This window comes from Klebsiella planticola ATCC 33531 (assembly GCF_000735435.1).
GTDB lineage: Bacteria > Pseudomonadota > Gammaproteobacteria > Enterobacterales > Enterobacteriaceae > Klebsiella > Klebsiella planticola.
Genome location: NZ_JMPP01000014.1, coordinates 57,672 through 113,993, shown reverse-complemented (window position 1 = coordinate 113,993; position 56,322 = coordinate 57,672). Strand labels below are relative to the sequence as shown.

Annotated in this window: 55 protein-coding genes, 1 pseudogene and 1 other annotated feature (2 of these 57 running past the window's edge); of the genes and pseudogenes, 22 read left to right on the top strand and 34 right to left on the bottom strand. The window is 56.2% G+C overall.

The genetic code is table 11. The annotated features are described in order from the left end of the window. Positions 1 to 43 carry the end of a YicS family protein gene (locus GRPL_RS20740; RefSeq protein ID WP_032698516.1) on the top strand. It extends 248 nt beyond the left edge of the window, so the window shows 43 of its 291 coding nt (coding positions 249-291); its start codon lies beyond the left edge, outside the window; it ends in the stop codon at positions 41 to 43. Here the strand turns inward: GRPL_RS20740 and GRPL_RS20745 are convergent, their stop codons facing one another. From GRPL_RS20745 to GRPL_RS20760, 4 genes are read right to left on the bottom strand one after another with little or no spacing between them, the layout of a single operon-like run. Then, positions 44 to 910: an NAD(P)-dependent oxidoreductase gene (locus tag GRPL_RS20745; RefSeq protein ID WP_032698514.1), complete on the bottom strand. Its 867-nt coding sequence runs from the start codon at positions 908 to 910 to the stop codon at positions 44 to 46. It lies immediately after the preceding gene. Then, the gene (locus GRPL_RS20750; RefSeq protein ID WP_032698512.1) at positions 910 to 1,992 is read right to left on the bottom strand and encodes a 4-oxalomesaconate tautomerase; all 1,083 of its coding nucleotides are present in this window, start codon (positions 1,990 to 1,992) and stop codon (positions 910 to 912) included. Before GRPL_RS20750 ends, GRPL_RS20745 begins: the two co-directional genes overlap by 1 nt. A 1-nt stretch (position 1,993) precedes the next feature. After that, positions 1,994 to 2,707 (bottom strand): 4-carboxy-4-hydroxy-2-oxoadipate aldolase/oxaloacetate decarboxylase, encoded by a 714-nt coding sequence (locus GRPL_RS20755; protein WP_032690213.1) that lies wholly within the window; start codon positions 2,705 to 2,707, stop codon positions 1,994 to 1,996. After that, positions 2,704 to 3,444 (bottom strand): PIG-L deacetylase family protein, encoded by a 741-nt coding sequence (locus GRPL_RS20760; RefSeq protein WP_032697040.1) that lies wholly within the window; start codon positions 3,442 to 3,444, stop codon positions 2,704 to 2,706. The genes GRPL_RS20755 and GRPL_RS20760 overlap by 4 nt, the downstream gene beginning before the upstream one ends. Positions 3,445 to 3,571: 127 nt before the next feature. Here GRPL_RS20760 and GRPL_RS20765 point away from each other — a divergent pair, with 127 nt between their 5' ends. Further along, the gene (locus GRPL_RS20765; RefSeq protein ID WP_032698511.1) at positions 3,572 to 4,792 is read left to right on the top strand and encodes a LysR family transcriptional regulator; all 1,221 of its coding nucleotides are present in this window, start codon (positions 3,572 to 3,574) and stop codon (positions 4,790 to 4,792) included. Here the strand turns inward: GRPL_RS20765 and GRPL_RS20770 are convergent. From GRPL_RS20770 to GRPL_RS20780, 3 genes are all read right to left on the bottom strand, one after another. Beyond that, a complete protein-coding gene (locus GRPL_RS20770) occupies positions 4,789 to 6,051 on the bottom strand; it encodes a gallate dioxygenase (protein ID WP_032698510.1) in 1,263 nt (420 codons plus the stop codon). The two genes, GRPL_RS20765 and GRPL_RS20770, sit on opposite strands and share 4 nt — an antisense overlap. Positions 6,052 to 6,064: 13 nt before the next feature. After that, positions 6,065 to 7,435: an MFS transporter gene (locus GRPL_RS20775; RefSeq protein WP_032697042.1), complete on the bottom strand. Its 1,371-nt coding sequence runs from the start codon at positions 7,433 to 7,435 to the stop codon at positions 6,065 to 6,067. Between the two features lie 216 nt (positions 7,436 to 7,651). Continuing rightward, positions 7,652 to 8,593, bottom strand: coding sequence for a LacI family DNA-binding transcriptional regulator (locus GRPL_RS20780; protein ID WP_032698508.1), 942 nt, complete (start codon positions 8,591 to 8,593; stop codon positions 7,652 to 7,654). Positions 8,594 to 8,887: 294 nt separating this feature from the next. Here GRPL_RS20780 and GRPL_RS20785 point away from each other — a divergent pair, with 294 nt between their 5' ends. The 4 genes from GRPL_RS20785 to GRPL_RS20800 all read left to right on the top strand — a co-directional run bounded on the left by GRPL_RS20785 (position 8,888) and on the right by GRPL_RS20800 (position 12,457). Next, entirely contained in the window at positions 8,888 to 9,202 is a 315-nt protein-coding gene (locus GRPL_RS20785) for a PTS sugar transporter subunit IIB (protein WP_032690208.1), read from the top strand. 11 nt (positions 9,203 to 9,213) lie between these two features. Further along, complete coding sequence (locus tag GRPL_RS20790; protein WP_032698507.1) at positions 9,214 to 10,539, top strand: PTS sugar transporter subunit IIC; 1,326 nt, start codon at positions 9,214 to 9,216, stop codon at positions 10,537 to 10,539. Positions 10,540 to 10,672: 133 nt separating this feature from the next. After that, positions 10,673 to 10,975: a PTS lactose/cellobiose transporter subunit IIA gene (locus tag GRPL_RS20795; protein WP_015585486.1), complete on the top strand. Its 303-nt coding sequence runs from the start codon at positions 10,673 to 10,675 to the stop codon at positions 10,973 to 10,975. Positions 10,976 to 11,077: 102 nt separating this feature from the next. Continuing rightward, positions 11,078 to 12,457, top strand: coding sequence for a carbohydrate porin (locus GRPL_RS20800; protein ID WP_032698506.1), 1,380 nt, complete (start codon positions 11,078 to 11,080; stop codon positions 12,455 to 12,457). Positions 12,458 to 12,548: 91 nt separating this feature from the next. On the opposite strand, the gene phnV is transcribed toward GRPL_RS20800, so the two are convergent. From phnV to phnR, 5 genes are all read right to left on the bottom strand, one after another. Then, positions 12,549 to 13,346 (bottom strand): 2-aminoethylphosphonate ABC transport system, membrane component PhnV, encoded by a 798-nt coding sequence (gene phnV / locus GRPL_RS20805; RefSeq protein ID WP_032698504.1) that lies wholly within the window; start codon positions 13,344 to 13,346, stop codon positions 12,549 to 12,551. 2 nt (positions 13,347 to 13,348) lie between these two features. Next, entirely contained in the window at positions 13,349 to 14,209 is an 861-nt protein-coding gene (gene phnU / locus GRPL_RS20810; RefSeq protein ID WP_032698503.1) for a 2-aminoethylphosphonate ABC transporter permease subunit, read from the bottom strand. Further along, entirely contained in the window at positions 14,209 to 15,321 is a 1,113-nt protein-coding gene (gene phnT, locus GRPL_RS20815; RefSeq protein ID WP_032690202.1) for a 2-aminoethylphosphonate ABC transport system ATP-binding subunit PhnT, read from the bottom strand. Before phnT ends, phnU begins: the two co-directional genes overlap by 1 nt. Positions 15,322 to 15,326: 5 nt before the next feature. Next, positions 15,327 to 16,340 (bottom strand): 2-aminoethylphosphonate ABC transporter substrate-binding protein, encoded by a 1,014-nt coding sequence (gene phnS / locus GRPL_RS20820; RefSeq protein ID WP_032697047.1) that lies wholly within the window; start codon positions 16,338 to 16,340, stop codon positions 15,327 to 15,329. A 248-nt stretch (positions 16,341 to 16,588) separates the two neighbouring features. Then, positions 16,589 to 17,308: a phosphonate utilization transcriptional regulator PhnR gene (gene phnR / locus GRPL_RS20825; RefSeq protein WP_032690200.1), complete on the bottom strand. Its 720-nt coding sequence runs from the start codon at positions 17,306 to 17,308 to the stop codon at positions 16,589 to 16,591. 139 nt (positions 17,309 to 17,447) lie between these two features. Here phnR and phnW point away from each other — a divergent pair, with 139 nt between their 5' ends. Continuing rightward, positions 17,448 to 18,551 (top strand): 2-aminoethylphosphonate--pyruvate transaminase, encoded by a 1,104-nt coding sequence (phnW, locus tag GRPL_RS20830; protein ID WP_032698501.1) that lies wholly within the window; start codon positions 17,448 to 17,450, stop codon positions 18,549 to 18,551. Positions 18,552 to 18,560: 9 nt separating this feature from the next. Continuing rightward, the gene (gene phnX, locus GRPL_RS20835; RefSeq protein ID WP_032698499.1) at positions 18,561 to 19,370 is read left to right on the top strand and encodes a phosphonoacetaldehyde hydrolase; all 810 of its coding nucleotides are present in this window, start codon (positions 18,561 to 18,563) and stop codon (positions 19,368 to 19,370) included. A 74-nt stretch (positions 19,371 to 19,444) separates the two neighbouring features. Here phnX and nepI read toward each other — a convergent pair whose 3' ends face one another. The 3 genes from nepI to GRPL_RS20850 form a co-directional block, all read right to left on the bottom strand. Continuing rightward, the gene (gene nepI, locus GRPL_RS20840) at positions 19,445 to 20,626 is read right to left on the bottom strand and encodes a purine ribonucleoside efflux pump NepI (protein WP_032690197.1); all 1,182 of its coding nucleotides are present in this window, start codon (positions 20,624 to 20,626) and stop codon (positions 19,445 to 19,447) included. Between the two features lie 167 nt (positions 20,627 to 20,793). Further along, entirely contained in the window at positions 20,794 to 21,246 is a 453-nt protein-coding gene (locus tag GRPL_RS20845; protein ID WP_032690196.1) for a DUF1198 family protein, read from the bottom strand. 193 nt (positions 21,247 to 21,439) lie between these two features. Continuing rightward, positions 21,440 to 22,195, bottom strand: a complete 756-nt coding sequence (locus GRPL_RS20850) for an IclR family transcriptional regulator (protein WP_032690495.1) — start codon at positions 22,193 to 22,195, stop codon at positions 21,440 to 21,442. A 244-nt stretch (positions 22,196 to 22,439) separates the two neighbouring features. On the opposite strand from GRPL_RS20850, the gene GRPL_RS20855 reads away from it, so the two are divergent. From GRPL_RS20855 to GRPL_RS20875, 5 genes are all read left to right on the top strand, one after another. After that, the gene (locus GRPL_RS20855; RefSeq protein WP_032698498.1) at positions 22,440 to 23,339 is read left to right on the top strand and encodes a dihydrodipicolinate synthase family protein; all 900 of its coding nucleotides are present in this window, start codon (positions 22,440 to 22,442) and stop codon (positions 23,337 to 23,339) included. A 20-nt stretch (positions 23,340 to 23,359) separates the two neighbouring features. Then, positions 23,360 to 24,877, top strand: a complete 1,518-nt coding sequence (locus tag GRPL_RS20860; protein WP_032690194.1) for a UxaA family hydrolase — start codon at positions 23,360 to 23,362, stop codon at positions 24,875 to 24,877. 65 nt (positions 24,878 to 24,942) lie between these two features. After that, positions 24,943 to 26,253 carry an MFS transporter gene (locus GRPL_RS20865; protein ID WP_032690193.1) on the top strand — a complete coding sequence of 437 codons (1,311 nt, stop codon included), beginning with the start codon at positions 24,943 to 24,945 and terminating at the stop codon, positions 26,251 to 26,253. A gap of 52 nt (positions 26,254 to 26,305) precedes the next feature. Beyond that, positions 26,306 to 27,208, top strand: coding sequence for a 2-dehydro-3-deoxygalactonokinase (locus GRPL_RS20870; RefSeq protein ID WP_032697050.1), 903 nt, complete (start codon positions 26,306 to 26,308; stop codon positions 27,206 to 27,208). Then, positions 27,195 to 27,812 carry a 2-dehydro-3-deoxy-6-phosphogalactonate aldolase gene (locus tag GRPL_RS20875; protein WP_032698496.1) on the top strand — a complete coding sequence of 206 codons (618 nt, stop codon included), beginning with the start codon at positions 27,195 to 27,197 and terminating at the stop codon, positions 27,810 to 27,812. The genes GRPL_RS20870 and GRPL_RS20875 overlap by 14 nt, the downstream gene beginning before the upstream one ends. A 50-nt stretch (positions 27,813 to 27,862) precedes the next feature. Here the strand turns inward: GRPL_RS20875 and uhpT are convergent, their stop codons facing one another. From uhpT to rbsK, 7 genes are all read right to left on the bottom strand, one after another. Continuing rightward, positions 27,863 to 29,254: a hexose-6-phosphate:phosphate antiporter UhpT gene (uhpT, locus tag GRPL_RS20880; RefSeq protein WP_032690190.1), complete on the bottom strand. Its 1,392-nt coding sequence runs from the start codon at positions 29,252 to 29,254 to the stop codon at positions 27,863 to 27,865. Positions 29,255 to 29,395: 141 nt separating this feature from the next. Then, positions 29,396 to 30,724: an MFS transporter gene (locus GRPL_RS20885; RefSeq protein WP_032697052.1), complete on the bottom strand. Its 1,329-nt coding sequence runs from the start codon at positions 30,722 to 30,724 to the stop codon at positions 29,396 to 29,398. 9 nt (positions 30,725 to 30,733) lie between these two features. Continuing rightward, positions 30,734 to 32,215: a signal transduction histidine-protein kinase/phosphatase UhpB gene (uhpB, locus tag GRPL_RS20890; protein WP_162180058.1), complete on the bottom strand. Its 1,482-nt coding sequence runs from the start codon at positions 32,213 to 32,215 to the stop codon at positions 30,734 to 30,736. Between the two features lie 17 nt (positions 32,216 to 32,232). Continuing rightward, a complete protein-coding gene (gene uhpA, locus GRPL_RS20895; RefSeq protein ID WP_032690187.1) occupies positions 32,233 to 32,826 on the bottom strand; it encodes a response regulator transcription factor UhpA in 594 nt (197 codons plus the stop codon). Positions 32,827 to 33,032: 206 nt separating this feature from the next. Further along, positions 33,033 to 34,046: an aldose 1-epimerase family protein gene (locus GRPL_RS20900; RefSeq protein ID WP_032698493.1), complete on the bottom strand. Its 1,014-nt coding sequence runs from the start codon at positions 34,044 to 34,046 to the stop codon at positions 33,033 to 33,035. 11 nt (positions 34,047 to 34,057) lie between these two features. Next, positions 34,058 to 35,374: an L-fucose:H+ symporter permease gene (gene fucP / locus GRPL_RS20905; protein ID WP_032698491.1), complete on the bottom strand. Its 1,317-nt coding sequence runs from the start codon at positions 35,372 to 35,374 to the stop codon at positions 34,058 to 34,060. Positions 35,375 to 35,401: 27 nt separating this feature from the next. Further along, positions 35,402 to 36,322 (bottom strand): ribokinase, encoded by a 921-nt coding sequence (gene rbsK, locus GRPL_RS20910; protein WP_004869105.1) that lies wholly within the window; start codon positions 36,320 to 36,322, stop codon positions 35,402 to 35,404. 336 nt (positions 36,323 to 36,658) lie between these two features. Between rbsK and GRPL_RS20915 the strand changes: the two genes are divergently transcribed. Then, positions 36,659 to 37,450, top strand: coding sequence for a DeoR family transcriptional regulator (locus tag GRPL_RS20915; RefSeq protein WP_032690184.1), 792 nt, complete (start codon positions 36,659 to 36,661; stop codon positions 37,448 to 37,450). A gap of 137 nt (positions 37,451 to 37,587) precedes the next feature. Here the strand turns inward: GRPL_RS20915 and ilvN are convergent, their stop codons facing one another. The 3 genes from ilvN to ivbL all read right to left on the bottom strand — a co-directional run bounded on the left by ilvN (position 37,588) and on the right by ivbL (position 39,767). Next, complete coding sequence (gene ilvN / locus GRPL_RS20920) at positions 37,588 to 37,878, bottom strand: acetolactate synthase small subunit (RefSeq protein WP_004869110.1); 291 nt, start codon at positions 37,876 to 37,878, stop codon at positions 37,588 to 37,590. Positions 37,879 to 37,881: 3 nt separating this feature from the next. Beyond that, on the bottom strand, positions 37,882 to 39,570 hold the full coding sequence (gene ilvB / locus GRPL_RS20925) for an acetolactate synthase large subunit (RefSeq protein ID WP_032690183.1): 1,689 nt from the start codon (positions 39,568 to 39,570) through the stop codon (positions 37,882 to 37,884). A gap of 101 nt (positions 39,571 to 39,671) precedes the next feature. After that, positions 39,672 to 39,767: an ilvB operon leader peptide IvbL gene (gene ivbL / locus GRPL_RS26565; protein WP_004869113.1), complete on the bottom strand. Its 96-nt coding sequence runs from the start codon at positions 39,765 to 39,767 to the stop codon at positions 39,672 to 39,674. A gap of 549 nt (positions 39,768 to 40,316) precedes the next feature. Between ivbL and tisB the strand changes: the two are divergent. The 4 genes and pseudogenes from tisB to emrD form a co-directional block, all read left to right on the top strand. After that, positions 40,317 to 40,431, top strand: a pseudogene (gene tisB / locus GRPL_RS26560) (type I toxin-antitoxin system toxin TisB); the annotation flags it as partial. A 90-nt stretch (positions 40,432 to 40,521) separates the two neighbouring features. After that, positions 40,522 to 40,968: a GNAT family N-acetyltransferase gene (locus GRPL_RS20930; RefSeq protein WP_032690182.1), complete on the top strand. Its 447-nt coding sequence runs from the start codon at positions 40,522 to 40,524 to the stop codon at positions 40,966 to 40,968. A gap of 69 nt (positions 40,969 to 41,037) precedes the next feature. Continuing rightward, a complete protein-coding gene (locus tag GRPL_RS20935; RefSeq protein WP_032698490.1) occupies positions 41,038 to 41,871 on the top strand; it encodes an EamA family transporter in 834 nt (277 codons plus the stop codon). A gap of 175 nt (positions 41,872 to 42,046) precedes the next feature. Then, positions 42,047 to 43,231: a multidrug efflux MFS transporter EmrD gene (gene emrD, locus GRPL_RS20940; RefSeq protein WP_004869124.1), complete on the top strand. Its 1,185-nt coding sequence runs from the start codon at positions 42,047 to 42,049 to the stop codon at positions 43,229 to 43,231. 54 nt (positions 43,232 to 43,285) lie between these two features. Here the strand turns inward: emrD and dsdC are convergent, their stop codons facing one another. After that, complete coding sequence (gene dsdC, locus GRPL_RS20945; RefSeq protein WP_015585471.1) at positions 43,286 to 44,212, bottom strand: DNA-binding transcriptional regulator DsdC; 927 nt, start codon at positions 44,210 to 44,212, stop codon at positions 43,286 to 43,288. A 225-nt stretch (positions 44,213 to 44,437) separates the two neighbouring features. Between dsdC and dsdX the strand changes: the two genes are divergently transcribed. Next, positions 44,438 to 45,775: a D-serine transporter DsdX gene (dsdX, locus tag GRPL_RS20950; protein ID WP_032690180.1), complete on the top strand. Its 1,338-nt coding sequence runs from the start codon at positions 44,438 to 44,440 to the stop codon at positions 45,773 to 45,775. 17 nt (positions 45,776 to 45,792) lie between these two features. Beyond that, complete coding sequence (gene dsdA, locus GRPL_RS20955; protein WP_032698489.1) at positions 45,793 to 47,121, top strand: D-serine ammonia-lyase; 1,329 nt, start codon at positions 45,793 to 45,795, stop codon at positions 47,119 to 47,121. 47 nt (positions 47,122 to 47,168) lie between these two features. Here the strand turns inward: dsdA and GRPL_RS20960 are convergent, their stop codons facing one another. From GRPL_RS20960 to GRPL_RS20975, 4 genes are all read right to left on the bottom strand, one after another. Further along, entirely contained in the window at positions 47,169 to 47,531 is a 363-nt protein-coding gene (locus GRPL_RS20960; protein ID WP_032690178.1) for a DUF202 domain-containing protein, read from the bottom strand. Beyond that, positions 47,521 to 47,868, bottom strand: a complete 348-nt coding sequence (locus tag GRPL_RS20965; RefSeq protein ID WP_032690177.1) for a YidH family protein — start codon at positions 47,866 to 47,868, stop codon at positions 47,521 to 47,523. Before GRPL_RS20965 ends, GRPL_RS20960 begins: the two co-directional genes overlap by 11 nt. A 108-nt stretch (positions 47,869 to 47,976) precedes the next feature. Continuing rightward, entirely contained in the window at positions 47,977 to 49,299 is a 1,323-nt protein-coding gene (locus GRPL_RS20970; protein ID WP_004869142.1) for a 6-phospho-alpha-glucosidase, read from the bottom strand. After that, the gene (locus GRPL_RS20975) at positions 49,296 to 50,918 is read right to left on the bottom strand and encodes an alpha-glucoside-specific PTS transporter subunit IIBC (protein WP_004869143.1); all 1,623 of its coding nucleotides are present in this window, start codon (positions 50,916 to 50,918) and stop codon (positions 49,296 to 49,298) included. The genes GRPL_RS20970 and GRPL_RS20975 overlap by 4 nt, the downstream gene beginning before the upstream one ends. A 298-nt stretch (positions 50,919 to 51,216) precedes the next feature. Here GRPL_RS20975 and GRPL_RS20980 point away from each other — a divergent pair, with 298 nt between their 5' ends. After that, positions 51,217 to 51,963, top strand: coding sequence for a GntR family transcriptional regulator (locus GRPL_RS20980; RefSeq protein ID WP_032698487.1), 747 nt, complete (start codon positions 51,217 to 51,219; stop codon positions 51,961 to 51,963). Here the strand turns inward: GRPL_RS20980 and GRPL_RS20985 are convergent. The 3 genes from GRPL_RS20985 to ibpA form a co-directional block, all read right to left on the bottom strand. Further along, on the bottom strand, positions 51,931 to 53,592 hold the full coding sequence (locus tag GRPL_RS20985) for a putative transporter (protein ID WP_032690176.1): 1,662 nt from the start codon (positions 53,590 to 53,592) through the stop codon (positions 51,931 to 51,933). The two genes, GRPL_RS20980 and GRPL_RS20985, sit on opposite strands and share 33 nt — an antisense overlap. A gap of 189 nt (positions 53,593 to 53,781) precedes the next feature. Further along, positions 53,782 to 54,210 carry a small heat shock chaperone IbpB gene (gene ibpB / locus GRPL_RS20990; RefSeq protein ID WP_015585468.1) on the bottom strand — a complete coding sequence of 143 codons (429 nt, stop codon included), beginning with the start codon at positions 54,208 to 54,210 and terminating at the stop codon, positions 53,782 to 53,784. A 115-nt stretch (positions 54,211 to 54,325) separates the two neighbouring features. Next, complete coding sequence (ibpA, locus tag GRPL_RS20995; protein ID WP_004869150.1) at positions 54,326 to 54,739, bottom strand: small heat shock chaperone IbpA; 414 nt, start codon at positions 54,737 to 54,739, stop codon at positions 54,326 to 54,328. Further along, positions 54,733 to 54,806: a sequence feature (ROSE (Repression Of Heat Shock gene Expression) occurs in the 5'-region of heat shock genes and acts as an RNA thermometer to modulate expression.), on the bottom strand. It overlaps the preceding gene by 7 nt. Before the next feature lie 242 nt (positions 54,807 to 55,048). On the opposite strand from ibpA, the gene GRPL_RS21000 reads away from it, so the two are divergent. Continuing rightward, positions 55,049 to 55,381 (top strand): YceK/YidQ family lipoprotein, encoded by a 333-nt coding sequence (locus GRPL_RS21000; RefSeq protein WP_032690175.1) that lies wholly within the window; start codon positions 55,049 to 55,051, stop codon positions 55,379 to 55,381. A gap of 1 nt (position 55,382) precedes the next feature. On the opposite strand, the gene GRPL_RS21005 is transcribed toward GRPL_RS21000, so the two are convergent. Beyond that, positions 55,383 to 56,322, bottom strand: the 3' portion of a protein-coding gene (locus GRPL_RS21005) for a YidR family protein (protein WP_032697061.1). Its footprint extends 287 nt past the window's final position; 940 of the gene's 1,227 nt are visible here — the last part of the coding sequence; its start codon lies off the right edge, out of view; the stop codon is at positions 55,383 to 55,385.

The following is a 56,322-nucleotide window of genomic DNA, read 5'->3' as shown; positions in this document are numbered from 1 at the left end:
TTATCAGGCAGCCATCGATAAAATCAGCTGCCCGGAAACGTAATCACTTTAGCTTCGCCGCCAACGCTTTCCAGTCGAACGGCACCAGCTGTGCATAGTTCAGGTCGCGTGCGGCCATGCTCTGCGGCAGCTGGCGTTGCGCCTGGGCCGTCGCCCGGCTCATCAGCCCTGCGCCCCCCGCATCACGCAGCGTTTTCACCACCTCTTCCATCTCCTCACTGCGGCGAATACCGTGTTCAGCCACCCGGCTAATCAGATATCCCGGCAACGCGTCGTTCCAGCCCAGCGACGGAAAACTGGCGTGCAGCGATGCCAGTACCTGCTCTTCCACCCCATATTCGCGGGCGGCGAACAGGCATTCGGTCGTCAACGCTTCCAGGCCTTTGATCATCACGCTCCGGCACATTTTAATGGCCGACACCTTGCCCACTTCATCCGCGCCGTAACGAGCGTTCAGCCCCAGGGCGCTTAAGCGTTCCGTGAGTGCGCGAGCCTGCGTGCCCCCGATCAGCAACGGCGTGCTCAGCCGCGCCGGCGGTACCGGCGCCATGACCGCCACATCGAGATAGGCCCCGGGCAAAAAGCGATTGGCCGCGATACGTTTAGTTTCAGGGGCCACCGAGTTCAAATCGAGGAAAAACTGGCCTTCGCGTACGTATTCGGCTGCTGCCAGCGCGACTTCCAGCGCCGAGCCGGCGGTCACGGTGGAGAAGATCAGCGCTGCCCCCTCCAGCGCCTGGGCAAGCGAGTCCGCAACCCGGACGCCAGCGAGATGCGCTTTTTCCCGCATCGCTGCGCGCTCTGCGCCCTGAAGTTTGTGGTCCCAGATGGTAACGTCATTTTCCCGTGCCAAATCACCCGCCAGAATCCCGCCCGCTTCGCCAAAACCAATAAATGTTATTGCCGTCATCATTGCTCCTTATGCGGCCAGACCCTGGCCGGAATACAGACTTCGCCGGAAAACAGCAGACGGGCGGTACGCAGCAGACCGCAGCCCGCCAGTTCACCCTGCGCGCCGCGCCGCAGGGCAACGCTGAACTCGCCGCTGGGGTGCTCAACGCTGATAAGAGGATTGTCGCCCACCCGCGCCAGCCCCTCGGCGACCGAACCGGGGATCAGACAGGCGCTGGCGACGCTGACTGCGCCAAATACGCCAATCGACGCATGGCAGCGGTGAGGGATAAAGGTCCGGCTGGAAATCGCGCCACCGTCGCGCGGCTCGGCGAGCAGGGTCATTTTCGGTACCGTACGCCGGGCAACATCGCCCAGATTCATTCGTGGGCCGGCCTGCAGGCGTATCGACTCCAGCCGCTGTTTCAGCTCGCTGTCGTTATCCAGCTGTTCACGGGTTTCATAGCCGCTTCGCCCAAGGTCGCGGGCACGTAACAAAATCACCGGCATACCGTTATCGATGCAGGTCACCTCGATGCCGTCGAAGCGATCAATGGCGTTGCCGGTTGGCAGCAGCGCGCCGCAGCTGGAACCTGCGACATCAAGAAAATTCAGTACGATTTGGCTGGCATACCCCGGCACCCCATCAATACGCGTCCCACCCGCATACTCCACACCGTCTTCATCGCAAGGCACCTCAGCGATAGCCGTCTGACCGGTGTTTTCCATAAATATTCGCACCTGGGTCAGCGGCGCCGCGTGGGCCACCAGGCCGCGTTCAATCGCGAACGGCCCGACGGCGGCGAGAATATTGCCGCAGTTCTGCCCGTAATCGACCACGGCGCTATCGACGTTAACCTGAGCAAACAGGTAATCGACGTCAGCGTCTGGTCGCGCGGAGCGACGGATAATCGCCACTTTGCTGGTCAGCGGATCGGCGCCGCCGATGCCGTCAATCTGTCTGGCGTCCGGCGAGCCCATCGCCGCCAGCAGCACCGCATCGCGCTGCGCGGGGTCTGACGGCAGATCGTCCGCCAGGAAACAGGCGGCTTTCGAGGTACCGCCGCGCATCAGCAGGCAGGGTATCTTGCGTTGCGCCATCTTAGCCCTCCACATCGTCCGCATTGTCGTAGTAACGCAGCCCCTTTTCCGCCAGACGCGGACGCATGGCGTAGATATCCAGTCCCAGCTCGCCGTCGCGCAGCCGATCGCGCTTCGCCATTTCATTAGCCATTCGGGTTTCCGCTTTGGCCAGCACCGCGCGGGCTTGTGCATGCGGTACGACCACGACGCCATCGTCATCCGCCACCACCACATCGCCGGGGGTAACCAGTTGCCCGGCGCAGACAACCGGGACGTTGACCGATCCCAACGTCTCTTTCACCGTCCCCTGGGCATAGACCTGGCGCGACCACACGGCAAAGCCCATTTCTCGCAGGGTATGCGAGTCGCGGATCCCGATATCGCCCACCAGGCCTATCACGCCCCGTGATTGCAGCGACGTTGCCAGCAGGTCACCGAAGAAGCCATCGCCGCAGGGCGAGGTCGGGGCCACGACCAGAATATCGCCCGCGCGACACTGCTCGACCGCCACGTGGAACATCCAGTTGTCGCCCGGCGTCACCAGCACCGTTACGGCGTTCCCCGCCCGGCTGACGCCTTGCTGAATCGGGCGAATGGCTGGAGCCATCAATCCCTGCCGATCGTGCGCTTCATGAATCGTTGCCACCCCAGCTGTTGCAAACTGCTGTAACGTCGCCGCGTCGTGGCGCGGCAGATTACGGACAACAATGCCTTTTTTATTCAACAGGTTCATGCCAGATTCTCCGTCACCCGCGGGAAGATGCTCTGATATGCTTCGCCGTGAACGATATCGCGGGCGGCGGTAATGCCAATATTGCGTTTCGCCTGCACGCCGCGCTGCAGCGCAACCCGGGTGTAGTACTCCCAGAGATGCTCCTGGCCCTGCATACACTGAATAGCCTGATATTTTTTCTCCCACACGCTGGTGATATCCAGCAAGACATCCGGCTGCCAGTGGCACTGTTCCGGCTGGTGCGGCTCAAAGCAGTAAACCGGCGGCGCGGCAACGATCTTTTCGCCGGGACGATAGCCTTCTGCCTGGGCAATGATCCGCGCTTCCTGGGCCAGATTAGAGGCCATCGGATGGTCGTAGTTGTAGGGGTCCTGCAGCGAGTGAGTCAGGACAAAGTGCGGCTGCACGCGACGATAAACATCGGCCAGACGGAACAGCGTCTCTTTATCGGCGCGCAGAGGATAATCGCCGATATCAAAGAACTCGACGCTGGCGCCGAGGATATCGGCGGCGGCCTGCGCCTCTTGCTGGCGGATCTGCTTCACCGTCTCTTCGGTCATGTTGCCTTTGCGCCACAATTTGGCCGATTCGCCACGCTCGCCGAACGACAGGCAGACAATATGGACCTGGTAGCCCTGGCTGGCGTGCAGGGCAATCGCCCCGCCAGCGCGCCAGACGAAATCGGCAGAGTGGGCGCTGACGACAAGGGCACTTTTTTCGCTATGCGGATGAGACATGATGGCTTCCTCTGTTGTTTTTTTCAGCTTGTCATGTCCCGGGGTCCGCGGGTAATTCGTTAACTTGCGAAGGCTATGATTTTTATTTATGTTGTAGGAAAGCTCACAACCTGGCGCCTGGTACAGAATGTTGAAGAGAAAATACGATAAGACGATAAATATCATGCAGCTACGCTTCTTCTGCCAGGTCGCTCAGCGCGGTAGCGTCTCGCGTGCCGCTGATGACTTATTTCGTACACAGTCGGCGATCACCCGGGCAATCCGCGATCTGGAAGCGGCGCTGAACGTGACGCTATTCGAGCGCCACTACAGCGGGATGGTGGCGACAGAGTACGGTAAATGTATTCTGCCGCGCGCCCTGCGCGCGATCGGTGATTTACAGGCGATTCCCTCCCTGTTGCACAAGCTGAAAGCCCGCGCCTCATCGGCGCTGCCGGACGCCGGCTGGCTGTTTAATACCCGGCGGCTGGAGATTTTTCTGCAGCTCTACCATGTCAACCACACGCAGACCGTCGCCACGCAGCTGGGTATCACCCAGCCGGCGGTCAGCGCGGCGCTGAAAATTCTGGAAAAAGGCGCCGATTCCGCGCTGTTTCGCCGGACACCGGAAGGCGTCCGCCCGACGCCGGCAGCAGACCTGCTGTACCCGCCCATCAGCCGGGCACTCAACGAGCTGGAGAATATCTGGAGCGATCTTGCCGCCCGTCGGGGGGTGCTTGAGGGTAGCGTGCGCATCGGCGCCCTGCCGCTCAGCCGTACCCGGCTGCTGCCTGCGGCGATTAGCGCCTTTCTGGCGCATCATCCGGGGATTATGGTGATGACCAACGAAAGTCCGTATGAGTCGTTGGTTTCCGACATGCGCGCGGGGCACATCGATTTTATTATCGGCGCGCTGCGTCAGGATGAAGAGCTGCCGGACCTGAGCTGCGAGGCGCTGTTTGAGGAAGATATGTTGATTCTTCTGCGCAACGAGCACCCGCTGCTTCGCCACCCCGACCCACTGAGTCAGCTAGCGGCCGCGCAATGGGTACTGCCACGCTCGAATGCTCCGGCACGACGCCTGCTGGAGCGGGCGTTTCTGACATTGGGATTACCTTTGCCGCAGCCAACCGTGGAGACAGGAGATGCGGCGATGGTGCGCGGCCTGCTACGCGACTCTGATATGCTGGCGGCAGTTTCCGCCAGCCAGATGTGTTTCGAAATCGACAATGGCCTGCTGACCGTCCTGCCGGTGCAGCTGCCGGATACCACCCGCCGCATCGGGCTAACCTTCCGCGCGGGCAGTTTGCCGTCGCCGGCGACCCAGGCACTGCTCAGCTTTATCCAGCGGCAGGTCGCGCAAGGTTAACGGGTTCCGGCCACCGAGTAAGTCACCTGCTGATTTCGCGTTTTCTGGAACTCTTCCAGCGTCTGTCCGCGCATGGCGGCGTAGATATGCAGGTTGGATACGCCCACCACCGCCCCCATTTTCTCCAGCAGGAAAAAGCTGGCGCCGTACTGAATCAGCCCACGCCAGTCGCGCTCATCGAGCAGACGTTGCTCCTCTTCGCTGAGCCCCGCTTCGGCGTAAAGCGCCTGCGGTTGCTTGAGAAAACGCTCGCGCCAGGCGGGCTGGATCAACTGGTGGAGGAAACTGTTCAACCGCAGGCTATTCAGGCTCCGTTCATGGGTGAACGGATAGGTCCCCGGCAGCTTTTCCACGCCAGCCAGCTGCTGTGCCATGTGCTGACGATGGCGACTGAGGGTATCCACCGGCGGAGTGCGGGCATTATTTTCCAGAATCAGGGTGGCGATGCCGGTCATTGACGGCAGGTAGTAGTCACGCCAGGTTTCAGTCACATTCGCCGACAGCGCGCCGCGCATGACCAGCCACATAATCACTTCAGACCCTTCCATCCCCCCAAGCGTGGCGTACTCGCCAAGCGTCATTTCAGCCAGCTTTTCCGGATCATTAACCAGCATATCAACGAACTGCGCGTCCCACTGCGGATTGTTGAAACCGCAGCGCTCGCCATGCACCTGATGCGACAGGCCCCCGGTCGCGACGATCGCCACGTTGATATCTTGCGGGTAGCTTTCGATCGCCCGGCGCAGCGCCTGGCCAAGCTTGTAGCAGCGCCGGGCGCTGGGCACCGGAAATTGCAACACGCCGATTTGCAATGGGATCACCCGCGTCGGCCATCCCGTCTCCTGCTGCCACGGCAGCAGCGCCGAGAGCGGAGAGAACAGGCCGTGGTCGAGCTTTTTGTTCATAAAGAACGACATATCAAACTCGTCCGCCATCAGGCTCGCGCCAATATGCCTGGAGAGCGCCGCATCGCCTTTTACCGGCGGCAGATCGCGCGGGCCACCCCCTTCGTCTGCCACATCGTATTCGTTATCAATCCCGAGCGTAAACGTCGAGTAGTGATCGAAGAAAAAGGCGGTCACATGGTCATTAAAGATATAGACCAGCGCATCCGGTTTTTTCTCATCAAGCCAGCGCTGCAGCGGCTCAAAGCTCTGGAAAATAGGTGCCCATGCCGCGTCCTGCTGTTTGTGATGATCGACGGCAAAGCCGATGGTCGGGGTATGAGAAACGGCGATCCCGCCGAGTATTCTGGCCATAAGGTAACTCCACTTATCGGTTATGCAACGTTTGCGACAGCGCGTTCAGATCCGCCTCTGTTTGCCGAGGCTTAGGGTGGTTCATACGGTGCAGTAAAATCGCGATCCCCGCCAGGCAGGCCGGTAGCGCCAGCACCAAAAATATTGAAGAGTGGCCCGGTACGGCGAGCATAATCACGCCACCGAGGGTAGAGCTAAGTATCGCTCCGCTACGGCCAATACCGTGCATCCAGCTAACGCCGGTGGCGCGAATTTCGGTCTGATAGTAGGCCGGCGAGTAGGCCTGCAGGCCATTTTGCGCGCCGTTAATACACATGCCGCTGATAAAGATCAGCACCGCCAGCGCCGCCGAGCCGAAGTCCATCAGCCCCTGGGTTAACAGACACATACAGCCGAGGAAATAGGTCACCGCAATCACCGCTTTTGCCGAGCCGCGGTCCATCAGATAACCGACAAGGATCCCCCCCAGCGGGCCGCCCAGCTGGAACAGACCGGTGATAATCGCCGCCTGCTGCAGCGACAATCCACCAGAACGTAAAATCGTGGGCAGCCAGCCGTTGAGCAGATAAATCACAAACAGCCCCATAAAATAGGTCAGCCACAGGGCGAGCGTGCCGCGCGCATAGCCGTTGCGAAACAGCTGCGCCACCTTACTGCGCCGTGAGATTTGCGGCGCATTGAGCTGAAAGACGGTGCTGCTATCGAAGCTGCCGCCCAGACGGTTGAGGACCCGGGCAATATGCTCACCCGGTAAGCGACGCGCCACCATATTCATCGCCGACTCCGGCAGCATGACGACCATGAACGGCAGCACCACCAGCGGCAGTACGCCGCCGAATATCAGCGCCGAATGCCAGCTGTAATGCGACAGCAGACCCGCGGCGATAAAGCCGCCCAGCCCGGAGCCGACGTTAAAGCCGCTGTACATCAGGGTGATCATCAGCCCCTTACGACGTTCGGGCATATATTCCGCCACCAGCGTCACGCAGTTGGGCATCACCGCCCCCAGCCCCAGCCCGGTGAGAAAGCGCATCAGCGCCAGCTGTGACGGGCTCTGCGCCAGCGCGGCGGCAAGGCTGAAGAGAGCAAAAAAGGCCACCGACCACAGCAGAATACGCTTGCGACCGTAACGATCGGAAAGCGGGCCGGCAACCAGCGCGCCGAGGGCTACGCCAAACATGGCGGCCCCGAGGATCGGCCCCATTTCGGCCCGACTGATGCCCCAGTCTTCAATCAGAGCCGGGGCGATAAAACCCATCACCGCCGCATCGTAGCCATCAAGCATAATGATGACAAAACACAGCAGCAGGACGTTCCACTGAAAACGTGAGATCGGTCGGGCATCGATCCACGACTTCACGTCGACAACACGAGGGTGATTCATAGGGTGACTTCCTTAAGCAGGCGATACGAATGTTCTGGTTAATGATTTTTGGTATTGAACTTTCGTATTCAACTTAAGGTAGTCACCGGGCGCTGTCCGGTTCAAAAAACCGGCGGCAGCTATGAGTTCTGTTTATATTGTGAAGTGGACAGCAAAAAGGTCGGTATAAAAAAACCCGCGGTGTTAAAGCCGCGGGTCGAGGTTCAGAAGGGGCGCTTAGCGCTTCGGAATAATTAAATCACCGCGCAACATGCTGCCGCCGAGCATCTGGGTTTTTTCCGTCAGCCAGCTGACGATGCGTGTCGCCATGGCGTCCATCGAATACTCAATTGCCGGGATGGTCGGAATACCGGGCAGCTGTAACGATCCGGCCAGGCTGAACACCATAACTTTTTCCGGCACCGCCCGGTTGAACGCCAGCAGCTGCGGCACAATATGCTGAGCCTGTTGCTCGTCGGCAACCAGTAACGCATTGAAATTCAAGGTGGTCGCATTGTTCACCAGTTCCTGCACCGCCACCGACGGCGATGTGCTGTCGAGGAATACCAGGTTGCGATTAAACGGCAGGAAATTTTTTTCCAGCGCATGTTTGTAGCCCAGCAAAACCTGGTCGGCAAAGCCGCTCCCTTCCGGATGAATTAACGCAATCTGTCGCCGCCCCTGGCTAATCAGGTAGTTACAGGCCGTTTCCGCCGCAAATGCGTGGTCAAACTGAATATTGTTCACCCCTTCGCTTTCCAGGCAGTCAATCAGCGCCACATCCGGCCGGTCGATATTTAATGGAAACCGCGCGCCGATAATCAACACATCATCACACAGGCCGCAGCTGAGCTCTTCGAGGGCGCTCATCACGCCGGCGCGCGTGTTGGCAAAGCGCAGCAGCAGATGCTTCTGATGCAGGCTCAGCTGTTTTTCCAGAGCATACAGATAGCTGGTCGTTTGATTAATATTGTCCTGAGCACAAATCACGCCGATACAGCCGGTGCTCTGGCTAAGCAGCGACTGGGCTATCATATTGGGTCGGTAATTGAGTTCTTCTGCCGCCTGCAGTACCGCCTGACGGCTGGCCTCTTTGACGCCGCGCGAACCGCTCAAAACCCGAGAGACGGTGGCTTTAGACACCCCTGCTAAACGTGATACATCATTGATTGTAGACATCATTATCCCCTGACAGGGCCCGTCCGATCCCTGTACATCCCCGGCCCTGAATCGCTTCAATTATAACCATCGCCAGTATATCCGTTTCCCTTTTCATTTGGAAACCGATTCTCCGTTTCATGGAAAAACATCGCCAAACCGGCCGAAATCTGTGAGCAGAATCCAATTAATTAGCGCTATAAGGAGAAGATCTTGACAGTCATCACAGTTCTGTTTTTTATGAATGGAAACCGGTTTCCGTCTGATATCAAATCATCCACGCAATAACTTTTTACATTTTGAGGATGAGTGTCGATGTACAAGATTATGCTGTGCTGCTCTGCCGGGATGTCCACAAGTTTGCTGGTCAGGAAGATGGTCGACGTGGCGAAAGAACGTAACCTGCCGGTGCAGATTGACGCCTACGGCGTTTCCGAATTTGACATGCAGTTTCCGCAGTACCAGGTGGTACTTCTTGGTCCGCAGGTGAAATACATGTTGAAAACATTGTCAGAAAAAGCCGCCTCCCTGAATATTCCGGTCCAGCCTATTAATGCCATGGACTACGGGATGCAACGGGGAGATAACGTCCTGGATTATGCGCTGTCGCTGATTAATCCGGCGCAATAAGAGGTGTGCAAATGAGCTCTCTGTATCAGTCCATGATTGCCGTGATCGAGCAATCTATTACTCCGCTGGCAGGACGCCTTGGGCAGCAGAAGTATGTTATCGCTATTCGCGATGGCTTCACTGCCGCATTGCCGTTTATGATCATCGGCTCTTTCATGCTGGTATTTATCTTTCCTCCCTTTTCACCGGATACCACCAATGGTTTTGCCCGCGGCTGGCTCGATTTCTCGCAGCAGTACCGCGAACAGCTGATGCTGCCGTTCAACCTCAGCATGGGGGTGATGACGTTCTTTATCTCCGTCGGTATTGGCGCCAGTCTGGGACGCCAGTTTCAACTCGACCCGGTGATGTCCGGCCTGCTGGCATTCATGGCCTTTTTACTGGTGGCGGCCCCTTATGCTGACGGTAAAATCTCGACGCAGTACCTGTCAGGTCAGGGGATCTTTACCGCGCTGATTACCGCCATTTACTCCACCCGCGTCTACGCGTGGTTGAAGCAGAACAACATTACCATTCGCCTGCCGAAAGAGGTGCCAACCGGCGTCGCCCGTTCGTTTGAAATCCTGATCCCGGTCCTGGTGGTGATTGGCACCTTGCATCCGCTAAACCTGTTTATCGAAGCCCAGACCGGCATGATCCTGCCGCAGGCGATTATGCACCTGCTGGAACCGCTGGTATCCGCTTCCGACTCCCTGCCCGCGATTCTGCTTTCCGTGCTGATGTGCCAGATTTTCTGGTTTGCCGGGATCCACGGCTCGCTGATTGTCACCGGAATTATGAACCCGTTCTGGATGGCAAACCTGTCGGCAAACCAGGCGGCTCTGGCAGCCGGTGCCGCCCTGCCGCACGTGTATTTGCAAGGTTTCTGGGACCACTATCTGCTGATTGGCGGCGTGGGTTCAACCTTACCGCTGGCCTTCCTGCTGCTGCGTAGCCGCGTGGCGCACCTGCGTACCATCGGCAAAATGGGCATCGTGCCCAGCTTCTTTAATATTAATGAGCCGATCCTGTTTGGGGCGCCGATAATTATGAACCCGATGATGTTTATCCCGTTCGTTTTCGTCCCGATGATCAACGCTATCCTGGCCTATGGCGCAACCCGCCTCGGCTGGCTGACGCAGGTCGTGTCGCTGACGCCGTGGACGACCCCAGCACCGATAGGCGCCTCCTGGGCGGCTAACTGGACCTTAAGTCCGGTCATCATGTGCCTCATTTGTATGGTGATGTCAGCGGTTATCTACCTGCCGTTCCTGCGCGCCTATGAACGCTCTTTAATGAAAACTGAAGTAGAAAAAGCAAAAAATAGCGTACCGGTTGCCGAAACCGTCAGCCAGTAATCAGCGGCAATACCGCTGGCGGAATGTTTTCCGTAAAATTTAAATAATAAAATACCATCGTCTCCGAATAATGCGAAAAAGGAATTTTCGCTATATTCTTTAAATAATAAAATTAATCACCTCAGGTAATATTATGATTGATCTAGAAGAAGCGGTAATGGAAATTATCGTGAATGCGGGACAGTCACGCTCATTATGTTTTGAAGCGTTACATGCCGCCCGTAGTGGAAATATTAATGAAGCCAAATTACTCCTGAATGAAGCCGACGGCTACGCCCGCCGCGCGCACCTGATGCAGACCCGGCTCATCGAGCAGGACGCCGGTGAGGCGCGCCAGCCAATGACGTTAATTATGGTGCATGCTCAGGATCATTTAATGAATTCACTGCTAGCGCGTGAATTTTCAGAAGAATTAATTCATTTATACCAGCGTTAATTTATATAAATATTTAACAACTGTACCCGAAATAAACAAACCAGCTTATCCTGGCGGGATGGCTATTATCTGAATATATGAATTATTAAAAGCGAGATAATTATGAAAACTGTAAAAATGCTGCCATTAGCAATGGCGGTCGTCGCCGCGCTGTGCCCAATTTCCGTACTCGCCCAAGATTTTACTCAGGAACAAATTGACGCCATTGTGGCAAAAGCCGTCGATAAGGCGCTGGCGGATCGTCAGGCTAAAATTGATGCCGCCGCCAACAAGAAAGTGGACGTCATTACCAACCCGCAAACCACCGCCGCTTCGCCGGATATGGCGATTCCGTTCGGCCTGAAGTTTAGCGGCTACGCCCGCTACGGCGCCCAGTTCCAGACGGGCGATCAGAAGTTCGTTGGCGTCGATGGCTCCTATAACGGCGCGTCGGCCATCGGCCGTCTGGGCAACGAAGGCAACGGCGGCGAGTTCCAGATTACCAAAGCCTTTAAGAGCAGCCAGGGCGCCATCTGGGACATCAACGTCATGTTCGATCACTGGAGCGACGAAGTTAACCTCAAGAAGGCCTACGTTGGCGTCACCAACGTGCTGGAATCGAATCCCGGCGCTTATATCTGGGCCGGTCGTGATTTCCACCAGCGTCCACAGCAGGGCATCAACGACTACTTCTGGATGAACCACGACGGCCAGGGCGCCGGGGTGAAAAACTTCGATATCGGCGGTGTCCAGTTCGATGTCGCGGCGGTTTCGCAGGTAGAGTCCTGTAGTCCGGAAGTCATGGCCGACGAAGCTAACCCATCGCGCATTACCTGTACCGGCGGCTCCGGCACCGGCGACGACGGTCACTATGCGCTGACCTCGAAAATTCACAATATGAAAGCGGGCCCGATCGACGTTGAGGTCTATGCCAACTACGGTTTTGATTCCAAAGCCGTGGATGACGATGCCCGACTTGACGCCTGGCAGGGCGGCCTGGTGCTGAGCCATACTAACGACAGCGGCGTCAATAAGGTGATTCTGCGCTACTCGGATAACTCGGATAACAGCGTCTATAACAAGACAGACGACCTGACGGCGATTTACGCCAGCTTCGAGGGGCTCCACAAGTTTACTCAGCAGGCGCAGGTGGAATACCTGCTGGCCTTCCACGATTACGATAACGGCAAAGATGATAGCGATAATCGTAAAAACTACGGGGCGATCGTGCGTCCGATGTACTTCTGGAATGACGTGCATTCGACCTGGCTGGAAGCGGGCTATCAACGCGTAGATTACAATCAGGGCGGAGATAACCACGGCTGGAAACTGACGTTGTCGCAGAATATCGCCATCGGGATGGGGCCGGAATTCCGTCCGATGCTGCGTTTCTACGTCACCGGTGGCCAGGTAGATAATAAACGTACCGCGAAGGTGAACGGCACCAAAGACAGCCAGCTGGATTCGCTGAACGTCGGCGGCATGTTTGAGGCGTGGTTCTGATGCCATAGCTTTCCCCGGAGGCAGCGCGTGACGCGCCTGTCCGGTTAATAAGGTATGTCCCCCCGGTAAGCGTCACGCTACCGGGGAAATCTTATCTCTGACTCAATCGGCGGGCGATGCGCTCAAGCTTGATCATCAGCAGCAGCGTCACCCCCGCCAGCACGATGGTCAGCGCCGAGCCATCGGCAATATTGCCGCGGTCGGTAAGACTGAAGATGGTGACCGGCAGCGTCGTCCAGCCCGGCGGATAAATCATCACCGTGGCCCCCAGCTCCCCCATCGACAGCGACAGACTTAGCGCCAGCGCGGAGATCATCCACGGCGTCATCAGCGGTAAGGTGACATAACGCAGACGATACCACGGCGAGGCGCCAAGGCTGGAGGCGACGTTTTCAATATCCGGCGAAATACGCGCCAGCCCGGTGGAGACGTTGCTGAAGGTAAATGCCGAAATCAGCACGAAGTGCGCCACCAGTACAATCCAGAAGGTGCCATTCATTCGCAGCGGCCCCTGGCTGAAAGCCACCAGAATCCCTAGCCCCACTGAAACGGAAGGAATCGCACTGGGCAGATAGAACGCCAGCCCGAGATATTTTTGCAGCCGGGCGCTGAACTGACGCAGAGACAGCGCCGCCCACATGCCGCATAACAGGGCGAACAGACTGGCGCAAAAGCCCACCACCAGGCTTGAGAACAGCGAATCCCAGGCCGCGCCGCGAAACGCATTCACGAAGTGTCCGAAGGTAAACCCCGACGGCAGCAGACCGTTCCACTGCTGGCTGAGGCTGGACATCAAAATCACCGCCAGCGGCAGGAAGAAGAACCCGGCAAATAACACTACCGCCAGGGTTCCCGCCGCCGCGCGGCCTTTATGCGACCAAATTAACATCGTTAGCTCCTCACGCCGGTACGCGCAGCCGCCAGCCGGTAGAGCATAAACAGCCCCAGCGACAGCAGAATATTAATCAGCGCAATCATGCAGGCCACGCTGTAATCGGACTCCAGAATGGCCTTGCTGTAGACCATCATCGGCAGGGTATTCACCCCTTTCGCGCCGATAAACAGTACGATGCCGAACTCATTCGTCGTTAACAGCAGACACAGACTGCCCCCCGCCATCAGCGCCGGCAGCGCCACCGGGAAGATAACCTGAGCAATCACCCGCAGCGGATGAGCCCCGAGAATGCTCGCCGCCTCCAGCTGGCTTTTATCAATCTGCCGCAGTCCGGCCATCAGCGGACGCATGACCAGCGGCGTAAATACGGTGATTTCCGCCAGAATCACGCCCTGAATCGAATAGAGAAAATCCACCGGCGGCAGCGCAAAATCGAACAGCGACATCAGCGTGCCGTTCAGCAGACCAGCCGAGCCATAAATAAAGGTGAAGGCGAGGGTGATAAGAAAGGTCGGCAGGGCGATAAAAGTATCAATCACCCGGCTAATCAGCTGGCTACCAGGGAACGGGATAAATACCAGAATCACCGCCATCAGGCTGCCCAGCACCAGACAGCCAAGCGTAGCAAAAACCGCAATTTGCAAAGTATTTAGCAAGGCGCCGATAAAGCGGCGGGACTCCATTACCTGCCAGAACGTCCCGAGGCTCAAATGGCCGCTGGTATCGCGCAACGCCTGTTCGGCGATCAGCAGCAGCGGGTAGAAAAACAGAGTCGCCAGCACCAACAGCGGCAACAGGAGCCACAGGAAGGGACGCAGGTTCGGCAGCGGGCGCGACAGCGTTAACGTCTGCGACATCATGACACCTCAATCAGGACCGCGTCGTCCGGTTCAAAGTAGAGCGCCAGCTTATCGCCCGCGCGCGGCAGCGGATTAACATGCGTCATGACAATACGCACCGATTCGCCGGCCACGTCGCACAATAGATGGGTCAGATCCCCCTGCCAGTGCACTGACGTCAGCGTGGCATGAAGCCGGTTGCTGGCCGCCGAGCGCGGCGCCAGACTCATATGTTGCGGGCGAATGCACAGCAGCTTGTTATTACCATGCTGTCCGCCCTGGCTGAAAGCCTGGAGTAACCCGCCGCCGCAGCTGACGCTGACCAGCCCTGGGCCCGCGCTATCGGTCAGCGCCGTGGCCTGCAGAATATTGGCGCGGCCGAGGAATTCGGCACTGAAGCGGTTAGGCGGATAATGGTAAAGCCGATGCGTTTCTCCATGCGCAATCATTGACCCGTCTTTCATAATGCCAATCTTGTCCGCCAGGGTCAGGGCTTCGGTCTGATCGTGGGTGACGTAGAGAATGGTCAGCTCCGGTAGCTCACGGTGAAGACGGGCAATCTCCTCCACCATGTTATGACGTATTTGCGCATCCAGCGCCGAGAGCGGCTCGTCGAGCAGCAGCACCCGCGGACGCACGGCAATCGCCCGGGCGATGGCGACGCGCTGCTGCTGGCCGCCGGAAAGCTGGTGCGGATAGCGCGTGGCGTAGTCCGCCATCCCGACAATCTTCAGCGCCTCTTGCACTCTGTCGGCAATCAGCGCTTTCGGCTGCTTTTGCGCGCGCAGGCCAAAAGCGACGTTATCTTCCACCTTCATATGCGGGAACAGCGCATAGTTTTGTACCACCATGGCAAGACCGCGCTTGTACGGCGGCAGCCCGGTCACCTCCGTATCACCAATCAAAATGCGTCCACCCGCCGGCTGTACAAACCCGGCAATGGCCCGCAGTACCGTGGTTTTCCCGGACCCAGAGGGGCCAATCAGCGCCAGCACTTCGCCTGGCTCAATGGTCAGCGACAGCGGTTTCAGTACCACGTTGCCGTGGTACGAAACGCGCAGAGAATCGAGGGTTATCCCCGAAGTCCCCGTCATTGACGGGGAGTGGGCAGCAGTCGTTTTCATCAACATCAGGCTTACTCGCTGTCGGTCACTTTATGCCAGCGGGCAATATCCGCCGATAGCGATACGGCCACATCGTCCCAGTTCGGTTGCCAGCTTTTCACGCCGTCGAGCGCCGCTTTTGCCGCCCGATAGTTACTGTCGGTTGGCGTCACATCGCTACGTACCGGCAGGCCCCAGGAGAGCGCGCTGACGCTGCTTTGCGCCTGCTTATCAAGCAGGAAGTTAATCAGCTTTTTACCGTTTTCACTCTGCGGCCCGTTCTGGACCAGACCCACGGTATACGGCAGGGCCAGCGCGCTGCGCTCGCCCTTATCGTCCGCCGGCCAGAAGATTTTCACATTCGGGTTTCGCGCAATTTGCGACAGGTTCATCTGCAGATCGCCGTTCGCCACCAACAGTTCACCTTTATTCACCAACGCGGTCAGCTTGCCGGTAGAGGCGGACGGGCCGACGTTATTGGCCTGCAGTTTCCCGAGATAAGCAAACCCGGCATCTTTGCCGCCGAGGCTGTGAAAGGCTTGTAGCATTACCGCAGTACCGTCACCGGCCTGGCCCGGCGTCGAGTACTGCAGCTTGTTTTTGTAGCGACTGTCCAGCAGTTCCTGCCAGCTGGCCGGGGCGGTTTTCAGCAGTTGGCTGTTGTAGATAAAAGTCAGGTAGTTGTTCACCAGCGGCGAGTAACGGGCATTGGCGCCGGGAATTTGTTCGCTGCCCTGCGGGGTAAATTCAGCCAACAGATTTTCTTTGCTGGCACGCTGGATAAACGGCGGAACGGTTACCAGCACGTCGGCCTGCGGGTTGGTACGCTCCTTCGCCAGCCGCTCAACGATTGCGCCAGAGCCGCCTTCCACATACTGCACTTTGATGCCCGTCGCTTTGGTAAAGGCGTCGAACTGGTTCTGATACCAGCTGTTATCGCCGTCATGCAGGCCATCAGCGGAATAAACGGTGACCACCCCATCGGCCCAAACCGGGGAACTGGTCAGCGCGAAAACGGACAGCAGAGCAAGTCGGGAAAGTTTCATCGTGTAAGCCTCATCGGATGGTGATTTTAAATGGTCTATACCAGATTGATTGTCACGCTACCGGGGATTTATGACAAAACGATGAATGAACGGTGTCGAAAGGATGAAAAGCGCAAGGGGGTAGTCAGGGTAAAAGTCGTGCAGGAATTTCCCCTGGAGGCGGCGCCAGCCGTGCTTTGTCAGGGTGACAAGATGGTGCTGAACGGGGCCCCGGTCAGCATAATGCCCACCTCACAGGGCCAACAAAATCAGTGGGTATCGACTTCGATACGCAGGCTATCGTGGCGCCAGTACTCGATATCGTAATCCAGGATACGCCCATGCTGATCGTAATTCAGACGGCGCAGCAGCAGGGCCGGACGCCCTTCCATCACCCCCAGCGCCTCCGCCGCCTGCGGTGGCATGGAGGTTGGATAGAACGACAAATGCATACTGGTATATATCAGGTCGTAATGGGCCTGATAAATCTCGGTCAGGCTGCCGTTCAGATCGTGGCGCAGCAGCTCCGGCACCCGCGCCGGCAGGCAGTGGTTTTCGCTGTAGCAAATCGCCCGTCCGTCGGCATAGCGCAGGCGCGTCAGGAGATAAACCTGATCGAACGGCTGCAGCGCCAGCGGCGCCATCACATCAAGCGGCACCGCGGCCAACCGACCGTTTAGCAAAACCGTTTTCGGCTCCCGCCCCTGCTCCAGGCACAGCTTATGGAAGTTGGTATTTTGTGTCGGGTCCAGCCACAGACGCTCCGGGGTCACAAACCAACCGCGGCGATCCGCACGATAAATCACGCCGCTGGCTTCCAGCTGCGCCAGGCTCTCGCGCACCGTAATTCGCGTGGTATTGAAAATAGTGCACAGCTCGCGTTCTGACGGCAGTTTATCGCCGCTTTTTAACGCCCCGTTTTCGATACGAGCCTGCAGTTGCGCCTTTATCAGCAGGTATTGCGGCGTTTCGCCAGAGGGTGATTTCATGTTGACTCGCAAGCAGATTTGATAGCGCCATTATACCCATGGAGATGAATTTTTTGTTGCAGCACGATCTTTTCTTTGACCTTTGGCGTCCCTTATCAGCATCATAAAGCCAATCTGGTATAGACCAATGGTGAGATAAATGACTTCACGCAACTACCTGCTGCTGACCCCTGGCCCGCTGACCACCTCCCGTACGGTAAAAGAGGCCATGCTGTTCGATAGCTGTACCTGGGATGATGATTACAATCTCGGCGTCGTACAAACCATTCGCCAGCAGCTGGTACAGCTGGCAACCCCGGCCGAAGGCTACACCTCGGTTCTGCTGCAGGGTAGCGGCAGTTACGCGGTCGAAGCGGTACTCGGTAGCGCAATCGGTCCGCAGGGCAAAGTGCTGATTATCAGCAACGGGGCCTACGGGGCGCGGATGATTGAAATGGCAGAAATGATGGGCGTTGCCTGTCACCCGTATGACTGCGGGGAAGTCGCCCGTCCAGACGTCGCAGCGATCGAACAGATCCTGCAGACGGACCCGGCGATCACTCATATTGCCATGGTCCATAGCGAAACCACTACCGGGATGCTTAACCCCATCGAAGAGGTAGCGGTACTGGCGCAGCGCTATGGTAAACGCTACATCGTTGATGCAATGAGCAGCTTCGGCGGTATTCCGATGGATATCGCCGCGCTGAATATCGATTACCTGATTAGCTCCGCCAACAAATGCATTCAGGGCGTACCGGGTTTCGCCTTTGTGATTGCCCGCGTAAGCGAACTGCAAACCTGTAAAGGCCGCTCGCGCTCGCTGTCTCTGGATCTGTATGCCCAGTGGCGATGCATGGAAGATAACCATGGAAAATGGCGCTTTACCTCCCCCACCCACACCGTGCTGGCTTTTGCCCAGGCGCTGAAAGAGCTGGCCGAAGAGGGCGGTGTGATCGCGCGCCACCAGCGCTATAGCGCCAACCAGCGCCGTCTGGTCGCCGGGATGCGTGCGCTGGGCTTCCAGCCGCTGCTGGACGATAGCCTGCATTCACCGATCATTACCGCGTTTTACTCTCCGGACGCGCCGCAGTACCGCTTCAAGGCGTTCTACCAGAAGCTGAAAGAGCAGGGCTTTGTTATCTATCCGGGCAAAGTCTCGCAGAGCGACTGTTTCCGTATTGGCAATATTGGCGAGGTTTATGACGCCGACATTACCGCCCTGCTGACCGCTATCGACAACGCCATGTACTGGACTCACTGAGGAACCGCCATGAACCGTATTACCGCACTGATCCTTGACTGGGCTGGCACCACCGTGGATTTCGGCTCATTTGCGCCAACGCAAATTTTCGTCGAGGCCTTTCATCAGGCATTTGATGTCGATATCACCCTGGCTGAAGCCCGTGTCCCGATGGGGCTTGGCAAGTGGCAGCATATTGAAGCGCTGGGTAAATTACCCTCCGTGGACGCGCGCTGGCAGGCGAAATTCGGCCGGGCGATGAGCGCTGCCGATATTGACGCGATTTATGCCGCTTTTATGCCGCTGCAAATTGCCAAAGTTGTCGACTTTTCTGCACCGATTGCCGGTGTTGTCGACACAATTTCCGCATTTCGCGCCGAAGGACTGAAGATTGGTTCCTGTTCGGGATACCCGCGCCCGGTAATGGAGAAGCTGGTGCCCGCCGCCGCCGCCCATGGCTATGCGCCGGACTACTGGGTCGCCACCGACGACCTCGCGGCTGGCGGCCGTCCAGGCCCGTGGATGGCGCTGCAAAACGTCGTTGTTCTGGGCATTGATGCCGTCGCTCACTGTGTGAAGGTGGACGATGCCGCCCCCGGGATCACCGAAGGGCTAAACGCCGGCATGTGGAGCGTCGGCCTGGCGGTTTCCGGCAACGAGTTTGGCGCCACCTGGGAAGAATATCAGGCAATGACGACGGAAGAGATAGCCACCCGCCGCGAGATTGCAGCAAGCAAGCTGTATGCCGCAGGGGCGCATTATGTGGTTGATACGCTGGCGGACCTGCCGGGAGTAATTGCCGAGATTAACGCCCGCCTGGCAAAAGGCGAACGCCCATAGATTTCACTACCTTTTCCCGGGCGGGGTCATACGCACCTTGCCCGGGTTGCCCTGCCCGTGAAACGTAGTCCCGACTACACCCGGACTTTGCCAGCCACCAGCAGGCCGGTCAACAGCATCAACGCGCCGGAAATCACCAGCGGCGATAGCAGGCCAAGATGGTCCAGCGCCACGCCCCCCACCGCCGCGCCACAGGTATTGGCCAGCTGAATGACCGCCACCTGGATTGAGCCGGCCTTCTCAGCCTGGTCGGAGAGCGAGCGGGTGATCCACGTTGACCACCCCACCGGAATCAATGCAAATGCAAAGCCCCAGATAACCGCCACCGCCGACGCTATCACCTGGCTTTCTCCCCACAGCACCAGCGTCGTCGCACAAATCGCCAGCAGCAGCGGCGCAACCGTCAGGGCCATTTTCACCGAATGCTTAAGGATCATCGACGACAGCGAGGTACCGATAAAGCTGGCAATACCGAAGCTCAGCAACACCAGCGTCAGGCCATCAACATCAAAACCGGCGAGGGTCATATAGACCGGACGAATATAGGTAAAGAAGGCAAATTGCCCGGCAAAGGCCATAAAAATGGCGCACATCCCGGCCATCACGCCGGGGCGTTTCAGCAGGCCGAACATATTTTGCTGTTGATGCGGCGCTTCGCCGGGTAAAGAGGGCAGCACCTTCAGCACCCAAAGCGTACAGAGTACGCCCATCACCGCCGCCGCATTAAAGACGTTACGCCAGCCGATAACGCCGCCCAGAAAGCTCCCCAACGGCGCGGCAATCACCAGCGCAATCGACACCGCGCCAAAGATAACCGACAGCGCTTTTGGCACCACCCGCATCGGGACAAGGCGCATCGTCAGCGAGGCGGACATCGCCCAGAAGCCGCCCAGCGCCAGCCCGAGACAGGCTCGGCCCACCAGCAGCAGCGCAAAGCTATTGGCGAAAGAGACCAGCAGACAGGATACCGTTAGCAGAACCGAGAAGAGAATCACCACATAGCGGCGATCGGTACTGCGAATCATGGAGGTGATAAACAGGCTGGCGAACATCGCCACAAACGCCGTGGTGGTGACCGACTGGCCGGCCAGCCCTTCAGAAATCCCCAGATCCTGGGCCATCGGCGTCAGCAAACTCACCGGTAAAAACTCAACGGTAATCAGGCAGGCCACGCAGAAGGCCACCGCGAAGACCGCCGACCAGTTTGGCCGCGCATGTTCGCTGGCATGTTGTTTGGCTTCATTCAGAGGAGTCATCAGTTACCTGCAAGGTTGAATGGCGGAAAAGCTGCGCAGTGTAACATTTTGTGTGTGACTAATTTAACGTTTTGACAACTTCAGGCTTGATTATTGTGCGTGAATAAAACCAAGCCCGCCAGTAACGGGCCGCAGCGCGATCAGATATCTGGTGGCCGACAAGGTAATCAGTGCAGCCAGTGCACGCCGTCTTCAGGTAAAAACAGCGCGTTATAGCGCTGCTGCAGGGCGACAATCTCGCTCAGCTCCGGGTCCAGCTCGCGCAGAAATCCTTGTGCCAGACGGATCTGCGCATCGGTAATCGGTGCAGCCAGGCGGGCTTTTTGCATCTGACGGAACCAGTAGTGCAGGTTCTGTTCACTGCTATCCACAATCCCCACCTGCCAGATCAGCAGGACCTGGGCGGCGTTTTGCAGATGCGCCTCATTGGGGCGCTCAAGGTAATGAAGGTACTCATTTCCGGCGGTTTTTCCCAGCTGATCGATCATCGATTCCAGCGGCACCGGGGTAATGGCTAACCGTTCGCTCAGGCGGCGAATAGCACGGCGTGAATCAGAGGTAAGTACCCGAAATCCGACAACAAAAACTACCACCAGCGTGGCCAATCCTAACCAGATCATGCTTCCTCTCATTCTACCGCAGCCCCACTATCATAATGGGAATTTGCCCGCTGTCGACTCCCGGGCATAGCATAATGTGACTTATCGCGGCTGGGGCCAGCCATGATGAGAGCTGGCTGTCTTAAACAGTCGAAAATAGCGGATGTGTATCACGGAAGTCGGTACGAGAAACGGCTCCGCGAGGTGCGACGAATTAAACCAGTTTTGCCGAGAGAGCCTGGCATGCCTCGCGAACCAGAACGGAGTATCGGGGAATACGGTCTTTGGGCATTTGCAGCTCCACGCCGCTGATGCTGACCGCAGCAATTACTTCCCGAGAGCGGTTAAAGACCGGAGCCGCAATACAATAAATGCCCGGCGAATCTTCCGCGTTGTCAAATGCCCACCCTTGCTCACGAATCCTGGCAAACTCCTGCATCAGAAGGGTTTTACTGGTGATAGTCGTAGCGGTAAAGCTCGGAAGCCTCTCTTCCGGTAACAGCTGGTCTATTTTTTCTGCAGGTAGCCAGGCACATAGCGCTTTCCCCACCCCAGAACTGTGCAGAGGCAGCTTTTTACCCACCCAGGTACGAATTCCGATTGGCTGTGTATTCTCAAGTTTCAGTACATAGATCGGCGCAACTTCATCAAGAATACCCAGATGACAGGTCAGATCGGTTTGTTCTCTCAGCTTTTCCAGCACAGGCAGTGCGACGTTGCGAATATCAAACTGCTCCAGCGAGCGGTTTCCCCACTCATAAAGCTTTAGCCCGAGGAAAAAACGACCTTTTTCCAGGCGCAATAGATGGTGATCAACCAACGCATTGAGCAACGAGGACGTGCTGCTTTTCGGTAAGCCCAAATCCTGCTGAATCTGGCTGAATGTAGCGCCGGGCGAATTGAACAGGTAATCACAGATTTTGACTGTCTTATCGAGGGCGGGTACCGGTGTTGTTATATCCTTGTTCATACGCAAATTGATCTTTTGATTCATACACTCCCATCAGTATACCCCATTCTATTCTCTCCGCGATGAGGCTTTTTTGCACAAATCCGTGACCTCCCTGGCTCTACCGGGCATTCCGTTTTAAATACGACACGAGTCACAATTGTTCATTAGTTCTACAAAAACCGTTGACGAAATGCGCGATGTTTTGCTGTACTTGATTCAACATACAGAACACTAGTTCCATATATAGAACAAAGGAGTTAAAATGACAGCCGCATTTAAGGGTGTATTTCCACCGGTACCGACCATTGTCAATGAACAAGGTGAACTCGATCGCCCAGGCATGGCCCGTATGCTGGATCATGTAATAGCTAATGGCGCTGACGGGGTGCTGATTCTTGGCAGCGGCGGGGAGTTTTCCCATTTATCGAACTGCCAACGTAAAGAGATTGCTGAATTTTGTCTCCAGCATATAAAAGGCAGGGTCCCGGTGCTAATGGGTATCGCCTGTGCCGGTACGGCGGAAACCATTGAACTGGGTTTACATGCCCAGCAGCATGGTGCGGATGGCGTACTCGTCGTCAATCCCTATTATGCCAAATTAAGTGACGAAGCGCGTTATACCCATTATAAGCGGGTCGCAGACGCATTAAACACCCCCGTATTTCTCTATAATTTTCCCGAACTGACCGGTCAGGATATTGGCATTGAGGTTATTACGCGTCTGGCCCAGGACGTGCCCAACATCGTTGGTATTAAAGACACCATTGATAACATCAGCCATACCCGCGAAATCATCAATCGGGTACATGCTTTTCGCCCGGATTTCATCATATTTAGCGGTTATGACGAATACATGCTGGATACCCTGCTGTTGGGTGGTCACGGCGGCATTCCCGCGACGTTTAATTTCGCGCCGCAGATTACGCGAGGGATTTACCAGGCCTTCCTTGATGGCGATATGACTGCTGCCAGTCTTTACCAAAAGCAGCTGGCCAGGCTTTCCCCGCTGTATGCCCTTGAACAACCGTTTTTTGGCGTGATTAAAGCGGCAATAAATTTAAGTGGCCTGGATATTTCTACTGCCGTTGTACCACCAGCCCTGCCGCTCAATGCTGAGAAAACGGAGTACGTTAAAAACGTTCTGGCCCGCATTAGCCAATAAATTCTAAGAGAGCAATGTCAATGAACACAAACCCTGTACTCAAACTAAATGATAAAGATGATGTCGTCATCGCCAGACAACCGGTCGCCGCCGGTACCTGGCTTCCTGAAGAACAATTGAAAACCCTCAGCGATATCCCCGCCGGTCATAAAATTGCCATTCGTGATATTGCCGCAGGTGAAGCGGTAAAACGCTACGGACAGATTATCGGGTTTGCTACCCAGTCTATTCGTCGTGGTGAGCATATTCATATGCAAAACCTCGGCATGGGCGATTTTGAGCGCGAGTATGGTTGGGGGGAAGACTGTCATACCCTGCCGCCTGCCGGGCACCAGGATACATTTATGGGCATACGCCGGGCCGATGGACGGGCAGCAACCCGCAACTACATTGGCGTACTGAGCTCAGTTAACTGCAGCGCTACCGTTGTCAAAGCCATTGAAGATCACTTTCGGCTTCATGGTCTCGGCGACTATCCCAACGTGGATGGCGTTGTCGCGCTGCCGCAAAGTTTTGGTTGCGCCATTGGTTCAAAAAGCGAATCGATGGAGGTCATGCGTCGAACCATGGCGGGTTATGCCACTCATGTCAATTTTGCTGGCGTGATCATCATTGGTCTCGGATGTGAATCCAGCCAAATCAAAGACATGATGAACGCCCATGGCTTAAGCGATGGGCCCATGCTGCACAGCTTCACGATTCAGGAGATCGGCGGTACCCGCCATGCTATTGCCAGGGGCATTGAGCTCATCAACGAAATGCTGCCGCAGGCAAACCAGGTACAACGGGAGCCGATTCCAGCAGCAGAAATCATTCTGGCCCTTGAATGTGGGGGGTCAGATAGCTATTCCGGTATCTCTGCCAATCCCGCGCTCGGTTACGCGGTTGATAAACTGGTGCAGCAAGGAGGTACCGCAATTCTCTCGGAAACGTCAGAGATCTATGGTGCTGAACATCTCCTGACCCGCCGCGCCGTCAGTCGTGAAGTCGGTGAAAAACTCATCGCGCGTATTCATTGGTGGGAAGATTATTGTCGCCGTACCGGGAGCGAGATGAACAATAACCCCTCAGCGGGTAATAAAGTTGGTGGACTGACCACCATCCTGGAAAAATCGCTTGGGGGAATTGCTAAGGCAGGAACCACAAATTTAACCGCTGTTTATGAATATGCCGAACCGGTAACGGAAAAAGGATTCGTATTTATGGATACTCCCGGGTATGACCCCATTGCGGTCACCGGGCAAATTGCCGGAGGCGCAAACCTGCTGTGCTTCACGACTGGCCGCGGTTCTGCGTTTGGCTCTAAACCCACCCCAAGCCTGAAACTCGCCACCAACAACGCCTTATGGCAACGCCAGCAGGAAGATATGGATATTAATTGCGGCACCATTGTTGAAGGTGAAGAGACAATTGCACAGGTCGGTGAACGTTTATATCAAATGATCCTTGAAATGGCATCCGGGAAAAAAACAAAAAGCGAAGAGTTTGGTTATGGTAGCCAGGAGTTTGTTCCCTGGACTATCGGTTCCATTATGTAAGTTACCCTGATAATTATAATACCTCGTATCGCCATGCTCATTATTGGGCATGGCAAGGAGCATCTATGTCTCATGTCAATGTCCATACTGAAGAAGAAAAGCTCAAAGCGACAACGGTAAGATGGCGAATATTTATTGTCATGCTTATTCTGGGAGCAATTAACTATATTGACCGCACCTCTTTATCCATTGCCATGCCCTATATTACCGATGAATTCGGCATTACCGACACGCGTGTGGTTGGTGTTATTCACAGTGCATTCTTCTGGGCCTATGCGCTCATGCAAATACCCAGCGGGGTCATTGCTGACAAATTTAAAGCCCGAAATATTATTGCTATCGCCACAATTTTATGGGGTGCATTTCAGGCTATCGCCGCCCTCTGTCACTCTATTTTTACCCTCTCAATTTCACGCATTGGGCTGGGTATCGCCGAGTCCCCCATTATGCCCGCGGGCGCAAAACTGATGGGGACCTGGCTGACCCCGACTGAACGCGGCCGCGGTTCAATGCTGCTGGATGGCGGTGCGCCGTTAGGTACCGCACTGGGTGCCGTAATCATTGCCGGACTTATTGCTCAGTTTGATTCCTGGCGGATGGCCTTCATCATTGCCGGGGTGGGGACTATCGCTATAGGTTTTCTTGCCTGGTGGTATATTCGTACCTATCCTTCTGAACATCCTGGTATTAACAAAGCTGAACTGGATCATATTACTGAAGCCAATGGAGATTCCACCTCTGGTAAAAAATATCGTCTCGCTGATATCAAACCTTATTTAAAACAACGTAATGTTATTGCGTTAATTTGTGGATGGGTTTGCTATAGCTTTGTCTTCTATGGTCTCATGACCTGGCTCCCGTTATATTTCCAGGCTACCTACGGCTTCGATATTAAGTCTATGGGTGGCGCCATGGCGATTATTTTCCTGCTGTGTTTTGTCGGCCAACTAACCGGGGGCTACATCATGGATAAATGGCGCAGTAAAGGCGGTAAAACCAGCCGCGTTATGCATACCATGCTGTCGATTTCAGCCATTACTGCTGGCATAGGAATATTTCTTTGCGCGCAAAGCAGTACGCCAGGCGTCGCGATTACGCTTCTCACTATCGCCCTGTTCCCCCTGCGCTGGGCAAGCGTTTACTGGTCTATTCCTGGCCTTCTCGGCGCTCAATCCGTAGCAGGGACTATCTGCGGCACCATGAACTTTACCAGCAATCTGTTCGCCGCCATCCTGCCGATTTTTATCGGTTTCCTTGTGCAATTCACCGGTAATTATTACGCCGCAATGATGTTCTTCGCCCTCGCAGCGGTGGGGTATCTGGTTTGCTCTTTGAGCATCAATTTCGATAAGAAAATGGAAATTTCAGAGCAGTAACTCTCTCATCCACGGCCTGGCAACAGGCCGTTTTATCCATCAGGAATGCTTGATGTTCAATCTACAAAACTATATTGCCGTGGACTGGGGTAGCAGCAATCTGCGCCTGTGGCTATTTCAGCAAGGTGAAGCGATCTGGACTTATCATAGTCGCGAAGGGGTAACCCACCAACGACCGGGCGCGTTTAAAGAGCTCTGGCTCACCATCCTCTCACGGTGTCCGCATCCCCTGGCCCCTGACACCATTGTCATCATGAGCGGCATGATCGGTAGTAATCTCGGCTGGCTTGCCGTGCCCTATATTCCCTGTCCGACATCCGTTTCAGCGCTCTCCTCAAACCTGACGCCGGTCGAAAATGCCGGGCCTCTACCGGTGTGGATTGTCCCCGGGCTCCAGCTCAACGGCCCGGAACATTTCAACGTGATGCGTGGAGAGGAAACGCAACTCCTGGGCGCACTGAATGTAGAGGAGTGGTATGTCTTTCCCGGCACCCACAGCAAATGGGTACGCATGGAGAGGGAGCGCATCGGTGATTTTCAAACCATCATGACCGGGGAGTTCTTTCACTTGCTAAGCCACTACTCCGTGCTGTCCCAGCCACAAGACGGGCATCGGGAAGATCACCAGGCATTTCTTGATGGCGCACGGCTGGGAGCACAAGAGTGCTGCCTGTCGCGAGGAACCTTTGCGCTGCGCGCACGTATGCTCTGCGGCGCCCTGCCTTCTGACGCTCTGCATAGCGCCCTCTCTGGACTGCTGATTGGTCACGAAGTCGCCCGGATGTACGAGCAATACGCCATTTCATCCACGGAAAGCGTAGTTCTGGTCGGTAACGATGCGCTACTGGCGCGATACCAAAGCGTTTTTACCCTTTTTGGCCTCACCTGTCGCCCCTTCAGCGGTGAAGCGGCCTTTCTTAACGGCATCAGGAGACTTCTTCATGACCACATCTGACTCTCTTCCTCTGGTCGCCATCCTGCGCGGGGTAACCCCAGATGATGTACTGGTGCACATGGCGGAACTGTATCGTGCGGGTTTTACGCAGGTAGAGATCCCGCTTAATTCCCCCAACTGGCAACAAAGTATTGTGCTTGCCGTAAAACATTACGGCGACCGGATGCGAATCGGCGCCGGTACGGTAACCACCCCGCGAGAGGTCGCCATACTAAAAGAGGCGGGCTGCGAATTTATCCTTACACCCAATACCGATATCTCCGTCATCAAGGCCGCGACATCTGCGGGAATGGCCACCTGCATCGGCTGTCTGACGGCCAGCGAGGCGTTGACCGCCCTCAGGCATGGCGCCAGCATGCTGAAGATCTTCCCTGCAGGCGATGTCGGGCCTGGCTACATTCGCTCGCTTCGGGCAATACTGCCGTCGAACACCCGACTGTACGCTGTGGGTGGCATCACCGCGACAAATCTCGCAGATTATCTCCGGGCCGGTTGCGAAGGGGCAGGATTAGGGAGCGATCTGTATCGTGCTGAACAGTCCCAGGCGGAAACCGCGGAAAAAGCGCAACGCTTCATCCAGGCCTGGCGCGCCTGGCAGGCCTGAAATAAAAAAGCCCGGCATAAATGCCGGGCAACGTTACCCATACTCATCACTCAGGCATTCTGCAGGATGGGTTTCTTTTTCTCGCGACGAATTTTACGTTCTTCAAAGACCGCGACGATGGCCATCAGGCAGATACAGCCGATAGCTGCCGCATCCAGCGCCGCAAAGGTACCCGCCCAGCCAGTCAGGCCAAAGACCGGCGTGCCGTCGGCAATCATCCCCAGTCCCAGTTTGGCAAAGCTGTCGCCTATCAGATAAGCGAAGGTGCCTTTGATACCGTCCGCCGCGCCGATGGCTTTTTTCGGGACGAAGCCCACCGCCGCCACGCCGATCAGCAGCTGCGGGCCAAAGACCAGGAAGCCTAAGGCAAACAGCGACATCAGATAGACATACTGGTTGCTGGCATGCTGGTAAACCCCCAGGGTGGCGATGATTAACGCCAGCGCGATACAGGCCACCAGCGCACGACGGCCGTTCGCCAGATCCGACAGCCAACCCCACAGCAGCGTGCCGACCAGCGCCCCGACTTCAAACAGGGTAAAGCCCTGAATCGCCACCTCTTTGGAAAGCTTCAGCTCCTGGAAGGCATAGACCGTCGACCACTGATCGATACCGATGCGCACCACATAGAGGAAGATGTTGGAGAAGCACAGCAGCCAGATGACTTTGTTTTTCAGGACATACTCGACGAAAATCTGCCATTTGGTCATGGCGTTCTCTTCCGTCTCTTTATCCTCTTCGCTGATCTCTTCGCCAAACAGCTCTTCCGCGTTACCGAGGCCGTAAGATTCCGGAGAGTCGCTACCAAAACGCAGACCGATAAAACCGACAATCAGCGCAATAATCGACGGGAAGATGAACATGCCGATGACGTGGCCGTCGAACAAATAGTTCGCGCCAAACAGCGCCACGCCCGCAGCGCCCGCGCCGCCGAGGTTGTGAGAGATATTCCAGAAGCCGAGGAAGGTGCCGCGCTTACGACGTGGCGTCCATTTGGTAATGGTCGAATAGCTACACGAACCGCCGGTGCTCTGGAAGAAACCGCTCAGCGCATAGAAGGCGATCATCAGGAACAGACTGGTTGAACCGGCCCCCATACTGGCGCTAAAGCCGAGCATACAGATGGCGGAGAGGATCAGCATAAACGGCAGGAACTGCTTGGTGTTTTTACCGTCTGCGTAGTAAGACACCAGCGTTTTACCCACGCCGTAGGTGATCGAGAAGCCAAGGCCAATCATCCCCAGCTGGGTCATGCTCAACCCGTAGGTGGAGATCATATCGTTCTGGGCAATGTTAAAGTTTTTGCGGATCAGATACATCGTCAGGTAGCCAATAAAGACCACCAGATAGGACTGCATGAACGGTTTGAACCACATTTTACGCCGCACATCGAGCGGCAGATCCAGGGTCGGCTTGCGCACCTGGTTTAGAAAGGCCAGCATAGGACACTCCGGGCTAATTTTTATACCTGCGAATGGCAGGCATTGTAAAAAGCCGCGCTGCGACTGGCCTGAGACAGTGTCCAGGCGCAACCGGGAAAATTTCTTAGTTTTGCCTCACTCGGGGTAAAAAGGAGAGACAGGTCACGCTTCGCTGGCGGTTCTGGGTGCCTGAGCGTTTAAAAATGGCAGCAGCAGCAGCGCGGAAATGCCGGCGGCAATAGCGATGACCACGAAAAAACCGCTCCAGTGCCAGATTTCCATAACCTGCGCCAGCGGCCAGCCGGACAGCGACGCCCCGAGATAGGCAAACAGCCCGACAAATCCGGTTGCCGCGCCCGCCGCTTCTTTATGGGAACACTCCGCCGCCGCCATGCCAATCAGCATCTGGGGGCCAAACACAAAGAAACCGGTGGTAAAGAAGCAGGCCGCCTGCATCACATAGCTGGCGAAAGGCATCAGCCACAAACCGCCGACCGAGAGCAAAATACCGGCGGCGAAAATCAGGTTCATCGGTCCACGGTTGCCGTTAAACAGCTTATCCGAGCCCCATCCCGCCACCAGCGCGCCAATAAAACCGCCCAGTTCGAACATCGTTACCGCCGAATTAGCGGTCACCAGATCGACGCCCAGCGTCTCCGACATATACAGGTTGCCCCAGTCGTTAATCGCCGCCCGCACCACGTATACCAGCACGTAACACAGCGACAGCAGCCAGATATAGGGATTGAGCAGTACGTATTTGGTAAGAATCTCTTTACGCGTCAGACCCGCCCCCTCCTGCTGCTGGGCAATCTCCAGCTCGTCATGCCGCCAGTCGCCCACCGCAGGCAGCCCGACGACCTGCGGCCGGTCGCGCAGTCGCCAGCAGAGGAACAGCCCGGCGAGAATCGCCAGCAACCCGGCAATCATCATCCCGGTACGCCAGCCGTAGCGTAGCGCCGCCGCGCCGACCACCATCGGAATCAGCGCCCCGCCGACGTTATGCGCGGTATTCCACAATGCCCACCAGCCGCCGCGCTCGGTTCGCGAATACCAGGCCGTCAGCAGACGGGCGCACACCGGCGACCCCCAGCCCTGGAAAAAGGCGTTCAGCGCCCACAGCAGGGCGAACGCCCATAGCGAGGTGGAGAAGCCAAACAGAATATTGACCACGCCGGTGGCGATAAGGCCCAGCCCCATAAAATAACGAGCGTTGGAACGGTCGCTGACGATGCCGGAGAAAAACTTCGACAGCCCGTAGGTGATGTAAAACAGCGTCGCCAGCAGGCCAATATCGCTGCGGGTCAGGACGTTGCTGGCGAGAATTTCCGGCACCGCGGCGTTAAAGCTTTTGCGCGTGAAATAAAACAGGGCATAGCCCAGCCAGATGGTCAGCAGAATATGACGCCGCCAGTAGCGATAACGCTCATCCAGCGCCTGCTTATCGGTAACCGGCGCGACATCGGGCGGGGATTTCAGAAAGCTCAGCATCATGACTCCTCAAACATAACGGCGCGGCAGGCTGACGCAGACACGGGTGCCGTGCGTGCAGGAGATAGTGAGCGTACCGCCCAGCGCCGTCACGCGTTCGCGCATACCGGTCAGGCCAAAGCCCTGCTGCCCGGTACCCGGCGGCAGCCCGCAGCCATCATCCTCAAGTACCAGCATCAGCCGTTGATCCTGCTGCCAGCCCTGCAGCGTCACCGCGCTGGCGCTGGCATGTTTGACGATATTATTCAGCCCTTCCTGACAGACGCGGAACAGCGTCACGCGCTGGTTTTCGCTCAAGGCGGCCTCATCAATGCGCCAGTCGAGATGGCTGATGATCCCACGATCTTCCAGTTCCATTTCGCGCATCAGCGAACGTACCGCCTGTTCAAGGGTCAGATCGTCGAGCTGACGCGGGCGCAGACGACCCAGCAGCCGACGAACCGAGTCGTAAACCCCTAGCGAAAGCTGCTCAATCAGCTGACCGCTCTGTTTCACGCCGCCGTTTTCCGGCGCCAGACGCTGCACAATCCCGGCCTGGGTGCGAATCGCGGTGATGGTCTGGCCAATATCATCATGCAGCTCGCGCGCCACGTCCCGGCGCACGCTCTCTTCCGTTTCCAGCAGCCGCTCCGCCAGCCGCCGGTTACGCGCCAGCTCGCTTTGCAGCGACTGGTTCAGCTCGCGCAGACGCTGAATTCCGGCGCCAAGCAGCAGCCCGGTCAGGCTCTGCGCCAGCAGTGAGAGCAGCAAATCCACCGGATGATCGTGCCAGGTCTGGCTGGCGATTAACGCGATAGCGTTCATCAGCGCGGCGATCAGCGCCCCCTGCCAGCCGTAATGCCAGGCTAAAGCGATGATCGGCAGCGCCAGGCAGAAAGGGGTAAAACGCGAGAGCTCGGCGGGCAATCCCAGCTGTAGCCAGAGGCTGACGGTAAACAGCAGCAGATACCAGATAAGATGCCGCCCTCGCCAGTTGACCGGCTGTGAAACCAGCGATGGCCCCAGCGGTCGCCAGACGGTGCTGGTGAGATAGTGCCAGATAACCAGGCAGGTCGGGGCCAGCGTCAGGCCGCCGGTTAACGTCAACAGCAGCGCGTTCAGTCCGTCGCTCCCTTCGCTCATCCACGGCAGTGATTGCAGCAGCGCGGCGGCAATCAGCGCCCCGCCCTGACGCAGCAATGTGAGCCAGTCGCGCTGGTGACGATAGCGTGAAATGAGCGCCACCGGCAGCAGTGCCAGCACGCTACCGATCATCAATATTATCGGATGCGCCAGCGCCACTTCCTGCGCCAGCCAGAAGATCAGCAGCCATTCAGCGCCCAGTAACACCGGCCAGTAGCCGCGCGGACACTGCAGCATCAAACCCAGCCGCAGGCCAAAGGGGAACAGCAGGACGGCAAGATCCGGTCGTTCGACCAGGTGCAGGCTGATGCTCCACAGGCAGAACCACGCGGCGGAGAAAATACAGAAGCAGCCAGCCACCGAAAGCAGCCGGGAGAGGAACGGTCTCATTGCCAGCTATCGAACATACGCCGCGCCAGCTCAACATCGTTGCTGACGCCCAGCTTTTCCAGCAGATTGGCGCGATGCACGTGTACGGTTTTTGGCGACAATGCCAGCTCAGCGGCGATCTCTTTCACCGCCATCCCCTGCGCCAGCTTTTCTGCGACCTGCCGCTCGCGGCGGGTGAGCGGATCCTGGCGGCCTGCCGCCAGCTTCATGGCGATATCCGGCGTCAGGTAACAACCGCCGGCCGCCACCGTTCTGACCGCGGCGATCAGCTCATCCGGGCTACAGCGTTTGGAGAGAAAACCGCGGGCGCCGGCATTCAGCGCCTGTTCCACCAGCGCCGGACTGTCGTGAACAGAGAGCATGATGGTCGCCATGCCTTTAGGCAGCTGGCTGAGCAGCTCAAGTCCTGACATATCCGGCATCGAAATATCACAAATACAGACCTGTACGCCGCGCCCGGGCAGCCCCGCCAGCGCTTCGCGGGCGGAACCAAATTCGGCAACCACCTGAAAGTCGGCTTCCAGCCCCAGCAGCTGCGCAAAACCGGAGCGGACGATAAGATGATCGTCGATAAGGGCAATGGTGGTCATGGCGTTTCCTGGCGGGTTAAAAAACGCGCTTACCTTAACGATATAAACGGCATCCTTCAAGCGGCGTCTGCGCTGGTGACATCTGCTTCCCCCAGCCACTGACTTAAGTCAGTAACCGGGGATTCTCAGACTTGCCGCCTTGACGCCACTTGAATGATTTTGTTTATCGCGCGTTGTTGTTCAATCCTTGAGCAGGATTATCCGCCTCAGGCGATACCGGTGGTCACCGTGAAGGTCCGGGTTTGCTGCGGCGCCAGTGAAATCAGGCTGCCATTACGCTGAGCCGCCAGGAATCCCTCGGGCCGACAGGTGGCGGGCAGCGCGAAAGCAGCAACCTGCTGATCGCCGTTATAGAGGATCCAGCGGGTAACATAATTGAACTCGGTGCTGGAGAACCGCGTGACAAACGTGGTGCCATCCGGCGCTATCATGCGAAATTCCGGGCTATCGGTGTAGCGATACAGCTGATCGGCAAAAAAGACGATTTCCGGGTCGTAATATTGAGGCTCGCACAACGCGGTCAGCGAGGCTTCGCCTTGCAGGAGACGCTGATTGAACGCCAGCCACGATTCCGTCGGCTGCACGTGGGCAGGTACCGATTCGCGCAGCGAGAGCGCTTCGTCAGGGATATTCTGGCTGAAGGTCGCCTGCGCCACATAGGCATAGTTCATATGGCACATGTACTGCAGCGGCATGGCGACAGAGGCAAGATTGGTCACCGCCATCTGGATATCAAACAGCGCGCTGGCTCGCCGTAAGGCCACCGTCGGCCGCGCCTCATAGTGATGACCAAAGCCCATCACGTATTCATAGCGCCCCGCCACGCGCAGGCAGTCTGCCTCCAGTTCAAGCCAGGCTTCATCCATGGCCGCACAGGCCATTTCACCATGCAGCGGGTGAGTATCCTGCGGCGACGGACAGCCGTTCGCCAACAGCCCTGAGTGGAAAGCGAAACAGCCATAGGTGGCCACCACCTCCGCTGCCGGCTTCGGCTCGCTGAACATATTGCGCATGGTCAGATCGCGGCCATCAAACTCAGCATCCCAGATCATTTGCCCCAGCCAGGGCAAAATCACCAGATAACCGCGCGCGTTTTCCACCCGCAGCCCCTCTACGCCGCTGGCATAGCGGAAAGCCGTCACCGTGAAGTCATCATTCGCCAGCAGCGTGCGCGGTTGCTCGCTAAAGAGCTGGCGCCATAAAGGTAAGCGTGTCGTCATGATCGTTCTCCTCAGGATGCCGTCGCTTCAGTCAGCGCCCGGCGGACTTTGCATTCGCGCCAGAAATAGATGCCGACATAGATGAAGCACAGCATCGGTACCAGGAAAGAGACCTGCAGCGAGTGGAACATATCGGCGACAAAGCCCTGAATCGCAGGGACGACGGCGGCACCAATAATCGCCATCACAATGACCGCACCGGCCATTTCAGTGTGTTCGTTATCCACCGTATTGAGCGTACCGGCATAGATGGTTGCCCAGCACGGTCCGAACAGCACGCTCACCAGCACCGCCACGTAGACCGCGCTAAAGCTCGGCGCCAGCGCCACATACGCAAGGAACAGTGCGCCGATAACCGAGTAGAGAATCAGCACCTTTTCCGGCGTGAAGCGGGTCATTAAAATGTTGGCGATAAACTTGCCAATAAAGAAGCAGGCAAAGCTGTAGACCATAAACGTTGAGGCATCACGCTCGTTGATATCACCCAACTCCAGCGCAAGGCGAATGGTGAACGACCAGACGGTAACCTGCATACCGACATACAGGAACTGGGCGGCAATTCCGCGACGAAAACGTGCGTTGGTAGCCAGGTAGCGCAGCGTGTCGGCCGCCGACGGGCGTTTATGGTTCGCCGTCTGCGCAACTTTACAGGTCGGGAAGCGCGTCAGCAGGAACAGCACCATGACCACCACCAGCACCATGATCATGTACTTGTAAGGCTCAAGGGTGTTTTCCAGCATCAGGACTTTAAAGTTATGGATCTGCTCGGCATTCATACCGGCCATCTGTTTTTCCAGACTTTCGCCATCGGAAAAGACCAGATATTTACCCAGCAAAATACCGGCTGCCGCGCCAATTGGATAAAAGGTCTGGCTGATGTTCAGGCGCAGCGTGGCATGGCTTTTCGGGCCGATCATCGAACTGTAGGTGTTCGCTGCCGTCTCAAGAAAGCTCAGGCCGATGGCAATCGCAAAAATCGCGGCCAGGAACATGGTGTAGGTTGCCATGTGCGAAGCCGGGAAAAAGAGCGTGCAGCCGACGATATACAGCGTCAGTCCGGTGAGAATAGCGACCTTATAGCTGGTGTTTTTAATCACTAACGACGCCGGAATCGCAATTAAAAAATAACCGCCATAAAATGCGCTCTGGACCAGCGCGGAGGCAAAGTTACTTAATGCAAACACGCTTTTAAACTGCGTAATTAAAATATCATTTAAGGCCGCAGCACATCCCCATAAAGGGAATAAGCAGGATAACAAAATAAACTGGAACAGAGGTGTTTTGTTCAGATAGCCGTCAGGCATCTGAATGATGTTTTTATCGTTCATAGTGCTACCTTTTACAGTGCAGAGTGATTATTCGTTTAACGACAGATATTCATTAAACTGCTCGATACTGGGATAAGACGATTGCGTGCCTTTCCCCGTGACGCTAAAGGCGGCAAAGAGAGCGGCTTTTTTCATGGCGGATTCAACATCTCCGCTCTGGACGTAATAGTGAGCAAAACAACCGATAAAGGCATCGCCTGCGCCGCTGGTATCTACCGCGCTGACTTTAAATGCCGGGACATGCACTTCCTGAGTGCGCGTCATCCACAGCGCGCCCTTCTCACCCATGGTCACAATAATATTGTTGAGGCCTTTTTCAACGAGGCTGCGGGCGGCGGCACGAATATTGTCGTAAGTATCAACAGGCAGGCCGGTTAATATTTCCAGCTCGGTCTCATTGGGAACAAAGAAATCACATTTACAGGCATAAGACATATCTAATTCGCGCAACGCGGGCGCCGGATTTAATAACACTTCAATGCCGTGCTTTTTACCAAATTCGATAGCGTGGTAAACCGTTTCCAGTTGAACCTCAAGCTGCAACACAATCAGCTGGCATTTTTTTAAATCCTCGGCGGCGCGATCGATATCTTCAGGAGAGAGGAACTTGTTGGCGCCTTTAATAATAAGAATGCTGTTGCTGGAGTTGGCATTCACAAAGATCGGCGCCACGCCGCTGCTGGTACAGGGGACTTTCTCAACATAAGTGGTATTGATGCCCCAGGACTCAAGATTGCGAATCGTGTTATCCGCAAAGATGTCATCTCCCACCTTGGTCAACATCAGCACTTTCGAATTAAGCTTAGCGGCGGCAACGGCCTGGTTGGCCCCTTTCCCGCCGCAGCCAATTTTGAACGCCGGCGCCTCAAGGGTTTCCCCCTCTTTCGGCATCTGGTTGGTGTAGGTGATGAGGTCCACCATGTTGGAGCCAATAACCGCGATATCCATTTTACTACCTCTCAGAAACAATCACACAACAATGATATTATCGTAACATTATCATGTTACTTTAGTACCATTTGTGACCATGATCGCGATTGCAGTATCATTTCTTGTTTATTTATCATCCAGGAAAATGTGGGCAATCGAGAGGGAAAGAAAAATAAAAATCAAAAACAACAAGATAAGAAACTGAAAATAAAGAGATTATATTAATAAAAACGAGATCGGTCAGACTTTTAATTCTCAAGGGGCCGCAGTATAGTAATGTGAATGCATAATGTTTCAGCAGGGACAAAAATGTTACCAAAGGAACATTTGCCAAATGAATTGCGGAGAGTGTGAATGGAGACCAAGCAAAAAGAACGTATACGTCGTCTGATGGAACTGCTGAAGAAAACCGACCGAATCCATCTTAAAGACGCCGCGCGTATGCTGGAGGTCTCTGTGATGACGATTCGTCGGGATCTCAGCCAGGAAAACGACGAACCGCTGCCGCTCACGCTATTAGGCGGCTACGTGGTGATGGTCAACAAACCCTCATCGCCTTCCGTCACGCCAGCGCTGGCGACAAAACCGGCCCATCATCGCGACGAACTGCCCATTGCCATCCTCGCCGCCGGCCTGGTCAGCGAAAACGACCTGGTCTTTTTTGATAACGGCAGCGAAATGCCGCTGGTCATCAATATGATCCCCGATGACATTACCTTTACCGGTATTTGCTATTCACATCGGGTGTTTATGGCCTTAAATGAAAAGCCCAATGCCACCGCCATCTTATGCGGTGGCACCTATCGGGCGAAGAGCGATGCCTTCTACGATACCGGCAACCCTTCGGCGCTGGATTCACTCAATCCGCGTAAAGTGTTTATCTCCGCCAGCGGCGTTCACGAACATTTTGGCGTCAGCTGGTTTAACCCCGACGACCTCGCCACGAAACGTAAAGCGATGGATCGCGGCCTGCGGAAAATCCTGCTCGCGCGCTACGCGCTGTTCGACGATGTTGCGCCTGCCAGTATAGCGCCGCTGCCGGCATTTGATGTGCTGATCAGCGATCGCCCGTTACCGGCAGACTATGCCACGCACTGCCGGAACGGGTCGGTAAAAGTCATCACGCCGGACTCTGAAAGCGAATAACTGAGCGTCATCCCACCAGGCGTAGATTGTTGCAGCCAGTCTGGACGCGGGCAGCGCGGAAAAACCAGAGCGTACACGCAGTACGTGCACTGCCCATGGCCAAAATGGCAAATAAAATAGCCTGATGGGGCAGGCTCTTACTCAAAGAAGACGGCAATTTTATTAAACATGGAAGGATCGGACTGATTACGCGCCACCTTCTCCACATCTTCCAGTTTTTCAATCTGACTGATCATCTGCCCCAGCCGCTGGTCATCGTTCACCAGCAGCCAGATGCGGCTGTGGTTGCTGTTCTGAATCGGCAAACAGAGAATGCCTTCCACGTTGAACGCGCGGCGGGCAAACAGGCCACAAACGTGGGTCATCACTCCCGGATGGTTGCGAACGGTGAGTTCCAGAATAACGTTGTCATGAGTCTGCTGTTGCATGGTTTATTCCCCCACCATTTCTGTATTTGCCGCTCCCGGCGGAACCATCGGATAGACTTTTTCTTCCGCATCAATACGCACATGAATCAGCGCCGGACCGGGACGATCGATGATCGCCTGCAGCGCCGCCTGCGGGTCAGCTTCGTGATTTAAATCGCAGGTTTGCAGACCAAATCCGGCGGCGATCTGCATAAAGTTAATCATTCCGGGATAGGTGGCAGCAAATACCCCCTGCTGATAGAACAGGCTCTGTTGCTGATAGACCAGCCCCAACGCTTCGTTATTCATCAGGATGATTTTCACATCCAGCTGGTTTTCTGCCGCGGTGGCCATCTCCTGAATGTTCATCATCAGGCTGCCGTCACCGGAGAAGCAGATGACTTTGCGCTGTGGATTAGCCAGCGCCGCTCCGACCGCTGCCGGCAGACCGAATCCCATGGTTCCCAGCCCGCCGGAAGTCAGCCATTGACGCGGGCGATTCAGCGGATAAGCCTGCGCGACCCACATCTGATGCTGACCGACATCGGTGGTGACGATCGCCTCATCATTGACGCAGGCGGCAACGGCGTTGATCAGGCCGTAATGGGTGAGCGGGTCGCTCTCCTGCGGAATCGGGGACGGAAACTCACGCTGCAGATCCGCCACCATCTGGCGCCACTCGTCGCGCGGCTGGGCGGCGACCTGCGGCGTCAGCTGCGCCAGAACGTCGGCCACATCCCCTTGAATCGCCACGTGCGGCTGCTTGATTTTACCCAGTTCGGAACGGTCGATATCAACGTGAATAATTTTCGCGTTCGGGCAGAACTGCTCGGTTTTACCAATCGCCCGGTCATCAAAACGCGCGCCTAAAACAACCAGTAAATCCGCTTCTTGCAGAATAAAGTTGGTGCTGCGCGCGCCGTGCATACCCAGCATGCCCAGCGACAGCGGATGCGCCTTCGGCAGCATCCCCAGCGCCATCAGGGTCATGGTGGTAGGCAGGTTCGCTTTTTCCGCCAGCGCACGCACCTGCTCAGGGGCGTTAATCACGCCGCCGCCCAGATAAAGTACCGGGCGCTTAGCCGCATTGATCATGGCGGCCGCGTCGTGGACGCTGGCGCTGTCAAATGTCGGCGGTGCGGTGCGCGCACCCGGCTCCGGTAACGCCTCCAGCTCGATGGTCGCCGTCTGCACATCCTTAGGAATATCTATCCACACCGGACCCGGGCGGCCGGACTGGGCGATGCGAAAAGCATCGCTCATCACCTGCGGCAGTTCAGCAATATCGCGGACCAGGTAGTTATGTTTGGTGATGGGGATAGAGATACCGTAGGTGTCGACTTCCTGGAACGCATCGGTCCCGATCATCGATGCCGGAACCTGGCCGGTAATGCACACCAGCGGAATCGAGTCCAGACGCGCATCGGCGATGGCGGTGATCAGGTTGGTGGCGCCCGGGCCGCTACAGGCCATACAGACCGCCGGTTTGCCCTCGGTACGCGCCATCCCCTGAGCGATAAAGCCCGCGCCCTGCTCGTGACGCGCCAGAACGTGGCGAATCTGCGTGCTTTGGCTTAATGCGTCATAGATGGGAAGGATAGAGCCGCCCGGGATGCCCGCAACGGTCGTGATCCCCTGGCGTTCCAGTAAATGAATAACTAACTGTGCGCCGGTAAAGCGCATTTTTTCTGATGTTGTGCCCGAACTTGCCATGCTCCAGTCCTTTTATTTTGAGCCGACTTACCGGGCGAGTGTCGAAAAAAAACCCCGCTCGGTTTGCGCCGGCGGGGTTTGGAATCGTGTTGTTCCGGACCCTACGGCGCATTGCCGACGACGACCACCACACGCACGACGACCACCGCGGCAGGCGCGGTTTTTAGTAGAGTCGAAGTCAGAATGGAAGCGTTCATTAGGGACCTGTTGTGTCGAAAATTTAACTGAATTTATACAAACACAGCCGCCGCCATTAAACAACGGATTTATTTTCATCCACGAGGATTTGTGTGAAGGATCACAATTTCTTACCGGTCGAAAAAAACAAAAAACCCCGCCGGAGCGAGGTTTTTCTCAGCATGTTTACGGCTGGTAACCGCAAGTACACTGTATTACGTCAACGCTGAAAGTATACGCGCGCGCAGGCGTTCACGCAATTTTCACCCCGGTTTTTGCCAAAGTAGAGTATGGATGGCGAGCGCAATTTTGTCGAGAAAATACTGTTTATATATACAGTATTTGTTTATACTGAAAACGTTCACATTGTGTCATTCGGGGCCGCATGTATCACCGGCGCAATAAAGTCCTGGCTGAAACGGGTGGTGCCGTCAGCGCCTTAACCCCGAGAGAGCACACTGTGTTACGTCAACAAATACGCTAATGTCTTCTGGGCACGGCAACGTGTCCCGGTAGTCGGCGTATACCCTGGCTGGCAACAGGCGGCGGAAAGGTACGCCAGCCGGTCGTGCTCCTGTACCAGAGGAGACGCGTATGGGTGCCATGGATATTATTGTTCTTATCCTGAAACTCATGGTTGCCGTGTTGCAACTGCTTGATGCTGTCCTGAAACAGCTGCGCTGATTCAGGTTCAAGTCGCACCTGAGAGGGGCGGGAAACCGCCCCTCTACAGGCGGTTCCCATTAACCTTATGCTGACTTGCTGGAGAAAATCATGCCACCGCTGTTGATTGCCGCCACGACCCCCGACGACCCCGGGTTTCTGGCTTTGCGCAGTGAAAGCCTCGCCCAACATTTCAATATGCTGCGCCGCCTGGCGGAGAACTGGCAAAGCGGGAAAAACCGCTTTAGTGCGCCGGGTGAAAAACTGCTGGGTGCCTTTGTCGGCGGGCAGCTGGTGGGAATTTGCGGGCTGAATGTTGACCCCTTCAGCCCGCAGCTGCGAACCGGGCGCATCCGCCATTTATACATCAGCGATGCCTTTCGTCGGCGGAATATTGGTCAGCAGCTGCTGGTGGCCGTCATCACCCACTCCGGCACCTGGTTTGATTTTCTCAACACTCACGCGCCGCCGTCGGCGTGGCCATTTTATGAATCGCTTGGATTTCGTCCGGTTTATGATGAGCCGCGGGTCACTCATCGCCTGTTCTGCTCACTTTAAGCGCGGCTGGCCGGGTGAAAATGCCCGTGTTACAGTTCCAGGACCCGGCCACTCACCAACACACCTGCCATGACGATAACCGTTTTCTGCGTTCTGCTGTTCGCCGCCCTGCTGCATGCCAGCTGGAATGCTATCGTCAAAGCAAGTGGAGATAAGCTGTACGCGGCGATCGGCGTGAGCGGCTCCGCCGCGCTGACCGCCCTGGTTGCATTGCCTTTCGCGCCGCAGCCCTCCCTGGCCAGCGCGCCGTATCTGGTGCTTTCCAGCGCACTGCAGGTGGTCTACACCGTTCTGGTCGCCAAAACCTACCAGGTCTCCGACATGAGTCAGACCTATCCACTGATGCGCGGCACCGCGCCGCTGCTGGTGGCGGTGATTAGCGTCGCATTCCTCGGCGATACGCTGTCGCCGCTGGCATGGACAGGGATTGGCGTAATTTGTCTGGCGATCCTCGCCATGGCCTGCAACGGTCGGACCCGCTCCGGCTACGGCATCACCCTCGCGCTGATCAACGCCTGTTTTATCGCCGGCTATACGTTAGTTGATGGTACCGGCGTGCGGTTGTCGGATACGGCGCTGGGCTACACGCTATGGTCCTTTTTTATGAACGGCTGCTGTCTGCTGAGCTGGTCGATGATCTATCGGCGCCAGGAAGCCAGCCGCTATCTGCGCCAGCACTGGAAAAAAGGCGCCATCGGCGGCCTGAGTACGATGGGATCATACGGCCTGGCACTGTGGGCGATGACCCAGGCACCGCTGGCAGTGGTGGCCGCGCTGCGAGAAACCTCGATTTTATTCGGCGCCGTCATCGCGTTGGTGCTGCTCAAAGAGAAGCTTATCGCCCTGCGAATCGTCGCCGCCTGCGGCATTGCGGCGGGGGCTATTCTGCTGCGTCTGTCCTAACGCAGAATGGCAACATTTGTTGCCGATTATTGTTTACAAAACCTGCCTGAAATCCCTCTCCAATCATCGTCATATAGTTGTACTGTCATTTTTATGTGGTAGATTCCTCCAGCATTTAAGGGATGTGCCAGTCACATATTCTTCATTTACCTATACTCACAAAGTATTCATCGACATGAAACGGCATAAGAACTTCACTTTGTTGTTGATGCTGGTACTGCTGGTGGCCGTTGGCCAGATGGCGCAGACCATTTATATCCCGGCGATCGCCGACATGGCTATCTCGCTGAACGCCCGTGAAGGGGCCGTGCAGAGCGTAATGGCGGCCTATTTGCTGACCTATGGCGTCTCTCAGCTCTTTTATGGCCCGCTGTCTGACCGCGTAGGAAGACGTCCGGTGATCCTCATCGGGATGTCTATCTTTATGCTGGCGACGCTGGTTGCTATCACCACCCACAGCCTGACGGTGCTGATTATCGCCAGCGCCATCCAGGGTATGGGAACCGGCGTCGGCGGGGTCATGGCGCGCACGCTGCCGCGCGATCTGTATGAAGGTGCCCAGCTCAGGCATGCCAACAGCCTGTTAAATATGGGAATTTTGGTCAGCCCGCTGCTGGCGCCGCTGATTGGCGGTATCCTCAATACGCTGTGGAGCTGGCGCGCCTGCTACGCTTTCCTGCTGATTTTGTGCGCGGGCGTAACCTTTAGCATGGCGCGCTGGATGCCTGAAACCCGTCCGGCTGGCGCACCGCGCTCCCGGCTGGCGACCAGTTACAAAACGCTGTTCGGCAATACCGCGTTCAACTGCTATCTGCTGATGCTGATTGGCGGCCTCGCCGGCATCGCCGTGTTCGAAGCCTGTTCCGGCGTGCTGATGGGCGCCGTGCTGGGCTTAAGCAGCATGGCGGTGAGTATTCTGTTTATTCTGCCCATCCCGGCGGCTTTTTTCGGTGCCTGGTTTGCCGGACGCCCGCATAAACGCTTCCCGACCCTGATGTGGCAATCGGTGATTTGCTGCCTGCTGGCGGGCATTATGATGTGGATCCCTGGCCTGATGGGCATCATGACCGTCTGGACGCTGCTGGTGCCCGCGGCGCTGTTTTTCTTTGGCGCCGGCATGCTGTTTCCGCTGGCGACCAGCGGCGCGATGGAACCCTTCCCGTTCCTCGCCGGGACGGCAGGCGCGCTGGTGGGCGGCCTGCAAAACATCGGCTCCGGCGTCCTGGCCTGGCTCTCGGCGATGATGCCGCAGACCGGTCAAAGCAGCCTGGGGTTATTGATGATGCTCATGGGGCTGCTGATTCTGCTGTGCTGGCTGCCGCTGGCTTCGCGCTTCAGCCGCCACCAGCAGCCGGTTTAAGCACCGGAGTCTCCCCGGATAGCGGCCTGCGCCTTATCCCGCGTCCGGGGAAAATCATTGCGCCAGACTTTGTAGCCAGTGAATAAAGGCGTCTATTTTCGGCCACTGGCGCCCCGCTAACGTGGTCACATAGTAGTGCTGGTGGCATTTCAGCGTCATCTCGCCAAAGGGCGCAATCAGCTCTCCGCTCGCCAGACGCTTTTGAACCAGCCGCTTACGCCCCATCGCCACGCCAACATGATTCATGGCAGCAATCACCGCCAAATCTGAGCGATCGAAACCAATACCCGACGATTGCGGCAAGTTAACCCCAAAGTGCTGCGCCCAGCTAAACCATTCGTCGGTGCCAGAATCATTGCTCCAGGCCTGGCGATCGTGCAGCAGGGTGCAATGTTGCAGATTATCGGGATGTTGCTGGAGCTGATGCTGCCGGGCATAGTCCGCCGTGCAAACCGGGACGATGGCTTCATCCATCAGATAATGGTGGGTTAATTGCGATGAAGGCAGATCGTCGAAATAGAGCGCCAGATCGATACCCGCTCGCTGCATATTCACGTTATCGTTACCGGTCAGAACAGTCAGCGATATCGACGGATAACGGCGGGTAAAGTCCCCGAGCGCCGGTACCAGCCAGCACTGGGCGATCGACGGACGTGAGTAGACGGTCAGCGTACCTGACAGCTCCTGGTTTTTGATATCCAGAATCTCCTGGTTCAGACTGTCCAGCGAGGATTTCAGCGCCCAGAACACCCGCCTCCCCTCATGGGTTAACTCCACTTTCCGATGAGAGCGTACAAAAAGCTGAATACCCAGCTCTTCCTCCAGCTGATTCATCCGGTGGCTCACTGCGCTGGGGGTCAGCGACAGCTCTTCCGCCGCCAGCGCGAAAGATTCATGCCGTGCGGCGACCTCAAAGGTATACAGCTTTGACAACTGCCAGCCGTTGAGCAGCCGGTTGCCTATCTCTTTAGCGACATCCATCGTTCGGTTCCCCTGATTTTTTACCGCTGATTGTAAGAAAAATGGTCACCCGACATGGGTTTAAAGATGAAAAAAAGTGACTCATAACGCAAATAAAAGCCATTTTTAGACTTTAATCACCATTTTGATTCAATCTAATTCACCTTAAGCGCCATTTATATCGTTTGTCAGCCGGTGTCGTTTTTCTGTTCAATAACCCCATCTTATTCACGGGCGAGGTGGGGTATGGAATCTCAGATTTGGGTTGTGAGCACGTTATTAATCAGCATTGTGTTGATTGTTTTGACTATCGTAAAACTGAAATTTCACCCCTTTCTGGCGCTGCTGTTAGCCAGTTTCTTCGTCGGCGCAATGATGGGGATGAGCCCACTGGACATGGTCAACGCCATTGAAAATGGGATCGGTGGAACCCTCGGTTTCCTGGCGGCAGTGATCGGCCTCGGCACCATTCTGGGCAAAATGATGGAGATTTCAGGCGCCGCCGAACGTATCGGCCTGACGCTTCAGCGCTGTCGCTGGCTGTCGGTCGATGTGATCATGGTACTGGTTGGCCTGATTTGCGGGATTACGCTGTTTGTCGAAGTCGGCGTCGTGCTGCTGATTCCGCTGGCCTTTTCTATTGCCAAAAAGACCCACACCTCTCTGCTGAAGCTGGCGATTCCGCTGTGTACCGCGCTAATGGCCGTGCACTGCGTGGTACCGCCGCACCCGGCGGCGCTGTTCGTCGCCAATAAGCTGGGCGCCGATATCGGTACCGTGATTGTCTATGGTTTGCTGGTCGGGTTGATGGCCTCACTGGTTGGCGGCCCGCTGTTCCTGAAGCTGCTGGGCAACCGCCTGCCGTTCAAAGCGGTTCCTGCCGAGTTCGCCAATCTGGACGTTCGTCAAGAAGAGACGCTGCCGTCGCTCGCCGCCACGCTGTTGACCATTTTGCTGCCGATCGCTCTGATGCTGGTGAAAACCGTCGCCGAGCTGAATATGGCCAAAACCGGCACGCTGTATATGCTGCTGGAGTTTATCGGTAATCCAATTACCGCCATGTTTATCGCCGTCTTCGTGGCTTACTACGTCCTCGGTATCCGTCAGAATATGGGCATGGCCACGCTGCTGACCCATACCGAAAAGGGCTTTGGTTCTATTGCCAATATCCTGCTGATTATCGGCGCAGGCGGCGCGTTCAACGCGGTCCTGAAAACCAGCGGCCTGGCTGATTCGCTGGCGGTTATTCTCTCCGGTCTGCATATGCACCCGATTCTGCTGGCCTGGCTGGTGGCGCTGATTCTGCACGCGGCGGTGGGTTCTGCCACCGTTGCCATGATGGGGGCCACGGCCATCGTGGCACCGATGCTGCCGCTCTACCCTGGCGTTAGCCCGGAGATCATCGCCATTGCCATTGGTTCCGGCGCAATTGGCTGCACGATCGTTACCGATTCCCTGTTCTGGCTGGTTAAACAATACTGTGGTGCGAGCCTGAGTGAGACGTTCAAATACTATACAACGGCAACATTTATCGCATCCTTACTTGCACTAGCCTGCACGTTCCTGCTTTCTTTCATCATCTGAGCGCAAAGAGACGTAATATGAAAAACGCTGACATGACCACTTTACTTGCCCGGTTTCCTCTGCTGAAGGATCTGGTTGACCTGAAAGAAACCACCTGGTTTAACCCGGCAACCACTTCGCTGGCGGAAGGTTTACCGTACGTTGGCCTGACGGCTGACGATGTTCAGGACGCCCGTGCCCGCCTTGAGCGCTTTGCGCCGTATCTGGCGCAGGCATTCCCGGAAACCGCCGCCACCGGTGGGATTATTGAATCCGAACTGGTCGCTATCCCGGCAATGAAAGCACGGCTGGAGCAGGCGTTTGCCCGGCCCGTCAGCGGCGATCTGCTGCTGAAAAAAGACAGTCATCTGCCGATTTCCGGCTCCATCAAGGCCCGCGGCGGTATTTACGAGGTGCTGACCCACGCCGAAAAGCTGGCGCTGGAAGCGGGGTTACTGACTACCGAAGATGACTATCGCAAGCTGCTGACCCCGGAATTTAAGCAGTTCTTTAGCCAGTACAGCATCGCCGTCGGCTCCACCGGCAACCTGGGGATGTCGATTGGCATCATGAGCGCATGTATCGGTTTTAACGTCACCGTGCATATGTCTGCCGATGCCCGGGCATGGAAAAAAGCGAAGCTGCGCAGCCACGGCGTAACGGTGGTTGAATACGAACAGGATTACGGCGTCGCGGTCGAGCAGGGGCGTAAAGCCGCCGAAGGGGACCCCAACTGCTTCTTTATCGATGATGAGAACTCGCGCACGCTGTTCCTCGGCTATGCCGTCGCAGGCGAGCGCCTGAAAGCGCAGTTTGCCCGCCAGGGACGTGTGGTCGATGCCGATCATCCGCTGTTTGTCTATCTGCCGTGTGGCGTCGGCGGCGGCCCTGGCGGGGTTGCGTTTGGTCTCAAGCTGGCTTTCGGCGACCATGTACACTGTTTCTTTGCTGAACCCACGCACTCTCCTTGTATGTTGCTCGGCGTCCATACCGGCCTGCATGATGAAATTTCGGTCCAGGACCTGGGTATTGATAACCTGACTGCCGCCGATGGCCTGGCCGTGGGTCGGGCTTCCGGATTTGTCGGCAGGGCCATGGAGCGTCTGCTGGATGGCTTCTATACCCTCAGCGACCAGACGATGTACGACATGCTGGGCTGGCTGGCGAAAGCTGAAAATATCCACCTGGAGCCGTCCGCGCTGGCCGGTATGGCCGGACCGCAGCGCGTTTGCGCCAGCGAGGCATATCAGCAGATGCACGGCTTCACGGCCGGCCAAATGGACAACGCCACGCATCTGGTCTGGGCGACCGGCGGCGGCATGGTGCCAGAGGAAGAGATGGCGCAGTATCTGGCGAAAGGGCGTTAATACCACGGGCTCAACGGCGAATGATAAGCCGTTGGGCCCGCTTTCCGCTATGTCACATTCTGCAGAAATAACGCGATCTGCCGCAGGTGCGTAGCCGCAAACATGAGCGATAGCGAAAGGACGGCGACGGCAATGAAAAACTTGTCACGTATCGCCTGCGGCTGAACAAAATCACTTGCGTCAACATCCATCAGATTACGGCGCCGCGTATAGCCCCAGAGCACAATAGCCGCTATCGCCAGTACGCCAATCGATAGCCAGAACAGCACCCCCGCGCTATGCCAGTTATGTTTGATCGCCAGCGCCATCAGCGCCGCGTAGCCCAGCAACGTTCGAAACCAGGCCAGCGATGTCCGCTCCGGCTGCAGCCCCGGATCGCTTTCCCGCCGCGCCCGGCGCCTATCCGCCATAGAGCACCAGCGCCATCACCACCCCCACCACGATCATCAATAAGACGCTAATGACCAGCAGCGTTCTGGTATAAGGCAGATCCTGCTTCAGGCGCATCGCTTTTTCGTTACTCAGCCAGCGCAGGTAGCCATAAATTGCCAGGCCGCCGGCAAACAGACATAGCAACAGCGCCAGCACTTCGCGAATCAGCGGCGTGGCAAAATCCGGCGCCAGCTGATCTAAGCCAACCCCGGCGGCAAGAAAACCTAATGCCGTGCGGATCCACGCCAGAAAAGTACGTTCGTTGGCCAGCGAGAAGCGGTAATCCGGCGCTTCGCCGACGCGAGAAATTTTCATCAGGGTTCCTTGTTCGTAGCGCGAGCAGGCTTCAGCATAGCGTAATTTGTTACGAACAGGGGAGCAGCGAAAGAACCGGCACCCGATGGATGCCGGTTGAGGCGAGGATTAATGCAGTTCCGGCCAGTAGTCTTTGTTGGCCTCAATCAGGTCGTCGAGAATCGCTTTCGCGACGGATGCGCTCGGCACGGTTTTCGACAGCGTAATCGCCTGCCACAGCTTGTGATAAGAGCGATGTTCCCAGGCATCCACCACCAGTTTCTCCACCGCCACCTGCTGGCTCATCATCCCTTTCTGGAAGTTCGGAATATCGCCGACCGTCAGCGGTTCCGGCCCGTTATGGCCAACCAGGCACGGAATTTCCACCATCGCATCAGCGTCAAAATTATGGATAGCGCCATTGTTCGGTACGATCAGCAGCATGCGCTCCTGGGTGTTGAAGGCAATGGCGGTGGCCAGATCCACGATGTATGAAGCGTGCTCATCGATCTCCAGATCGCCGGCAGAAGATTTACCCGCGGCAATAATTGCCCGACAGGCGCTAAAGACATTTTTCTCGCGGTGATCCATGACCTCGTTAGCGCGGGTACGCGCCGGGTTGGAGTGCTCGACGACGTAATCCGGGAACAGGTAATACTTCAGGTAGGTGTTCGGCATGGTATCCGGATCCAGCGCCTGCACATCTTTCGCCTTGGCAAAGGTATCGTTCCAGCTGGCTTCAGTATGCGGATCGTTAGAAGGCGGCACATAACCATATTTCGCTACATGTTCGCGCAGTTTCGGCATCAGATCGTTACCCTGCAGATCCTCAATCGACGTCCACCAGCCGAAGTGGTTCAGCCCGTAGTAACGCACCCGCATCTGTTTACGATCTTTGAGGCCGACAATTTGCGCCATGCGCCCTTCAATGCCGATCGGCATATCGCAGATATTGAGGATTTTCGCATTCGGACGCAGGCGGCGCGTGGCTTCTGCGACGATTGCCGCCGGGTTGGAGTAGTTCAGCATCCAGGCGTTCGGCGAATATTTTTCCATATAGTCCACCAGTTCCAGCACGCCACCGATAGAGCGCATGCCGTAGGCGATACCGCCAGGTCCGCAGGTTTCCTGACCCAGCACGCCGTGGCGCAGCGGGATTTTTTCATCTTTTTCACGCATCGGGTATTTGCCAACGCGGATATGCGCCATAACAAAATCCACGTCGGTAAAGGCCGCCTGCGGGTCGGTGGTATAGCTGAACTCAATTTCCGGCGCCTGCTCTTTAAGAATCACTTTACACGCTTCGGCGATGGTCTCCTGACGCGCGCCGTCGTTGTCATAAAATTTCAGTGCCCGCAGCGGGAAACGGTCCTGGTTTGCTAACAACATCAATACGATACCTGGTGTGAATGTACTGCCGCCGCCTGCGATAACAACTGAGAATTTTTTCATGATACTGCCTCCGTCATGGTGGTTTGTTCGGTCTGTAGAGAATTTTTCATCAGGGATTCCAGCTGGTCGCGAACCTGGGGAACATGCAGGCCCACGATGACCTGAATCCCGTTACCGCGACGCACCACCCCGTGAGCGCCCAGCGCTTTAAAGACGTCGTCGCTTTGTGTTTTCGCCATATCGACCAGCGTGATGCGAAGCCGTGTGGCGCAGTTGTTGACGCATTCGATATTGCTTGCGCCGCCCAGCGCCTGCAGAAAGCCTGCGGCCTGGCCTAATTTGGACTCTGTGGCACCCGCGGCGCTGGTTTTACCGCGCGCCGCCTGATAATCCGCTTTGCTGTAGAGCTTGATTTCACTCTCTTCGCGGCCCGGAGTTTTCAGATTCAGACGCAGGATCAGGGCGCGGAAGATAACGAAGTAGATAGCGGTAAAGCACACCCCGATACCTATCTGGATGAACATCATCGAGGCGTGGTTGTGAAACATGGGGATCCAGTTTTGCGGCAGGAACTGGTCAAGCAGGCCACCGCCGAAGTTGCCGACGACCCCGCACATATACATCACCGTCGCCATCGTCGCCGCCAGCACCGCGTGCACGGCAAACAGCAGCGGGGAGATAAACAGGAAGGTGAATTCCAGCGGTTCGGTAATCCCCACCAGCATGGCGGTCAGCGTCGCCGGGATCAGCAACCCGGCCACTTTGACGCGGTTTTCCGGCGCGGCGGTGAAATAGAGCGCCAGCGCAATCCCGACCGAACCAAAGACCTTGGAGTTGCCGTGCAGGGCGAAACCGCCTTCCGGGAACAGGGCTTTCAGCGGCTCCGTACTCTGGCTGAACTCCTGCAGATGCTGTGCCCAGTAGACCTGGATACCGCCTTCCACCACCGCCGGGCCAAAAATAAACGGTCCGTAGACAAAGTGATGCAGGCCTGTGGGAATCAGAATGCGCTCAAGGAAAATATAAACCCAGACCCCTAGCGCTCCGGCAGAGCGTAAAAAAGCCTGCAGCGATTCAATGCCCATCTGCACCTTTGGCCACCCCAGCAGCGTTAACCAGGCGCAGGGGATCATCGCCAGGAAGGCAACGATAACGACAAATGAAGAGCCCTGGAAAATACCGAGGAATACCGGCAGCGGTTTATCAAAATAGCGGTTATGTAGCGCGGTGACGATCCCGGAAATCACGATCGCACCGATGATACTGGTATCCAGCGTTTTAATGCCGGCAATCATCGTCAGGCCACTACCGGCGGTGGGGTCGGCAGAAAAATCGACGCCGAAAAAGTGGCCCCAGGTCATGCCCATGGCGTTGATGAAGTAGTTCCACGTCAGGAAACTCACCAGCACGGCAAGGCAAGCTCGTCCCTGCGCCTGTTTCGCGAGGCCAATCGGTAAGCCGACGGCAAAAATCAGCGGCATGTTACGAAATACCGTCCAGCCGCCTTCTTCAATAATGTGAACAATCTGGGCAAATAAACTATCAGGTGCTGTCAGCGCTTCGCCGACAAACATCGGGTTGCGCAGCATAATGGCAATACCCACCACGATCCCGGCGAAAGGAAACAGTAAAACCGGGGTAAACATGGCACCGCCAAAACGTTGTATTTGACTGAGCATTTTAAAATCCTCATTTAACAACCAGTAGGGTAAGAGGCCTTATTTGTCTTGAGTATCGGCCTAAAGCGAGAATAGGAATTTACCCGTCCGACAACATGCGATGGCGTTGCGATTCGTGATCGCTTTCATGGTTTTAATTTCCACAATGTTGTCTACTTTTTTAAGTAAAAATAGACATCATGAATTACGCTGATTAAAACATCAGGGTGAATTAATCATATCTTTATGTATTTAAAGTAATTATTAATAACATCCATTGGTAACAATGCCTTTTGAAAAGTGGAACAGAGGTCTACTGGTGATCTATAAATCCATCGCAGACAGATTGCGCCTTCGGCTGAATTCCTCCGATTTCAATGTCGGCAGCCCGCTGCCGGGAGAGAAAAAACTGGCAGAAGAGTTCGGCGTGGCGCGGATGACAATCCGCAAAGCTATCGAACTGCTGATTAGCTGGGGGCTGGTCGTTCGCCGCCACGGATCCGGCACCTTTGTCGCCCGTAAAGATGTGCATCACGAGACCACTAACCTCACCGGTCTGGCGGAAGTGTTACGCAAGCAAGGTAAAGAGGTGGTCAGCGAGGTGCTGATCTTCGAAGTCATGCCGGCGCCGCCGGCAATTGCCAGCCAGCTACGGATACAAATCAATGAACGGATCTACTTTTCACGCCGGGTGCGTTACGTGGACGGCAAACCTCTGATGCTGGAAGACAGCTATATGCCGGTCAAACTGTTCCGTAACCTGTCGCTGGTGCATCTGGAAGGGTCAAAATTCGATTACATTGAGAAAGAGTGCGGGATAACCATTAGCGGTAACTATGAAAGCCTGACGCCGGTGCTGGCGGACAAGCAGCTGGCCCGGTCAATGAATGTGCCGGAACAGACGCCGCTGCTGCGGATTACCTCGCTTTCCTACAGCGACAGCGGTGAGTTTCTGAACTATTCGGTGATGTTCCGCAACGCCAGTGAATACCAGGTGGACTACCATCTGCGGCGCGTCCACCTGGAGACGCCGTTAACTCATCCCCCAGAACAACACGGCCAGTAGCTGCGGCGTAATGATGCGCAAAAACATCACCAGCGGATAGACCGTGGCATACGAGAGCGCCGCGGCTCCGCTGGTGGCATGCAGATTGTTGGCGAACGCCAGTGCCGGTGGGTCGGTCATCGACCCGGCCAGCATGCCGCACAGGGTCAGGTAGTTCATCTTCAGCAGCAGCCGCGCCAGAATGCCTACCGTTAGCAGCGGAATCGCGGTAATAAAAATGCCGTAGGCAATCCAGCTCAGCCCGTCGCCTGCGGTCAGCGTTTCGACAAAATCACCGCCGGACTTCAGCCCGACGACCGCCAGAAAGAGCACAATCCCCAGCTCACGCAGCGCGAGGTTGGCGCTCGGCGGCATAAACCAGTAGAGCTTCCCGATACTGCCGATTCGCCCGAGGATCAGCGCCATAATCAGCGGGCCACCGGCCAGCCCCAGCTTCAACGCCACCGGGAAGCCGGGAACAAACAGCGGGACAGACCCCAGCAAAACCCCCAGGCCAATGCCGATAAACACCGGCAGCATCTGAACCTGCTGCAATTTTTGCTGTGCGTTACCCAGCTCGGCGGCAACCGCATCAATGGCTTCCGGACGGCCAACCAGGTTAAGAATATCACCGAATTGCAGGCTGGCATGGCTGCTGGCCACCAGCTCAACCCCGGCGCGATTAAGCCGCGAAATCACCACGTCATAACGCTGTTTAAAATGCAGGTCGCGGATCCGCTTACCTAATACCTTCTCATTGGTGACCACTACCCGCTCAACTTTCAAATCGGTGCCGCGGGTTGAAAGCGAGGTGGAAACTTCCTTACCGATAACCAGCTGCGCGTTGTGCAAATCCTCCGGGCGCCCGACCAGGTGCAGGAGGTCGCCGGTTTGAATTAAGGTCCCCGGAGCCGGCACCATCAGCAGATCATCACGTTTAAGACGGGAGCAAATCAGCTTATCGCTGTTGAGCATCGGCACGTCCTGAATCGCCATATTGTTCAGGTTCGGGTTTTCAACCCGGACGTTAATCGTTTGCAGAACCGCGTGTCCGTTCCCGCTGCTCTCATCAAACTGCTGAGCCTCTTTTTCGACGTTAACGCGAAAGAACAGACGCACCAGCCACATGGTCAGCAAAATGCCGCAAATACCAAACGGATAGGCCATGGCATAGCTCATCCCCATCTGATCGACAACGTCAAACGGTACGCCAAGATCGCGCAGAATTTGCTGCCCGGCCCCCAGCGCTGGCGTATTAGTGACTGCGCCGGAGAAAATACCGAGCACCACCGGCAGCGGGATATCAAAGAGCTTATGCAGCACTGCGGTCACCAGCCCCCCAAGGATGACAATCAGGATGGCAAAGAGATTGAGCCGTAGCCCGGAGACGCGCAGCGAGGCGAAGAAACCCGGCCCCACCTGGATGCCGATGGTATAGACGAAGAGAATCAGGCCAAATTCCTGAATAAAGTGCAGCATCGGGCTGCTAAGCGCGATACCCGCCTGGTCCACAAAGTGGCCAACGATAATGCCGCCAAACAGCACGCCGCCAATGCCAAACCCGACGCCGCGAATTTTGACATTGCCGATCCACAATCCGACTACCGCCACCAGCGCCAGAACGCTAACGGTCAATGCTATATCACTCATCGTCTGTTCCCTGTGAATAACATTATCAATATCATGGATTATGGCTTAAGCCTCCGGGCCTGTATGCAGCCTGGCGCACAATAATCGGCGGGTCATCTGAACGGTGTAGATCGGCGGGAAACGGCGGGCTGCCCTTTATAACGGCCAAAAAAAAGCCCCGATCATCGGGGCTTTCTCTGTCGTTTCGACTTAGCTGTCGAGCGCCGGACGCTCGCTAATCGCGATACGCTGCGGGATAACCACTTCCGGCTCGTTACGGGTTAAATCAATGTGCAGCAACCCGTTATTGAATGTGGCACCGGAGACTTCCATATTTTCCGCCAGGGTAAAGCTCAGGCTAAAGGCCTGACTGACTAACCCCTGGTGCAGCCATTTCGTTTCTTTGTCAGCCTGCTGCGGCGTACCTTTCACGCTCAGGCGCGTCCCTTCCAGCTGAATATCCAGATCTTCCTGACGGAAACCGGCCAGCGCAAGGGTAATGCGATAGTGGTTATCGTCGCTTTTTTCAATGTTATACGGCGGGAAGCTCTGGCTTTCGCTGGTGGTTTGCAGTGCATTGGCCAGTTTGTCAAAACCGATCCATTGACGCAGCAGTGGGGATAAATCGTAGTTACGCATAATGTATTTCTCCTTCTATGAAGCGAGTTAATCTCTGCAAATCCTGTGGATTCGCATTTGCCCCCTGACGGCGAGCAAGTTGGCAGTATCGGGCCGCACGGCGACCCGGATAAAATTAGTTAATTTCGATACGGCGCGGTTTGTCCGCTTCCGGAATCACGCGTTCCAGATCGATATACAGCAAGCCGTTCACCAGGTTTGCACCGCGGATATGGATATTTTCCGCCAACTGGAATTTGCGCTCAAAGTTGCGTTCCGCAATGCCCTGATAAAGATAGGTACGTTCTTTCTGCTCGGTTGCATGGGCGCCTTTGACGACCAGCAAATTATCCTGCGCGGTGATCTCCAGTTCGCTCTCGGCAAAACCGGCCACGGCAATAGCGATGCGATAATGGTTTTCATCTACCAGCTCGACGTTATACGGAGGGTAGCCGCCATTACTCTGACTCTGATTGTTTTCTAACAGATTAAAAAGGCGGTCAAAACCAATAGCAGAACGATACAGCGGAGAGAGATCGAAATTACGCATAATAAAAAGCTCCTGAAATCAGCGAGAATTTATGACCTTCCATCATGGACAGGTCGTCATTACCCGGAATACCCCGCAGGCGTATCCTCATCGGGTCACATTTCTAAAATGTGGCTCATTCCGCCGTTTTCAAGCGCGAAAAACCATTTTTTTTTGCAGTTTCCTGTCGATTGCTTAGACTGGGTGGAAAGCACAAAAGGCAAAATGCGATGCCTGCCACAGTGCGGTGCAATAACGCTAGGCATTCATGGAATGGCTCGATATAACCGATATGAAGGTTACCTCAATGCCCGAAACAACGATGGAAGAATGATGAAAAGCGGTCTGTTAAAGCTGGTCCTGTTCAGCGGGATGGTGGGTTTGAGCGGTTGCTCCAGCGTGATGTCACATACCGGTGGAAAGGAAGGAACCTATCCGGGAACTCGCGCCAGCGCTCAAATGCTGGGAAACAGTGATGCCAACTGGGGAACAAAATCCCTGGTCGCACTCGATATGCCCTTCACGGCGGTGATGGACACGCTGCTGCTGCCGTGGGATATGTTCCGTACCGACAGCTCGATAAAATCACGCGTCGAGAAAAGTGAGAAGAGCTCGCTGGCGACCAACGCCGTGATTCCACCAGCGGCCATGCCAGCGCCTTGATTTAAAACTCGACGTCGGTTATCCACAGCTGGCGATAGCCATTCACATCTTGCATCCAGGCAAGGTGTTTCCCGTCCGGTGAAAACACCACAGCATCCGCTGAAGGTGGGTTTTCATGATCGGCAGTCAAAAATGTAATTTCACCGCTCCGGGCATGACAGATAGCCATGCGGTTATCCAGCACAAATCCCAGCCACTCCCCTGACGGGTGCCAGTTAAAAGCCGATTGAATATCATTAACATTGTGGGTTAACTGCCGCAGATCGCGCCCCTGGGGGGAGATCAGCCAGAGTTGCACCACTCCCGCCTCGTCGCGCATCAGGAAGGCAATCTGCGTTGCCTGCGGGTTGGCCCGCACCCAGTGCCGCGGCGTATTGACCAGCCCCGGATAGCGTCGATGGTGAGTAAACGTTAAACGTCGCTGCATCACTCCGGCCGGCGGTGCAGGCATGGTGGTCTCCGTACCGGCCAGCGGCGTATCGCCCGGTTGCTTCCAGCCCCGCTCGCTCTCCGGGAGCGTCACAATAAACAGCTCAGGGATTCTGGCGCCATTGGTCGACAGCGTATCGCCGATAAATGCCAGCGCATGGTTCCCCACCCAGCCTTCTTCATAGGCGCGGTTAATCTCATCGCTGCCCGGCACCGGCGTCGGCGTTGTCCGGCTGACCAGCACGCTCCAGTGGCTGCCGCCATATTCACGCGGATGCTGCCCGTGCGGTGAGACCGGGCCATAAGGGGTCGCGACGCCGACGTTTCGCAGGTCAAGGGAGGCCGAACGTTGGTGCAGGACATGATCGTTATAAGTAAAGCTGACGAACTGCCCGTTTGGACTATAGACATGGACATGGCTGCCGCCGCGCAGCGCGCCCGGCGTATACGGTGCGGTGATATCCATCGCCTCAAGGTTGTGCGTCGCGCCCTGATACGTCACCACGCCGCGG

Bases quoted from the DNA above. Each gene is read 5' to 3' on its own strand.
- GRPL_RS20780 (WP_032698508.1), bottom strand. From the start codon at position 8,593: ATGTCTACAATCAATGATGTATCACGTTTAGCAGGGGTGTCTAAAGCC.
- phnR (WP_032690200.1), bottom strand. From the start codon at position 17,308: ATGAAATCACCCTCTGGCGAAACGCCGCAATACCTGCTGATAAAGGCG.
- GRPL_RS20790 (WP_032698507.1), top strand. From the start codon at position 9,214: ATGAGCTCTCTGTATCAGTCCATGATTGCCGTGATCGAGCAATCTATT.
- phnX (WP_032698499.1), top strand. From the start codon at position 18,561: ATGAACCGTATTACCGCACTGATCCTTGACTGGGCTGGCACCACCGTG.
- GRPL_RS20930 (WP_032690182.1), top strand. From the start codon at position 40,522: ATGCCACCGCTGTTGATTGCCGCCACGACCCCCGACGACCCCGGGTTT.
- GRPL_RS20935 (WP_032698490.1), top strand. From the start codon at position 41,038: ATGACGATAACCGTTTTCTGCGTTCTGCTGTTCGCCGCCCTGCTGCAT.
- dsdC (WP_015585471.1), bottom strand. From the start codon at position 44,212: ATGGATGTCGCTAAAGAGATAGGCAACCGGCTGCTCAACGGCTGGCAG.
- GRPL_RS20960 (WP_032690178.1), bottom strand. From the start codon at position 47,531: ATGGCGGATAGGCGCCGGGCGCGGCGGGAAAGCGATCCGGGGCTGCAG.
- ibpA (WP_004869150.1), bottom strand. From the start codon at position 54,739: ATGCGTAATTTCGATCTCTCTCCGCTGTATCGTTCTGCTATTGGTTTT.
- GRPL_RS20850 (WP_032690495.1), bottom strand. From the start codon at position 22,195: ATGAACAAGGATATAACAACACCGGTACCCGCCCTCGATAAGACAGTC.
- GRPL_RS20760 (WP_032697040.1), bottom strand. From the start codon at position 3,444: ATGTCTCATCCGCATAGCGAAAAAAGTGCCCTTGTCGTCAGCGCCCAC.
- GRPL_RS20970 (WP_004869142.1), bottom strand. From the start codon at position 49,299: ATGAAAAAATTCTCAGTTGTTATCGCAGGCGGCGGCAGTACATTCACA.
- GRPL_RS20795 (WP_015585486.1), top strand. From the start codon at position 10,673: ATGATTGATCTAGAAGAAGCGGTAATGGAAATTATCGTGAATGCGGGA.
- ilvN (WP_004869110.1), bottom strand. From the start codon at position 37,878: ATGCAACAGCAGACTCATGACAACGTTATTCTGGAACTCACCGTTCGC.
- GRPL_RS20765 (WP_032698511.1), top strand. From the start codon at position 3,572: ATGTTGAAGAGAAAATACGATAAGACGATAAATATCATGCAGCTACGC.
- GRPL_RS20985 (WP_032690176.1), bottom strand. From the start codon at position 53,592: ATGAGTGATATAGCATTGACCGTTAGCGTTCTGGCGCTGGTGGCGGTA.
- GRPL_RS20860 (WP_032690194.1), top strand. From the start codon at position 23,360: ATGAACACAAACCCTGTACTCAAACTAAATGATAAAGATGATGTCGTC.
- GRPL_RS20770 (WP_032698510.1), bottom strand. From the start codon at position 6,051: ATGGCCAGAATACTCGGCGGGATCGCCGTTTCTCATACCCCGACCATC.
- GRPL_RS20800 (WP_032698506.1), top strand. From the start codon at position 11,078: ATGAAAACTGTAAAAATGCTGCCATTAGCAATGGCGGTCGTCGCCGCG.
- GRPL_RS20900 (WP_032698493.1), bottom strand. From the start codon at position 34,046: ATGACGACACGCTTACCTTTATGGCGCCAGCTCTTTAGCGAGCAACCG.
- rbsK (WP_004869105.1), bottom strand. From the start codon at position 36,322: ATGGATATCGCGGTTATTGGCTCCAACATGGTGGACCTCATCACCTAC.
- GRPL_RS20785 (WP_032690208.1), top strand. From the start codon at position 8,888: ATGTACAAGATTATGCTGTGCTGCTCTGCCGGGATGTCCACAAGTTTG.
- GRPL_RS21000 (WP_032690175.1), top strand. From the start codon at position 55,049: ATGATGAAAAGCGGTCTGTTAAAGCTGGTCCTGTTCAGCGGGATGGTG.
- ilvB (WP_032690183.1), bottom strand. From the start codon at position 39,570: ATGGCAAGTTCGGGCACAACATCAGAAAAAATGCGCTTTACCGGCGCA.
- phnU (WP_032698503.1), bottom strand. From the start codon at position 14,209: ATGTCGCAGACGTTAACGCTGTCGCGCCCGCTGCCGAACCTGCGTCCC.
- GRPL_RS20975 (WP_004869143.1), bottom strand. From the start codon at position 50,918: ATGCTCAGTCAAATACAACGTTTTGGCGGTGCCATGTTTACCCCGGTT.
- ibpB (WP_015585468.1), bottom strand. From the start codon at position 54,210: ATGCGTAACTACGATTTATCCCCACTGCTGCGTCAATGGATCGGTTTT.
- phnW (WP_032698501.1), top strand. From the start codon at position 17,448: ATGACTTCACGCAACTACCTGCTGCTGACCCCTGGCCCGCTGACCACC.
- phnS (WP_032697047.1), bottom strand. From the start codon at position 16,340: ATGAAACTTTCCCGACTTGCTCTGCTGTCCGTTTTCGCGCTGACCAGT.
- ivbL (WP_004869113.1), bottom strand. From the start codon at position 39,767: ATGAACGCTTCCATTCTGACTTCGACTCTACTAAAAACCGCGCCTGCC.
- GRPL_RS20845 (WP_032690196.1), bottom strand. From the start codon at position 21,246: ATGATCTGGTTAGGATTGGCCACGCTGGTGGTAGTTTTTGTTGTCGGA.
- fucP (WP_032698491.1), bottom strand. From the start codon at position 35,374: ATGAACGATAAAAACATCATTCAGATGCCTGACGGCTATCTGAACAAA.
- nepI (WP_032690197.1), bottom strand. From the start codon at position 20,626: ATGACTCCTCTGAATGAAGCCAAACAACATGCCAGCGAACATGCGCGG.
- GRPL_RS20855 (WP_032698498.1), top strand. From the start codon at position 22,440: ATGACAGCCGCATTTAAGGGTGTATTTCCACCGGTACCGACCATTGTC.
- GRPL_RS20875 (WP_032698496.1), top strand. From the start codon at position 27,195: ATGACCACATCTGACTCTCTTCCTCTGGTCGCCATCCTGCGCGGGGTA.
- GRPL_RS20755 (WP_032690213.1), bottom strand. From the start codon at position 2,707: ATGAACCTGTTGAATAAAAAAGGCATTGTTGTCCGTAATCTGCCGCGC.
- uhpA (WP_032690187.1), bottom strand. From the start codon at position 32,826: ATGACCACCATTGCCCTTATCGACGATCATCTTATCGTCCGCTCCGGT.
- phnV (WP_032698504.1), bottom strand. From the start codon at position 13,346: ATGTTAATTTGGTCGCATAAAGGCCGCGCGGCGGCGGGAACCCTGGCG.
- GRPL_RS20965 (WP_032690177.1), bottom strand. From the start codon at position 47,868: ATGAAAATTTCTCGCGTCGGCGAAGCGCCGGATTACCGCTTCTCGCTG.
- emrD (WP_004869124.1), top strand. From the start codon at position 42,047: ATGAAACGGCATAAGAACTTCACTTTGTTGTTGATGCTGGTACTGCTG.
- GRPL_RS20915 (WP_032690184.1), top strand. From the start codon at position 36,659: ATGGAGACCAAGCAAAAAGAACGTATACGTCGTCTGATGGAACTGCTG.
- phnT (WP_032690202.1), bottom strand. From the start codon at position 15,321: ATGTTGATGAAAACGACTGCTGCCCACTCCCCGTCAATGACGGGGACT.
- GRPL_RS20775 (WP_032697042.1), bottom strand. From the start codon at position 7,435: ATGAATCACCCTCGTGTTGTCGACGTGAAGTCGTGGATCGATGCCCGA.
- GRPL_RS20865 (WP_032690193.1), top strand. From the start codon at position 24,943: ATGTCTCATGTCAATGTCCATACTGAAGAAGAAAAGCTCAAAGCGACA.
- uhpT (WP_032690190.1), bottom strand. From the start codon at position 29,254: ATGCTGGCCTTTCTAAACCAGGTGCGCAAGCCGACCCTGGATCTGCCG.
- dsdA (WP_032698489.1), top strand. From the start codon at position 45,793: ATGAAAAACGCTGACATGACCACTTTACTTGCCCGGTTTCCTCTGCTG.
- GRPL_RS20745 (WP_032698514.1), bottom strand. From the start codon at position 910: ATGACGGCAATAACATTTATTGGTTTTGGCGAAGCGGGCGGGATTCTG.
- dsdX (WP_032690180.1), top strand. From the start codon at position 44,438: ATGGAATCTCAGATTTGGGTTGTGAGCACGTTATTAATCAGCATTGTG.
- GRPL_RS20750 (WP_032698512.1), bottom strand. From the start codon at position 1,992: ATGGCGCAACGCAAGATACCCTGCCTGCTGATGCGCGGCGGTACCTCG.
- GRPL_RS20870 (WP_032697050.1), top strand. From the start codon at position 26,306: ATGTTCAATCTACAAAACTATATTGCCGTGGACTGGGGTAGCAGCAAT.
- GRPL_RS20885 (WP_032697052.1), bottom strand. From the start codon at position 30,724: ATGCTGAGCTTTCTGAAATCCCCGCCCGATGTCGCGCCGGTTACCGAT.